We start from the raw sequence: 44,055 nt of genomic DNA, 5'->3' as shown, positions 1-44,055 counted from the left end.
GCCCCTTAACACCTCCGGGGGGCGGGGGTGGGGGGGGGGGGGGGGGGGGTTGGGGGGGGGGGGGGGGGGCCCCCCGCCCCCCCCCCCCACCTGTCTACCGCCCGGCTAAATCCAGGTATCCAGCCACATCCGGTCGCGCCAGGAATTCTCCGGAATGGGGGACCCGGTATACAGCGGCCAGAAATAGATGAAGCTTCGCGATCCGTAGGTCACTCGGCTCTGACCAGGGCTTTCCCTCGCAGCCGGGTCCGTGCGGCTGCTACTGGGCCGCCTCTGGGCCGTGATCATGGTTCTCCGGTGCTGAATAGAGGTCGTCCACAGCCTTGCGGGTGCGTCCCTCGCTGCTCGGCATCAAGTGCGTGTAGACGCGCAGTGTGAAGCCGGGATCGCTGTGACCGAGGTAAGCACTCAGGGCTCGGATGTTCTCGCCAGCATCCAGCAGGACCGAGGCGTAGAAGTGCCGCAGGGCGTGCATACCGTCGTCCGGTGCCGCTGCGTAGCGCTCACCGGCTTCGGGTTCGGGGATGATACCGGCAGCCGCGAGGGCGGGTTTCCACATGTGGTCGTTGAAGTGGCTGACCCGCACGTGGTTGCCGGACGCACCACTGAACAGCAGCATCCTCGTCACGAGCGGCCCGTCTGGAGTCCGCCACGGCAACGTGACCTTGACCGGGGCGTGCCGCTCCGAGTGCGTCCGGAGGGCCGTGCCGACGGCATGAGCCAGTGGCACGTCGCGCACCTTGCCCCCCTTCGGAAGAGCGAAGACGAACTTCCCGCGAATGCGCTTGAGCTGGTGCCCGATCGACAACCAGCCGCCTTCGTAGTCGATTTCATCCTCGGAGAGCCCGAAGACTTCCCCTTGCCGTAGACCGCAGCCGCTCGCCACGTCCACCGTCGCTCTCATGTGCTCCGGGAGTGCGGCGCGGACCCCGAACACCTGGGACGACTTCCACGGTGACAATCGGGGCGGACTGCCTTTCGGAATCTGAATCGAGCGTGCACGGCACGGGTTCTTTGGGAGCAAACCGTCGTCCACCGCTGCACTGAAGGCGGCGGAAACGGTGCCGAAGATGATCCGGCGGTGAGAGGACGCGGGAACAGCGGCCTCCAGCGCACCGAGCCATGTGCGGATGTGGCCCGGCTGGAAGGACGCCAGCGGGCGCGTGCCGATGTACGGGTGTGCATGCAACCGCAAGCGTCGCTCGGCTGCCTCGCGACTGTTGATCTCTGTTGTGTGGGTGGCCACCCACTTTTCCGCGAACTGCTGGAAGGTGATTCGGGCTGCGCGCGGGTCGATGTACTGACCGCGCGACATGTCGGCCGCGGTCTCGGTGAGCCATCGTTCGGCCAAGCGCTTCTGCTTGTCGGGGAAGGACTTGGACTTCTCGGTTCCGTCGGGGCCGATGTACCTGGCGCGGTAGCGCAGGCCGCTGCCGTGGCGGTCGCTTTTGACGCGGCGGGGTTTCCCGTCGGTTCCGGGTTCGGTTTTGTACCAACGGTCTTGGATGTGGCCGGCCAAGGGGTGCTCCTGTTGGGGATGCGGCAGGGGCGCGACTGCTGGCGGTCGCGCCCCTGCGGGTGGTGTGGTCAGGCTGCTTCGCGGTCGATGTTCTTGAGGTGTGTGACGTGGGTGAACACTTCGGCGGGGTCGTAGCGGATGTGCTTGCCGACGCGGAAGCCGGGCGGGCCGATCCGCTTCTTGCGCCAGGCGTAGACGGTCTCTTTGGGCACCTCGAAGATCTCGGCGATGTCGTCGGGGGTGAGGTAGCGGTCGGGGAGGCGGGCGCGCAGGGTCGTCTGCGGGGCGGTCTCCGGGGTGCGTTTCAGGGCCACGGGAAACTCCTCGGGTCGGCGACTGGCCGGTTTCCGTGACAGAACTGACAGAACCTCGCTGGTAACCCGCTGACCTGCTGTTTCTCCGGTTTTGAGTGCCGTGACAAAACCTCGAAAAACTCTGACAGAACCTCCGGGCGGGGAGTTCTGTCAGAGCGCCCGTTTCGGGGCGGGGAGGTTCTGTCAGAGTTTTCGGAGGTTTTGTCACGGCGATGAGCATGGGTGTTTGTGCAGGTCAGCGGGGTGGATTGGGGGTTGTGTCAGTTCTGTCAGCGGATTGGGGGTTCTGTCAGACGCCGACGAGGGGCGGGGTGATGCTGGGGTGGGTGTCGTAGCGGGGAGAGGGCGGCCGGCCGCCGCGTCCGTTGCGTGGCGGGAGGGGCTGTTGGCGGACCCACCCGTGTTCTTCCAGCAGGGCCAAGGCGGGGTCCAGGTCGGTCATGACCGGGAAGTCGCCCCGGGCCAGACCCCGGAACAGGTCCCGCTTGGTGAAGTTGGCCAGGCGCTGTTCCTTGAGGTGGGTCAGGAGCTGGTGTGCGGCTTCCTGCGCGGGGTCGGCGCCCATGTCGTCGAACACCTCGTGGGCGTGGGCGGTGAAGTAGTCGCCCAACTCGGTCGCGGCAGCCATGGTGGCTGCCGCGATGGGAAGGGCCCATCCGTTGTCGGGGTGGGTGGCGAGGTGGAGCAGGGCGGCGATGCGGGCCACGGCGCCGTCACGCTTGGACGCCCATTTCACGATCGGGGCGAGTGAACCGCCTTTGCCGATACGGGACTCGGTGACCTTCTGGTAGGCGAGCATCACGGCGTCGGCCTCGGGGGTGAGGGTGAGGACGGCGGGGTCGGTCCAGTCGGCGAGTGCCAGCGTCAGGCCGCCCAGCGTCTGGGCGTATGCGGTGGTGGTCTCCTCGGTGATGAGGTCCGGGGTGAGGTTGCGGGAGCCGACGAGAGAGATGGGCTTGGCGTAGAGGAACCGGGCGAGCAGGCCCCTGCCGTCGGCGCCCTTCACTCGGCCGATGGAGTCCAGGACTTCGGGCTGAATGGCCAATGCCATGGTGACGGCGGGGTTCTCGATGTGCTGGGGATCGCGGCCCTGGCGGTTGACGCGGGCCATGTCTCCGGCGTGGCCCTTGAGGAAGACGCCCATGTTCGGGGTGCCGGAGTAGCGACCGGCGATGATGTCGAAGATCTCGCCCTCGGCGGACATGACGCTGATCCGTCCGCCCTGCTCCGCGAGCAGGGAAGCGAGGCTCTCGGGGGTGACGTCGTCAGCGACCAGCTGTGGTTTCGCGGGGACGGTCATTTCCTCGGCCTGCTGGGCGAGGTGGACGGCTTCGGCGGTGAGCTGGTCGCGCAGCCCCGGTTCGGCTGCTGCGGCCTTCTGTGCGGCCTTGTCGGCTGCTGCCTTGGCCAGGCGCGCGGTTGTCTCGGCCTCGGCTCGCAGGGGGCCGGAGAGTTCCACGAGTGTCTTCTCCACCGCGAGCAACGGGCCGGTCATGAGGGCGAACACGGCGGACTTGCGGTTGCCGGGGGGCAGGGCGACGGCGGTGTAGAGGTTCACCGGCTCCCGCCAGTGGCCCCGCACGCACACGGTGGCCCGGCCGCCGGCCGCCGTGGCGATGACGCCCAGCGCCAGGCACCCGGCGAGATCGGCCGGTGTCTGCGTCTCCTCGGCTACGGCGGCGACCATGTCACGCAGCCACGGCGGCAGGGTGTGCACGGGGAAGGAAGGCAGCGCGCGGCGGTGGTTGAGGGGTACCGGCTCATCCCAGACGGGGCCGGTGATCGTCTCGGGGTCCAGGGCATTGAAGCCCTCCCACAGATCGGTGGTCATGCGGCCTTGCTCCCTTCGAGGTTGAGCAGCGGGCAGTGTTCGGGGTGGGCGGAGTGGGCCTCGATCAGGGTCAGGACACCGGAGCGTCCCCGTGCGGTGCGCTCGTAGCCGCAGCGGCACCAGGACCGGGCCGACACCAGGGCCGAGAACGACGGGGGTGCGATGACGTCCAGCCACCGCACTGGCTGCGGGCGCGGGCCAGTGAGAACAGCAACGGGGACGGCCTTGCGGCCGACGCCTTTCGGCTCGCCATCGGTCATCAGCGCTGCGGCGGGATGGGCGGCCTGCGGGCTGTTCGGAGTGGCAGGCAGGCTCTTAATTTGGTGATTCCTGGCGGTGGTCATGACAGCCGACCGGGGTTGTTGGCGATGGACCAGTTCAGAGCACTGGCCACGGCTGCGCGGCACTCGGTTTCGCGGAGTCCGGCCCGCAATCCCGCCGAATTAAGAGCTTGCTCTACCTCATGGCGGGCGAGGTCGCCGGACGGGATGAACCGCCCCAGGGCTCGGGCGGCCCGGACCAGCGTCCAGTTACGCACACCCTCCCCAGCCCCTGCGACGGCCGCCGTTTCGGCCCTGAGGGCCGCTGCCGCGTACCGAGGAGCGCGAACCGGCGCGGGCGTGGCCATCAATGCCCGCGTTGCCTGACGGGGCCTCAGGAGGGCGTACAGCCATTCCGGGAGCGGTACGGGTTCGGTGGGGTCGGTCACCTCGTACGTACCGTGGGGGAGGGTGCTGCCGGGGGCGACGACGTAGCCGCCGTGGGCGCGGGTGTCGATGTGGGTGCCGAGCCTGCCCGCGCTGTTGCGGAGCCGGGCCCCGTCCGGGGCGGTGAAGTACAGGTGTACTCCGCCGCTCGCGGTCCGGACTCGGTAGGTGGTGGGGACGGTCTGGCCGGCGCGCTCGCAGAGCGCTTGCAGGGAAGTGACGCCGTCAGGCGTTCCTTTCGGGTCCTTGGCCTTGACCTTGTCCAGGTCAACGACGACCAGCCCGGACGGACCCGTGGCGATCCCGACGTTGAACGCCCCGGACGACCAGGCCGCGCGGATACGGTCCGGGTCGGTGGTGGCCCGCTGCTCCGGCTTGCGGTGCCCGTCGGCGCAGTTGCCGGTCCGGGGGCATGCGGTTTCGCCGTGGAGGGCGGGGCGCTTGTCGCCGGGACGGAGTGGGAAGACGTGCCAGCCGCGCTCGGCTGCTCGTAACGCTGCATCGAGCAGCGGGGTGGTGCGGTCGTGGGTCATGCTGGGGGTCTCCAGTTCTCTGATGTGGATGGCTGGACGACGGCGGCCCCAGGCTTTGGCGAGACGGGGGCCGCCGTTGGCGTTGCTAGGTGGTGGTGAAGGTGACGCACATGGCGTCGGGGCCGGGCTCGGGGAGGTGCTTGCCGGCGGCCTGGTGCACGGACTCGTGGGCGTGGTCGGTGACGGTGTCGCAGACGAGGCGGCCGTCAGGTGCGAGTGTCCAGCCGGAGGTCTCGTCGCCCCATACGGTGGCGTTGTTGATGGCGTTGTCCGGGGTGGTGAAGTGCTGGATGCATCCGTCGGCGTCGGTGGTGTTGCCGCACAGGTCGCAGACGGCGATCCAGCACTGTGTCTGGGTTACGGCCACGGGGGTTCTCCTCTTGGGTCAGGTGTGGAACCGGTCTGTGGAGGGATGCGGGCGGGTGGCGCCCACCCCCCCTTACCGGCCTTACCTTGCAGGTCAGGGGCCCTTACCTCCCCCTCTACCGGGGTAAAGGGCCCCCGCTACTTCCGGGCCCTGCCGGAGGGTGGGCAACGGGGTGCCGGCGGGGGTCTCCGGTGGGGCCTGGTAGGGGGGTCCCCCTCTACCTGCCGGTGCTGAGGAGGATCTCGGCGGGGACGGCGGCTTCGATGTCGCGGCGCTGGTATCCGGCGCCGTTGGAGCCGCTGATCTTGACCTGCTTGCTCGTTCGCTTGACTCCGGCCGACTCCAGCGCGGCGGCGAGTTGCTCGGCGTTGAAGTCGCCGTAGACGTCCTCGTCGAGGTTCACGAGACCGTTCAGGAGATCGGTCGTGAACATGCGGGGCGAGTGGCGCATGACTTCCAGCGTGTCCGAGACGATCGCGGGGACGGTGATGCCGGCCGCGTCGGCTGCTGCGGTGACGTCGCCCGCGGCTTGTCCGGTGAGCTGTCCGGCGGCCTCGCGCAGGACGCGGCCCTTGCGGCACAGCCCGGCGAAGGACGGCCCGTCGAGGTAGTCGGCCCGCACGGTGACGTAGGAGGCGGGTCCGGTGACCAGGACGCCGACGCCCTTGTGTTCCTCGGACAGGACGGAGGCATCCGCGCCCTGGGCGGCCTTGCCCTTGCCGAGGACCATGTCGCTGCTGGCCCGGTCGACGACCTGTGTCGAGTAGCGGATGGTGATGATCTCGCGCAGCTTGGTCGGGACGCTGTCTGCGTCGGGGCGCTGGGAGGCGAAGTTGGAGACGAACCCGGCGGCGGGGCCGCGCCTCGCGATGCGGCACAGGTCGTTGATGACCTGCTCCCGGTCCTCCCTTTCCATCGCGGTGAAGTACTCCTGGAGTTCGTCGATGGTCACGAAGATGACCGGCACGTTGTACTTCGCCACGATTTCCGGGGTGAGCTTGCCTTCGGGGCAGACGGAGGTGGGCAGGTCCCGCAGCAGGGCGAACCGGCGTTCCATCTCGACCAGCAGTTCGGCGAGCATCGCTTTGAGGGCTTCGATCGCGTCGTCCTCGGCGCCCATGACCAGGCAGTGCGCGACGGCCTTCATGGGCATCCAGTCCGCGCCGCCCTTGCCGTCCGCGACGTAGTGCCGCACGAACGGGTCCAGCAGTCCGGCAGAGGTGAGCAGGCGCTGGGAGAACGTCTTGCCGCGTCGGGGCAGACCGCCGAAGAACATCGACTGCCACATCACGGGGATGTTCACCCGCACCCCACGGGCGTCCTGGCCGAAGGGGACCGGGTCCCAGATCGAGAACCGCTCCGCCGTCTCGAACGGTGACGGGTTGAGTGGGCCGAGGTAGGGGTCATCGTCGGCAACCCACATGGACACGCGGCCGGCGTTGCCGCCCTTGGCCGCGCGGACGCGGGACATGATGACCTGGATCTCATCCACCCCGAGTTCCTGCGCGATGACCTCCCGCTTGGCCAGTACGTCGGAGGCGGTCTTGCCGCCGCCCCGGGGGAGGTCGAAGATCACGGCCCAGCCACGGCCGTCACGGACCGGGCCCATCGAGCAAGACACCTTCGGAGCATCCCGCTCGTCGTCGCTCGACCGGCCGCTTTTCAGGAGGCCGGCGGCGCGCAGGGCGTCGTTGAGCTGCTGCGCGGACATGTCGACCCGCAGCGGCGGGGCGCCCTGGTCCAGGAACTGGGTGTCCTTGCCCCGTCCCAGGTATGCGAGCGGGGTCACGACGGCCCCGGCGATCCCGGTCTGCAAGACCGGGTCGGCCAGCATGATGCCGATTGCGGCAGCGGCCACACCCACGGCGGCGGCCCCGAACCGCCACCGCCGGGTACGGGTCCGCATCGCGTGCGCGATCTGCAACCGGGTCGCCAGCTCGATGTCCTCCGGCCGGGCCTTGCTCTGCGCCCGGAGCGCTTTGACGGTGGCGGTGTGGTCCTGCGCGGACAGCGTCGGCCACAGCCCCATCGCGGCGCGGAAGAAGCCGCGGGCGGCCAGCAGCATGGTCTTGATCAGGTACTTCGGGGCCCGCAAGGCGTGGTAGCGGGTGTGCCACCACGTCAGGCGGGCCAGGGCGGCGGCGTTGGCCTTGATGGACGCGGCAGAGCGTGCCCACGCCGGCAGGACCGGGGCGTCCGGGACGGTCAGCCAGTCGGACAGCGGGTTGTCAGCCCGGTCAACCGCCTCCACCACAGCCCCGGTTGCGGGGACAGGGGTCTTGATCAGGCTCACCACAGGTTCGGTGGTGGGGCGGTGGTCGTCCAGGTGGTGCAGGGTGCCCATGTCGGCCCCCTCGGTGGCGAGTTCGGTCATGACGGGGGTGCTCCTGTCTCACATCGGATGAGCTGAAGACGTGCAGGGGGTGGGCGGTGCTCAGCGCTCGGCACGCTGCACGGCCCGCTCCGCGAGGCGTACGCGCTGCTCGGCTTCCTTGCGTGTCTGGCGGGCGGCGGTGCGGTCGGTGCGGGGCGCGGTGCGCTCGGTCGCCTTGGCGTTGGCCAGGGTCTGGCGGGCGTCGGCCTGCACCTTGTGCAGGGCCTGCAGTTCCAGGGCGCCGCGCTCGGCGGCCCGCTGGTCGATCTTCTCGATCCGGGCCTCAAGGCGCGGGTCGACGCAGTCGGCCAGGGCCTGCCGGAAGCCCTTACGGAACAGCTTGTTGCGCTCACGCTTCTCGGCGGTGGTGTAGCTCTCCATCACGGTGCTCCTCCCAGATGGGCCGGGCTGTCCGGCCCCCTGCCCGCCCGGTACGGGACCGGGCGGGCGGGGGGCCGTCAGGCGGGCCGCAGCTCGTGGGTGTGGCACAGGACGGGGCCGATCAGGGGGCTGATCCGGTGGACCGTCCACCGGCCGCCGGTGAGCGGGCCGGGCGGTACCTCGTCGATGATCCGGCCGGTCCTGCCGGCCGCGCGGGGGTCGTCGTCACACGAGATGATCCGGACTTTGTCACCTGCCGTGAACGGCATCACGGTCTCCTTTGGGGTCAGGGGCGGCGGGTCTTGCGGAGCGACTTGGAGGCGGCCTTGCCCTCACTGCTGCCGACCGACTTCACGACGGTGACCACACCCCAGGCCATGACGGCGACGAGGAGCGCGAGGATCGCGAGGTTCGCGGCGATGGCGGTGAGGACACCGACCAGGAGCGGACCGAAATACACGCCGGCCGCCACCGTTCCGGCCCCGACCCCGGAGCCGAGCGCGAGGCGCTGGACGGTGCGGTCGGGCGGGGCGTGGTGGATGTGCTGGACGATCTGCTGCGGCGGGGCCTGTGGGGCGGGCAGGGTGCGCGGGTCGGTGTAGGTGTAGGTGCCGTCCGGGAGCTGGATGACGGTGAGGGCCCGGGGTGCGGGCAGGTGGGGGTTCATGCGGTTCCTTCCACGGGCTGAGTGGAGCGGGAGTGCCCCGGGCCGGATTCGATCCGGCGCCCTCACGGCGTGGTCCGGGGCGGTGGATCAGTGCTGGTTGCGCTCGGCGTCGAGGGCGTCCATCGAGGTGTTGAACTGGGCGTACTCGGCGGAGTCGATGGCCTCGTAGTCGGCGTTCATCTGGTACCGGTCCTGCAGCATGGAGGTGCGTGCCTCGGTCGCCTCGGAGATGGCGGCGGACACGGCGAGCTGGGCGAGGATCTCGGCCTTGCGGAAGTGCTCGGGGGCGATGGACCCGTAGCTGATCGTGTCCTTGGTGACGATGCGTTCGGCGGCAGCGCGGTACTCGGCGGCGTTCATCAGGTGGTGTCCTTCCGGGTCAGGCAGCGGCGGTCATGGCTTGGGCTGTGTGCCGGTCGAAGAGGGTCCGCAGGGCGGCGGTCGCCTGCTGGGGCACGACGCCGTTGCCGAGGGCGTGAAGCTGCTGGGTGCGAGTGAGCCCGGGGACGGCGGTGACGTGCCCGGCGGGCAGGCCCATGAGCCACTCGACGAACACGGGGCTCAGTCGATTTCGATCGTCAGTTGCCCGAGGGGCTCGTCGTCCGAGGGCGTGTTCCCACCGTCGGATGGCGGGCTCGAAACGGCCCCACGCAATGTCGGATTGCCCCTGCCGTAGGTCAGGCTCACCCGGTCCCCGTCCGACGCTGTCGGGGTGGGGAGCAGGAGCCGTGCCGCATCGAGGAGCGTCGGCCCGTACCCCTCTCCGTAGGGCCTTCCGTCCGGCCGGAAGTTCGCCGTGTTCGTCGAGTCCGCGGCGGCCGGTGTCGGCAGCAGAGTGGGTGCCAGCGAGTTGAGCGACGGCCGGACCGCGGCCCCGGGGCTCGGCGACTGGTTGTTGCCGTAGGGCGTTGCCGTCGGTGTGGGGAGCAGGTGCTCCACCTCGTCGGCCAGCGTCGGACCGTGCCCCCCGGACTTCCGCTTGTCCGGGTGCTGCGAGCCGCCGTTCACCGCCAAGTTTGCGGTCGGAGTCTTGAGCAACGGCGAGGATGAAGAGGCGGCGGCGGGGGTGGGGAGCGCCGGCCTCCGACGCGCGAACAGTGCACCACTCCGCATCGAACCCGAGCTCGGCAAGGTCACGGAGGACGATGTCGAATCCGAGTCGAAGGTGGCCGCCGACGTTCTCAAAGATCGCGACTTGGGGTCGTAGAAGCCCAAGGGCACGGGCAATCCACGGCCAGATGTGACGCTCATCAGCGGTTCCTTTCCGCTTGCCGGCACTGCTGAAGGGCTGGCAGGGGTAGCCGCCGCAGAAGATGTCGACCGGTTCGACGGCCGACCAGTCCACGGCGGTCAGGTCACCCAGGTTCGGGACGTTCGGCCAGTGGTGGGCGAGTACCGCGTTCGCCCCGGGATCGATGTCCGACACCCACGCCGTGGTGCCGCCGAACACGGCCTCCACGGCCATGTCGAGTCCCCGGTAGCCGGAGCAGACGGAGCCGATCCGAGGGCCCACGGCCGCGGCAAGCTGGCCGGCGAGCACGGGAGTCGGCGGACGGTCGAGGAGACGGCGAGCCTGGTTCAGCCGGTCCATCAGGCGACCCGCTTCCACGCGCCCCGGAGTCGGACCTCCGATGCGGAGTAGCCAGCGGCTCGGAACCGGGTCGCCATCTCCCGGTAGGAGAGGGCGGGTGTCTCGCTGTGGCGGATGCGGTCGACCACAGCGTCCAGCGCCTCATCGGTGAGTGCACCGGCCGACTCCAGCTCGAACGCCGATACGGGCTCGGTGGGGCCCCAGACGGGGAGTTCCCAGCGGGGTGTGACGCCGGGTGTGACGCGGGTCGTCACGCTGGTCAGCGCCCGTCCGGTGCCCTCACCCTCGCGGGCTTTCTCCAGCGTCGACCAGGCCCGGGAGAGGGTGTTGGCGGTCGTGGCCTGGACGTGTGCGACGCGGGCCCCGGCCTGCGTCACGGCCGTCAGCCGGGTCTCTTCCGTGGCGGCTTCCGACCGGAGGCGGGCGCGGGCCACGGCGGCTTCGTCGCGGGCTTCCTGCTGGATGCCCTGGATCGCGTCCAGCGCCTCACCGGTGAGCGCGGTCCGCTCCCACAGCCCGTGAACCAACCACAATGCCTTGGCCGCGATGGGCAGCCAGGCGACAGCCAGCCACGCGCCGGTGGACTCCTCGGCGGTGAGGGCGTGGGTGATCAGGACCCCGGTTGCGATCAGTCCGAAGGACCAGCCGACGGCTGTGACCGGGGTGGAGTGGTCGCCCTGCGCGGCGAGGCGGCGTTCGTAGGCGAGGGTGGCCAGCCACCCGCCGTCGATCCCGAGACCGACGACCAGGGCGACCGGCCACGGCATCGCCGCGCCGAGCCACATCACGACCACGGCCAGAGTGAGCACCATGGACACCGCCGTCATCGCGACGGCAGGCAGAACGGTCTTGGCGTTCACGCCGCGCCGCCCGTCAGGGGCGTCGTGGCGCGGTTGGTGACGTCCCGGCGGGCCGCCATGACCCGGTTACGGGCCCGACGAATACGCCGTACGTCCAGCTCGTTGACCGGCCGGTCGATGCGCATGATCAGTGCGTCCAGCAACTCGGCCTCCGCCCGGATGAGCGGCATCTCCACCTCGATCGCGTCCAGCTCAGCAGCCGACGGCTCGAAGTCGAGCGAGGCGGCCGTAACAGTGGCTTGAAGTGCAGCGATGGGGATCATGAGTCGTTCTCTCCCTAGTAGCGGGGGCGGCTCGAACAGCACCCCCGGAGTTCCCGCTCCGGGGGTGCGCGCCGTTGTGTGGGAAACCACCCGGGTGGGTGGGAGTGCCCCGGCAGGGAGTCGAACCCGGCCTGCGACCATCGGGGCTGTTGGGCGGGGTCAGAGCTCGCCGCGTCGCTCCAGCTCGCGGGCAATGTCGTTCTGGTCGGACACGGTCCCGATGGGGTCCCCTCCCCCGGCTCGCTCCCGGTTGATCAGCCCGTACTCGTTGCGCAGGTCGTCGCTGGTGCGGCCAGTCATCTCGGAGGCAGCGGGGGAAGGGCTCGGGCGGAATCGCATGTCGATCTCCTCATTGAGTGATGTGGGTCGTGCGTGCCCCGGGCCGGATTCGATCCGGCGCCTCACGGCACCCGCGATGGGGGTCCCGGGGCTGGAGTGGTGGAGTCAGCGCTGGACGACGGGGCGGTGCAGGTCCCGGTGGGTGACCGAGACCCGGTAGCCCTCGGCGCGCAGCCGCTCGGCGAGGACTCCGGCGAAGGTCGGGGCGCGGTGACGGCCGCCGGCGCATCCGTCGGCCACGGTCACCGCCCCGGCGCTGGGACCGGAGGCGAACGCGGCCACCGCCGTCGCTGCGGCGTCGACCAGTGCTGTGATACCGGGCGTGTTCAGCACCGCCTTGCGGACCGGCTCGTCATCGGCGGTCATGTTCCGCAGCTCCGGGCTGACGTGCGGGTCACGGAAGTGGTGACGCAGGTCGATCGTCAGGTGAGCGGCGGGCGGCGCACTGTGCAGGTAGCCGAACGAAACGATCTCGATCTCAACGTTCATCAGGACTCCCAAGCGGTGAGGAAGGGGTGTTCCGGCTCCCCTCAACCCCGCCCGTACAGCCCGAAGAGAGGCCGGACGGGCGGGGGAGGCAACCGGCCGCAGCGGTCATGCGTGCTGCGGTGAGGCTGAGCAGAACGGGTTTCGGTTCTCGTGTTCGCTACGGCGCTGCTCGTTCCGGGGAGGTCCGAAATCCCGGAAGTTGTCGCAGTTTCGAAGGTGTGCTGTAGCGGTTCTTTAGAGCCGATGGCGTGTCCCCCATCTGGGGTGTGGGGCCCGCGTTGCTGCGCGGGCCCGTTCTCGATCGGCTGGTCTCCACTCGCCTCGGCCGGAACGGTCACGGCCGCTGTACTGCGGTGGATCACGCTGTGGAGTTGTTCTGTGTACGCGCCGGGCGGCCCCCTTTCGGGGGCTCATCTGGTGCGCACCAATAGATAACCATCTGGTGCGCACCAGATGCAACCCCTTCGATGTGGTCGCTGTCTGCGTGCATCTTCAGAGAACGGCCAAAGAGGGGTGTCCCGGTAGTCAACTCGGGTTAATGTCGGTGGGGTTAACCAGCTCTCACCTGCGGCTTTAAGGGAGGCGGCGTGACAACAGGGCTAAGGGCGGCCAGGAAAGCGCGAGGATGGTCGCAGGAGAAACTCATCTACGAGATGCGGCGATTCGCGGAACAGCGACTCCTCGACATCGCCGCGCCGGCGAGCCTCAAGGTCTACATCTCGGAGTGGGAGAACGGCCGCCGCGCCGTTACGGACCGATACGCGGCGCTCCTCCGGCCGCTGCTAGGCATCACGGATGCCGAACTTCGGGGCGACGTCGGGCAGGCGCTTCCATCGGTGGGTGGTTATGAGGAGCTGCTGAGCCGGATCGACTCAGCGAGCAGCGTTAGCGAGTCCATGGTTGGGTCGTTCCTCGATCAGACCGAGTTGTTGCGCACGATGGACCGGCAGATGGGAGCGGCCGGACTGGTCGATCAGGTGAACGGGCATCTGACGGCAATGGAGGATGCGTTGACCTTCGCTGTCCTCCCAGGTGCGAGGCGCCCTATCGCTGCTGCCCTTGCCGGAGCGTCTACTCTCGCCGCCTGGCAGGCGCTGGACGCCGGTGCTGTCGAGCGGGCTTGGCGGCGGTACGAGCTGGCGAAGAAGGCGGCGCAGGAGGCTGACTCCCCGCTGTACCTGGCTCATGCGATGGGGGAGCAGGCTTACGTACTGGCCGATGCAGGCCGCCCGCTGCTCGCGATCGAGCTGGTGCGAGATGCGCAGAAGACACAGGCTGAGCGCCAGTCCCCGAGGCTTCGCGCCTGGCTCGCTGCCACTGAGGCAGAGCTGTGCGCCTCCGTAGGTGCGGACATGGCGTCGGAGGCGCGTGCGGCTCTGGAGCGGGCAGACACGTTGCTGCCGGACGGCGGTGAGGCGCGCGACCCGGACATGCTGAGCATCTTCCTCAACACTGGCCATCTCATGCGCTGGCGCGGAAACGTGCTGGCCAAACTCGGCGACGAATCGGCTATGGATGAGCTGTACGCCTGGTTGGACAGCGCCGACCCATCATTCGTGCGGGCCAGTTCTGGCGTGCATTGCGACCTCACGCAGGCCCACCTTGCCCGAGGCGAGCTGGATCAGGCTAGAGGCCACCTTCAGAGGGCAAGGCTGGCGGCGAACCGCACGGGGTCCGTGCGGTATCGCCGGCGTGTGGAGCTGCTTACTGGGAGGCTGTAGGTCGCGAGGAGAGGAGGTGAAGAAGGGCGACGATCGTTCCTGATCCCATCAGCTTCCCCTCGCTCATCAGGCCGGGAATCTCATCCAACGGCACCCAGGCAACGTGACCGGCTTCCTCGGCGTCGGTGGGTTCTCCGACGTGGGTGGCGCCTCTCGCTACGAAGATTTCGTGCGGCGAATCAACCATGCCGATCATCGGCTGGTAGGTGACCACATGTTCGACCTTGGTTGGACGCCAGCCGGTTTCTTCCACCGTTTCACGTACTGCTGTGGCAGCCGGGTCCTCCCCCTCGTCCACGATGCCGCCGGGAAGCTCCCAGCCCCATTGCTGCGGTACGAAGCGATACCGCCACAACATGAGCACTCGGCTTTGGTCGTCGACTACGGCAGTGATCGCGACGTGGTGAAGCCGGACGACGTGGTGTTCGAAGCGCCCGACACCGGGCGGCTCGACGTCGACCAGGTCGAGGTTGACCCACTGGTTGTCATAGATGCGACGACTTCCGTGGATCTGCCACGCCGGCAGGTCGCTCGGCGTCGGCACACCCTCACCGCCAGACACGCGGTAAGCGCTTCGGTCATGCGCCTTGATGAAGCGTTCGTTCGCGAGTCGCGCCAGTGCCTGCCTGAGGGCCGTACGGCCAATATCTAGCTCGGAACTCAGCGTGCGTTCCGAGGGCAGCTTGTCGCCGGGGGCGTACCTGCCCGACTCGATCCAGGATCGGATCGTCTCGTAGACCCTCTGTGTCTTGGGTCCCATCCTCGGCGCACACCCCCGGATCGTCGGCTGATGTCCGCCAGCGTAACGGGGGAGGTGCACTGATGACTCAGTCATGCGCGTCTCTCACTTCCGTGTGTGCCCAGCATGTGACGTGCGGGCGATCCTTCCCCGCACTCGCGGTTCCCAGTGGGCCGTCTGTGGGCCGTCAACGGACGACCGGTGACAACCAACAGCCACCACTAACGACCACGACGGGCCCGGCATCACCAGATGCCGGGCCCGTCGTCCTCGCAGCTAAATCCAGGTGTCCAGCCACATCCGGTCGCGCCAGGAATTCTCCGGAATGGGGGACCCGGTATACAGCGGCCAGAAATAGATGAAGTTCCAGACGATCAGCAGGACCAGCACGCCCGCCGCGACCGCCCCCACCGTCCGGCGCCGTTCGTTCGTCGGGTCACCGGTCGCCAGGCCCAGTTCGTGTCTCGCCCCGGTACCCGCCGCCGGCCCCAGCATCGCGCCGATCATCATCGCCACCGCGAGGCACAGGAACGGCACGAACACGACCGCGTAGAAGAGGAAGATGGTGCGTTCCTGGTACAGGAACCACGGCACCCACCCCGCGGCCACCCCGCAGGCGATGGCGCCCGCCCGCCAGTCGCGGCGGAAGAGCCAGCGCCACAGCACGTACAGCAGCGCGAAGCACGCGGCCCACCACAGCAGCGGTGTGCCGATGGCCAGCACCTCGCGGGCGCACTTGCCGGTCTCCGACGCGGCGCAGCCGTTCTGCTCCTCGTAGAAGTAGGAGACCGGCCGGCCCAGCACGATCCAGCTCCACGGATTGGACTGGTAGGTGTGACCGGACGTCAGGTTCACATGGAACTCGTAGACCTGGTACTCGTAGTGCCACAGGCTGCGCAGCCAGTCCGGGAGCCACGTCCAGCTGCCGCCCCTGCCGTCGGTCGCCGCCCAGTCCCGGTAGTAGCCGTGCCGGGCGGGGGAGTTGTGGATGATCCAGCCGGTCCACGAGGCGACGTAGGTCAGGATCGCCACCGGCACCGTGGAGACGAACGCCGGGACCAGGTCCCGCTTCAGCACCGCCGCGTACGGGCGCATCGCACCCGCCGTACGCCGCGCGCCCACGTCCCACAGGACCGTCATCAGGCCGAACGCGACCAGGATGTACAGCCCGTTCCACTTGGTGGCGAAGGCCAGGCCGAGCATGAGTCCGGCCGCGATCCGCCACGGCCGCCAGCCGAGCCGCAGCCGCTCCGCGACCGCGACGTCCGGCCGCAGCACCCCCTCCGCGTCGACCGGCAGCGCGGCCGCGAGCCGGCGCCGCGCCCAGTCCCGGTCGATCAGCAGACAGCCGAACGAGGCCAGCACGAAGAACATCAGCACCAGGTCGAGCAGCGCGGTGCGGCTCATCACGAAGTGCAGCCCGTCCACCGCGAGCAGCGCGCCCGCCAGACAGCCCAGGAACGTCGAGCGGAAGAGCCTGCGGCCGATCCGGCACAGCATCAGCACCGACAGCGTGCCGAGCACCGCGACCATGAACCGCCAGCCGAACGGGGTGAAGCCGAAGACCTGCTCACCGATCCCGATGATCCACTTGCCGACCGGCGGGTGCACCACATAGCCGGGGTCGATCGGGATGCTCACCTTGGACGGGTCGTCCAGGATCAGCTTGTCGACGTCCTTGGGCCAGGCCCCCTCGTACCCCTGGTTGATCAGCGCCCAGGAGTCCTTGGCGTAGTACGTCTCGTCGAATATCACCGCGTGCGGGCTGCCCAGGTTCCAGAACCGCAGCACCCCGGCGACCAGCGTCACCAGCAGCGGACCGCCCCACGCCGACCAGCGCAACAGCCGGTCCGCCCACACCGGGGGCACCCCGAGCACCGCCCACAACCGGCTCCCGGGGCGGGTGTACGGCGGAACCAGCCGTTCCCGCAGCCCGATCCCGGGCCGCGGTGAATGACCGAAGCGGCGCAGCCGCTGCTGCCAGGAAGTCGGCTCCGGGCCGTACTGATCCCCGGCGTCTTGGCCCTGCCGGGCATCGGGCGCTGTACTCGTCACCGCGCCATCGTAGGGAACGCATCTGTGCGAGTGCTGCCGCCCGTGCTGGGAGGATGGACGTTGTGACGGACACGACTGGAACGCTGGTACTCGCAGGGACCCCCATCGGCGATGTGGCGGACGCCCCGCCACGCCTCGCCACCGAACTGGAGACGGCGGACGTCGTCGCCGCCGAGGACACCCGCCGGCTGCGCCGGCTGACCCAGGCGCTGGGCATCCACACCACGGGGCGTGTCGTCTCCTATTTCGAGGGCAACGAGTCCGCCCGTACGCCGGAACTCGTCGAGGCGCTGACCGGCGGCGCCCGGGTGCTGCTGGTCACGGACGCCGGGATGCCGTCGGTCTCCGACCCCGGCTACCGGCTCGTCGCCGCCGCCGTGGAGCAGGGCATCAAGGTCACCGCGGTGCCCGGCCCCTCCGCCGTGCTCACCGCGCTCGCCCTGTCCGGGCTGCCGGTGGACCGGTTCTGTTTCGAGGGCTTCCTGCCGCGCAAGGGCGGCGAACGCCTCGGCAAGCTCCGCGAGGTCGCCGACGAACGCCGCACCATGGTCTTCTTCGAGGCCCCGCACCGGCTCGACGACACCCTGGCCGCGATGGCCGAGGTGTTCGGCGCGGACCGGCGCGCCGCCGTCTGCCGGGAGCTGACCAAGACGTACGAGGAAGTGAAGCGCGGCCCGCTGGGCGAGCTCGCCGTCTGGGCGGCCGAAGGCGTACGCGGTGAGATCACCGTCGTCGTCGAGGGCGCGGCCGACTCCGCGGAGGAACTGGACGCCGGGGAGCTGGTGCGCAGGGTGCAGGTGCGCGAGGAGGCGGGGGAGCGGCGCAAGGAGGCGATCGCCGCCGTCGCCGCCGCGGCCGGGCTGCCCAAGCGCGAGGTGTTCGACGCGGTCGTGGCAGCAAAGAATGCTGCTCGTACCGGCCCCCAGGAAGGCAAAGGACTATCGTGAAAGGCAAAGCGAAAGCCCCGTACCGGCCCCTTTTGCCACGAGAAGGCCAAGACCGCTCCAACACTCGACAGGGCCCGGTGCGCTTCTGCCGGTAAAGGCGTCCACTGGATATCAGGACGCATTCTCCGGGGTGCTTGTCCGGCGGACAAGAGGAGCAGGCATGAGTGAGATCGCAGCAACAACCGTGCACGAGGCGTATGCCTTCGCCTGCATGAGGTGCGGACACGGCTGGGAACAGGCCTACGAAATAGAGCACCACGTCGACGCCTCCCACAACGCTTTCGTGGTCTACAAGGCGGACGGCGAACGAGTGCCCTCCCCCCTTTCCACGCCCACCTGCGCCAACTGCGGCGGGCACGTCGTACGGATCATGCGGGCCGGCCGGGTCTCGACGGTTCAGCAGCTGCTCCAGAACCGCCGCCCCGCCGACGCCGCGGCCGACGTCCGTGAACGGAAGGCAGAGGCCGTGGCCGCCACCGCCGCTCCGGCCGGGGAGCACCACTGGCACCTCGCCGACCTGCTGCATCCCTTCCACCGCAAGTGAGCCACCGGCCACGGTCCTCGTACGATCGTGGCCATGAGCCGTACCGAAGCCCCGCCGCTGCCCGAACCCCTCCGGGTACCGGTCGCCGATTCGCACACCCACCTGGACATGCAGGACGGCACCGTGGAGGAGGGCCTCGCCAGGGCCGCCGCGGTGAACGTGACGACCGTGATCCAGGTGGGCTGCGACGTGAAGGGCTCGCACTGGGCCGCCGAGACCGCCGCCGCGCACCCGAGCGTGTACGCGGCGGTGGCCCTGCACCCCAACGAGGCGCCGCGCATCGTGCACGGGGACCCGGACGGGTGGTCGCGGCAGGGGGCGCGCGAGGCGGGCGGTACGGCCGCTCTCCACGAGGCCCTCGCCGAGATCGACGCACTGGCCGCGCTGGACCACGTACGGGGCGTCGGCGAGACCGGACTCGACTACTTCCGGACCGGCCCCGAGGGCATGGCGGCCCAGGAGGAGTCCTTCCGGGCCCACATCGAGATCGCCAAGCGGCACGGCAAGGCGCTCGTCATCCACGACCGCGAGGCGCACGCCGATGTGCTGCGCGTCCTGGCCGACGCGGGCGCCCCCGAGCGGACCGTCTTCCACTGCTACTCCGGCGACGCGGACATGGCCCGGATCTGCGCGGACGCCGGGTACTTCATGTCCTTCGCGGGCAACATGACCTTCAAGAACGCCCAGCCCCTGCGCGACGCGCTGGCCGTCGCGCCCACCGAACTGGTCCTGGTCGAGACGGACGCACCCTTCCTGACCCCCGCCCCGTACCGCGGACGGCCCAACGCGCCGTACCTGATCCCCGTCACGCTGCGCGCCATGGCGGCGGTGAAGGGCATCGACGAGGACACCCTGGCCTCGGCGATCGTCGACAACACGGCGCGCGCGTTCGACTACTGACCCGGCCGTCCGCGACGCCGGACGGCCGCACCGCACGGGCGGGGCCGGGGGCGAGATCCGGTGCCGCCCGGCGGCCGTAGGCTTGACGGGTGAGCACCACAGAGCCCGACGCCCTCCTGGGCCCCGCAGACATCCGCGAGCTGGCCGCTGCGCTGGGCGTACGCCCCACCAAGCAGCGCGGCCAGAACTTCGTCATCGACGCCAACACGGTCCGGCGGATCGTGCGGACCGCGGAAGTCCGCCCCGACGACGTCGTGGTCGAGGTCGGCCCCGGTCTCGGTTCGCTGACCCTGGCACTGCTGGAGGCGGCCGACCGGGTCGTCGCCGTCGAGATCGACGACGTGCTCGCGGGCGCCCTGCCGGCCACGGTCACCGCCCGGATGCCGGAGCGCGCGGACCGGTTCACCCTCGTCCACTCGGACGCGATGCAGGTACGGGAACTGCCGGGCCCGCCGCCGACCGCGCTCGTCGCCAACCTCCCGTACAACGTCGCCGTGCCCGTCCTGCTCACCATGCTCGACCGCTTCCCGACCATCGAGCGGACCCTCGTCATGGTCCAGGCCGAGGTCGCCGACCGGCTGGCCGCGCGGCCGGGCAACAAGGTCTACGGAGTGCCGTCGGTGAAGGCCAACTGGTACACGGACGTCAAGCGCGCCGGCTCCATCGGCCGCAAAGTCTTCTGGCCCGCCCCGAACGTCGACTCGGGACTGGTGTCCCTGGTGCGCCGGGCCGAGCCGGTCGCGACCACGGCGACCAAGGCCGAGGTCTTCGCGGTCGTCGACGCCGCCTTCGCCCAGCGCCGCAAGACCCTGCGCGCGGCCCTGTCCGGCTGGGCGGGCTCCGCGCCCGCCGCGGAAGCCGCCCTGGTCGCGGCCGGGATCTCGCCGCAGGCCCGCGGCGAGGCACTGACCGTCGAGGAGTTCGCCGCCATCGCCGAGAACAAGCCCGCCGGGAACGAGCCCGCCGGGGACCTTCCGGCCGCCGACGAGCCCGCCGGGAGTGCCGAGTGAGCGTCACCGTCCGGGTACCGGCCAAGGTCAACGTCCAGCTCGCGGTCGGCGCCGCGCGCCCCGACGGCTTCCACGACCTGGCCAACGTCTTCCTCGCCGTCGGCCTCTACGACGAGGTCACCGTCACCCCGGCCGACGAGCTGCGCGTCACCTGCTCGGGACCGGACGCCGCCCAGGTCCCGCTGGACGCCACCAACCTCGCCGCCCGCGCCGCGCTCGCCCTGGCCGGGCGGTACGGCATCGACCCCCGGGTGCACATCCACATCGACAAGGACATCCCGGTCGCGGGCGGAATGGCGGGCGGCAGCGCCGACGGGGCCGGCGCCCTGCTGGCCTGCGACGCGCTCTGGTCCACCGGCGCCACCCGCGACGAGCTCCTGGCCCTCTGCGCGGAGCTGGGCAGCGACGTCCCGTTCAGCCTGGTCGGCGGCGCGGCCCTCGGGGTGGGACGCGGCGAGCAGCTGACCCCGGTCGAGGTCGGCGGCACCTTCCACTGGGTCTTCGCGGTCGCCGACGGCGGCCTGTCCACCCCGGCCGTGTACCGAGAGTTCGACCGGCTCACGGCGGGGACACCGGTGCCGGAGCCGGCCGCGTCCGGCGCGCTCCTGGCCGCCCTGCGGTCCGGGGACACCGCCGCCCTCGCCACCGCCCTGAGCAACGGCCTCCAGCCCGCGGCGCTGTCCCTGCGGCCCTCGCTGGCCGACACCCTGGCGGCGGGCACCACCGCGGGTGCGGCGGCCGCGCTGGTCTCCGGTTCCGGGCCGACCACGGCGTTCCTGGCCGAGGACGAGGCGTCCGCACGCAAGGTCGCCGACGCGCTGATGGCCTCGGGGACGTGCCGCGACGCCCGGATCGCCACGTCCCCGGCGCCGGGCGCCACCCTCCGCTGACCGGGGGCGCCGCGGAGGCCGGAGCGGCGGGCTCGGCCGAGGGCCCCCGCCCGGCCCGGTTCAGCCGAGCCGCAGGCTCCGCTTCGCCAGCTCGTACGCGGGCAGCATGGCCCGGTGCTCCTGGGAGTCCAGCCCGCCCAGGTGCACCACGACGGGCCCGTCCGGGGTGGCGACGGCGAAGGCCCGTGCCTCGCGCGACTCCTCCATGACCTTGCTGTGGACGGTGTAGGCGACCTCGGTCACCGCGAGCTTGCCGACCGTGCTCCGGGTGTACGCTGTCTTCGACGCGTTCTCGTCGGCCGCCACGAAGCCCTCCAGCACCTGGCGCGGAGTGCCGCCCTCGCCGTCGCCCTGCCACACCCGCAGGAACCCGAGGTGCCCGGCGGGCTTCGCGTCGATCTCGCAGACCATGGAGACCGGGCCCTGCGTGCCCAGGGCGGCGGCCACGGACGAGTCGGCGTCGACGGCGACCGCCCGCGCCTTCCACCGCTTCGCCACGTCGAAGGTGACACGCAGCTCGCACCCGGAACCGGCGCCCCCGACCGTGCCCCCCTTGGCCGCCGCCGTCTTCCCGGCGGCGGTCCCGGCCGTCGCTCCACCGCCCGGTGACGCCTCCGCCCCGGCGCCCGCGTCCGACTCCGTCGAACATCCGGCCAGCGCTCCCGCGACCAGCAGTACGGGGACGAGCCCTCGAACCGTACGACCCACCATGAAGTTCCCCACCCCGGCGAAATCCTGGGCCCGACCCCCCGGGCCTTGGTCATTTCGGGCAAGGTACCGCACGCACGAGCCCTGCGGAGCCGGTCCCCGACCCGCCCCCGCACGGGTGAGCGGGCGCTCGTACGGAGCTCCGCACCATGGCGACTACGCTGAAGGTTCAGTGTTTTCCTTCGAGCTGGAGCGTACGTGGCCGTCAACCTCGTCAATGTCGAGCAGGTCAGCAAGGTGTACGGCACCCGTGCGCTGCTCGACGGTGTGTCCCTCGGCGTGTCCGAGGGGGACCGGATCGGTGTCGTCGGTCGTAACGGAGACGGCAAGACGACCCTCATCCGGATGCTCGCCAAGCTGGAGGACGCGGACACCGGCCGCGTCACCCACAACGGCGGGCTGCGTCTCGGTGTCCTGACCCAGCACGACTCGCTCGACCCGCGGGCCACGGTCCGCCACGAGGTCATCGGCGACCTGGCCGACCACGAGTGGGCGGGCAGCGCCAAGATCCGCGACGTGCTGACCGGGCTCTTCGGCGGCCTCGACCTGCCCGGCTTCGAGCACGGCCTGGACACCGTCATCGCCCCGCTCTCCGGCGGCGAGCGCCGCCGGATCGCGCTCGCGAAGCTGCTCATCGCCGAACAGGACCTGATCGTCCTCGACGAGCCGACCAACCACCTCGACGTCGAGGGGATCTCCTGGCTGGCCGGCCACCTGCGCGCCCGCCGCTCGGCGCTGGTCTGCGTCACCCACGACCGGTGGTTCCTCGACCAGGTCTGCACGCGCATGTGGGACGTCCAGCGCGGCACGGTCCACGAGTACGAGGGCGGCTACAGCGACTACGTCTTCGCCCGCGCCGAACGGGAGCGGATCGCCGCCACCGAAGAGGGCAAGCGGCAGAACCTGATGCGCAAGGAGCTGGCCTGGCTGCGGCGCGGCGCCCCCGCCCGTACGTCCAAGCCGCGCTACCGCATCGAGGCGGCCAACGAGCTGATCGCCGACGTGCCGCCGCCCCGCGACACCAGCGCGCTGATGAAGTTCGCCAACGCCCGGCTCGGCAAGACCGTCTTCGACCTGGAGGACGTGACCGTCCAGGCCGGGCCCAAGACGCTGCTCACCCACCTCACCTGGCAGCTCGGCCCCGGCGACCGGATCGGCCTGGTCGGGGTCAACGGCGCGGGCAAGACCTCGCTGCTGCGGGCACTGGCCGTGGCCGCCCGCACCCAGGGCGAGGAGCAGCCCGCGGCAGGGAAGGTCGTCGTCGGCAAGACGGTCAAGCTGGCCTACCTCTCCCAGGAGGTCGCGGAGCTCAACCCGAACCTGCGGGTGCTCGAAGCGGTGCAGCAGGTGCGCGACCGGGTCGACCTCGGCAAGGGCCGGGAGATGACCGCGGGCCAGCTCTGCGAGCAGTTCGGGTTCACGAAGGAGAAGCAGTGGACCCCGGTCGGTGACCTGTCCGGCGGTGAGCGGCGGCGGCTCCAGATCCTGCGGCTGCTGATGGACGAGCCCAACGTCCTCTTCCTCGACGAGCCCACCAACGACCTCGACATCGAGACCCTGACCCAGCTGGAGGACCTGCTCGACGGCTGGCCCGGGTCGATGATCGTGATCTCCCATGACCGGTTCTTCATCGAGCGGACCACGGACCGGGTGCTGGCGCTCCTCGGCGACCGCTCGCTGCGGATGCTGCCGCGCGGCATCGACGAGTACCTGGAGCGCAGGCGGCAGATGGCCGCGGCGGGCACCCCCGCCGCGGTGGCTCCCACGTCGGCCTCGCAGCCCGCCGCCGCACCGGCCCCGGGCGTTTCGCCGCAGGAGGCACGCGCGGCGAAGAAGGAACTGCAGAAGGTCGAGCGGCAGCTCGACAAGATGTCGACCCGCGAGACCACGCTGCACGCCCAGATCGCCGACAACGCCACGGACTTCGAGAAGGTGGCGAAGCTGGACGCGGAGCTGCGCGAACTGGTGGCGGAGCGCGATGTGCTGGAGATGCGCTGGCTGGAACTGGCCGAGGACGCCTGACACCGCATCGGCCGTACCCCCCGTGCAACTGGCGTGGCGGGTGCGGCCGATGGGGCTGGTGTGATCTGTGGGGTCTGTGGGGCGGATGGTAGAAAGAGATCTTGCCCGGTGCGGTAGCCGGACCGCGCCACACCGCAGTGACAAAGGAACAGGGGGACGGGCCGATGAGCCAGCCGCCCGGACAGCAGCCGCCGCAGGGTGAGTTCGGAGCCCCTTACGGCCCGCCGCCCGAGACGTTCCCGCCCCCGGGCCAGGGCACGGCACAGCCGTCGGGCCCGTACGCGGCGCCGGTGCGGCCCGGCCCGTACGGACCACCCGCGCCACCCGCACAGCCCGTACCGCCCGCGCCCGGTTACGGCCAGCCGCCGCAGCCCGCACCGGGATACGGATACCCGCCGCAGCCCGGCCCGTACGGGCAGCCGCCGCAGGGTCACGGCTACCCGGGACAGCGGCCGCCGCAGCCGCCGCAGTCCGGCGGACCTCGTGGCGGGGGGCGTTTCCGCGGCCGGACCGGGGCGGTCGTCGGTGCCGTGCTCGCGGTGGCGCTCCTGGCCGGCGTCGGCATCTGGTTCGCCCTCGACGGGGACGGCGGCAGCGGGAAGCCCACGGCCGGACCGGAGTTGAGCTCCGGTCCGCCGGACTCCTCCCCCTCGCCCTCGCCGACCAAGCGGAAGAACCGGAACGACGACCAGCTCAGCCCGGACGCGGAGACCGAGGCCGTCAACGCCAAGCGCGAGCCCGGCGAGTCGAAGATGCTCTGGCTCCACGAGAGCGGCGTCGACCTGCCCGAGGGCGGCGAGGACGTGTACGGCCCGTGGATCTTCGGCGACACCGTCGTCAAGGCGATGTTCCACACCGTCACGGGCTACGACGTCAAGGACGGCAAGCTGAAGTGGAGCCTGCGGCTGCCCGCCAACGCGTGCGGGGCGCCCTCGCAGGCCACCGCCGACGGCAAGATCGTCCTGGCTGTCCGGCGCACCACCTCGGGTGACTCGGAGTGCAACGCCCTCCAGATGGTCGACCTCACGACCGGCAAGGCCGGCTGGCACAAGACGTACGTCCGCCAGGGCGTCTGGGACGGGCTCTCCGATCTCAGGATGGCGACGAACGGCGGCACCGTGACCGTCGGGCGCACCTCCAGGACCGACGCCTTCCGGGTGAGCGACGGCAAGGCGCTGTTCGGGAAACTGCCGGGCAACTGCCAGCCGTTCGGGTTCGCCAGCGGCGACGTGGCCATCGCGGCGGCGAGCTGCCAGACCGCCGCGGACGACCACAAGGAACACCAGGTGCAGCGGATCGACCCCGTCACCGGCAAGAGGCTGTGGACGTACAAGGTCAAGAAGGGCTGGCAGGTCGCGCAGATCTACTCCGTCGACCCGCTGGTGATCTCGCTCAAGCAGCCGGACAAGTGGGGCATCCTCGTGCTCAACGCCGACGGCACCTACCGCACCCAGCTCTCCGGCGGACCGGGCGACTACGCGGTCTCGTGCGACACGGACGTGATCGTCCAGGGTCCCAACCTCGACAACTGCCTCGGGGCGGCCGCCGGTGCGGACACCTTCTACATGGCGACCAAGCCCGTCGACATCAAGACCGGTGACGGCAACAAGGTCGCCGCCTTCGACCTGACCACCGGCAAGCACAAGTGGACGGTCTCCTCCCCGGCCGCGCAGTCCCTCACCCCGATGCGGACGGAGGGCGGCAAGCTGCTGATGTACCTCGCGCCGAGCAAGGGCAAGGGCGGCGGCATCGCCTCGATCCCGCCCACCGGCGGGAAGTGGGAGATGGTGGCGCGGCACCCGGCCTCGGGAGCGGCCGTCGAGCGCGAGTTCTTCCAGCCGCGCGTCGTCTACGCGGACGGACGCACCGTCATCGGGAAGTCGAGGATCAGCGGTACGGACGACGAGGAGATCAGGGCGCGGTCGATGGTGGCTTTCGGCAGCTAGGCCGGCAGCCGGTCCGGCAGCCGGGACGGTGGCGGCCCGTGGCGTAACGGCGGCATCACGGGCCGGTTCTCCCTTGGGAACAGGCGTGGACCGAACCGGGGCCCGCGCTGGGGTGGGTGGTACAAAGAAGCCCCGCTCGACTGTCGTAACACTGCGGGATCCATGCCCGATTCGCTCCATTTCGCCGGAGATTCAGGGGGTCTTGTCCGACTCCTCGAACTCCCCGGCGGAATCGCGGGGGAGTCCGGAACGGGCACCGGACCGCACGAAGGGGGACGCGCTGATGACCCAGCCGCCCAGCCAGCAACCGCCGCAGGGAGGCTTCGGCGCTCCGCAGGAGCCGCCGCAGGGGGTACCTCAGCCGCCCCAGGGCGCGCCGCAGACGCCGCCGCCGCCCGCGCAGCCGCCCCAGGCACCGGCGACCCCGCCGGGTCCGCCGTCCGCGCAGCCCGGCTACGGCTACCCGCAGCAGCCGGGCCAGCCGCAGCCGCAGCAGCCCCCGTACGGCCAGCAGCAGCCCGGCCCCTACGGGCAGCCGCAGCAGCCGGGTCCGTACGGTCAGCAGCAGCCGGGCCCCTACGCCCAGCAGCCCGGTCCGTACGGCCGGCCGCAGCAGCCGGGTCCGTACGGTCAGCCGCAGCAGCCCGGTTACGGCTACCCGCAGCAGCAGTACCCCGGCGCACCCGTCGGCGGCGGTCCGGCGGGTCCCGGCGGCCGCGGCCCCTTCAAGGGGAAGCCCCTGGTGATCATCTGCGCGGCGGTCGCCGCGCTCCTGGTCGTCGGCGGCGGTGTCTACCTGGCCACGAGCGGGGGCGACGACGACAAGAAGCCCGTCGCGGAGAAGAGCGACGACGTCCAGAAGCCGTCCCCCTCGGCGTCCGTGGACGAGGGCGACGGCGACGGCACCGGACGCCAGGGCGACGACGACCTGAACGCCGGGCGCAAGGCCGGCGAGGCGAAGGTCCTCTGGCTCCAGAAGAACGACGTCGACCTCCCGCGCAACGGCGCCGACGTGTACGGCCCCTGGATAGTCGGCGACACCGTCGTCAAGGGCATGTACCGCGCCGTCTCCGGCTTCTCGGTGGCCGACGGCAAGCAGAAGTGGACGCTGAAGCTGGACACGGACATCTGCTCCGCACCGGCACAGACCACCACCGACGGCAAGATCGTCATCGCGGTGAAGAACGGCACCACCTCCAAGGCGGACTGCGCGGACCTCCAGCTGATCGACCTCAACACCGGCAAGACCGGCTGGAAGAAGTCGATCAAGAGCAGCGGCCTGTTCGACATGCTGTCGGACCTCTCCCTCGCGATCAGCGGCGACACCCTGACGGTCGGCCGCACCAACGGCTCCAACGCCTTCCGGGTGAGCGACGGCAAGGAGCTGTTCGGCAAGCGGGACGGCAACTGCCAGCCGTTCTCGTTCGCGGGCGGCACCAAGCTGATAGCCGCCACCAACTGCCGCACCGGCGACGTCGAGAACCCGCAGCACGAGGTCGAGGAGATCGACCCGGTCACCGGGAAGCCCAAGTGGACGTACAAGCCCGCGCGCGGCTGGGAGATCGACCGGTTCTACTCGGTGAGCCCGCTCATCGTCTCGCTGACCAAGGGCAGCGGCGACAGCAAGAAGTGGAGCATCCTCGCGCTCAAGGAGAACGGCTCGCTCCGCTCCCAGGTGATCAGTGACAAGGGCGACAAGTTCGCGACCGGCTGCGGCAACGCCTTCGCCATCTTCGGCAAGTCCGTCGACGGCTGCCAGGGCGTCACGGCCGACCCCAACACGCTCTACATGTCGACGCAGGACGACACCAGCGGCTCCGCCCGGACCAACAAGGTCATCGCGTTCAACCTGAACACCGGCAAGACGAAGTGGAAGGCGGACGCCCCGGCCGGCCAGACGATGCGGCCGATGCGGATGGAGGGCGGCAACCTCCTGGTCCACGTGAGTGCCAGTTACGGCAAGGGCGGCGGGATCGCCAGCCTGGCGCCGACCGGTGGCACCCCGCAGATGCTGCTCAAGCACCCGGACTCGACGTCGGAGATCGAGAGCACCTTCTACAACGAGAAGGTCCTCTACGCGGACGGCCGTTCGTTCATCGCGAGCGGGCGGGTCAGCGCCACCAACGACAAGGAAGAGCTGGAGACGAAGACCATGATGGCCTTCGGCAAGTAACGGCTCACCACGGCACCCGCAGGAACCCGGGCGGCCCGCGGACGGCGGCAGAACCGCCCGCAGCCGGCTCCGGCCCACCGACTCGCCCCCTTCTCCAGAGGTACGCAACGCCATGACGCAGCCGCCCCAGCCGCCACCCAACGAACCGTCCCAGGGCGGGTTCGGCGCACCGCAGGACCCGCCGCCCGGTGGTTTCGGCGCCCCGACGCCGCCGCCCGCCGACCCGTTCGGCAAGCCGCCGGCCACCCCGCAGACCCCGCCCCCGGGCGGATACGGCACCCCGCCGCCCGCCGGACAGCCCGCGCAGCAGCCCGGCTACGGCTACCCGCAGACGCCCCCGCAGGGCCAGCCGCCGCAGCCCGGCTACGGACTGCCGCAGGGGCAGCCGCCGCAGCCCGGCTACGGGTTCCCCCCGGGCCAGCCGCCGCAGCACGGCTACGGCTACCCGCAGCAGGGCCAGCCGCCGCAGCAGGGCTACGGGTACCCGACCACCCCGATGCAGCAGCCGTACCAGCCGCCGCAGAACGGGAACGGGCCGAAGAAGTTCTCCACCCAGGCGCAGATCATCGTGGCCGCGGTGGTCGCCGTGGTGCTGATCGTCGGCGCGGGCGTCTGGTACGCCTCCAGCGGTACGGACGGCGACAAGAAGAAGGACGAGGCGACCACCTCCTCCGGCACCGACGGCGAGAGCAAGGGCGGCGGCGGCAAGGGCCTCGGCGGCAGCGCCAAGGAGAAGGTCCCCTCGAACACCAAGGGCACGGTCGCCTTCCAGCTGCCGCAGCCCAAGGTCACCGACGTCACCACGGTCGACGGCTCGTGGCTGACCGACAAGGCGTACGTGAAGACGGGCGTCTACGAGGTCGTCGGCTACGACCCGGCCAAGGGCACCAAGCTCTGGTCGATCCCGCTGCCCGGCCAGCTCTGCGCCGCCTCCCGGCACATGACCAAGGACTTCAGGACGGCCATCGTCTTCGAGGAGGCCAAGCGGACCGCCACGAAGAAGTACCAGAGCTGCAACCAGGTGGCCGCCCTCGACCTGAACACCGGCAAGCTCATGTGGAGCAAGTCGGTGACCGCCGCCACCAGCGGCGACGCCCCCGTCCGGTTCGAGGAGGTCACCCTCAGCGGCACCACCGTCGCCGCGGCCGGCACCGACGGCGGCGCCGCCTTCGACCTGAACACCGGCGCCGAGCGCTGGAAGCCGAAGGTCAGCACCGACGGCTGCTACGACACCGGGTACGCCGGCGGCGAGGCACTCGCCGCGGTCCGCAAGTGCGGCAAGTACGACGACCCCCAGCTCATCGTCCAGGCGCTGAACCCGATCACGGGCGCCCCGCTCTCCTCGTACAAGATGCCGCCCGGTGTCGAGTACGCGAGCATCGTCTCCACCAAGCCCCTGGTCGTCGCCGCCGACGTCGGCGACACCGCGGGCGACGGCAGCGGGATCTCCGACTTCTTCTCGATCGACGCCGCCACCGGCAAGCTGATCGTCCGGATCCCGGCCGACGCCGAGAAGTACGCGGCGAACTGCCGGTCCACCGAGGTCGAGAGCTGCCAGCAGCTCGCGGTCGGCAACAACCGCGTCTACCTGCCCACCGAGGAGCACGAGGGCGGCGGCGAGTACGGCGACACCAACGAGATCGTCTCCTTCGACCTGACCACCGGCAAGCAGACCGGTGACCGGGCCGACGCGGGCGACCGCTACACGATGTTTCCGCTCCGCATGGACGGCGGCAACATCATCGCGTACAAGGAGCCCCCGTACGACAAGGGCGGCCAGGTCGTCTCCATCGACGGCAGCACCTTCAAGCAGACCGTGCTGCTGGAGAACCCCAGCGACGAGTCGGTCCGCGACGCGGAGACCAGCTTCTCCTCGGACTACGCCGAGTTCCGTTACGGCAACGGGCGGCTGTACATCTCCAAGATGACGATCAGCAAGCCGCGGGAGAGCTCGCTGGGCTACAAGGAGTACCTCGTCGTCGCCTTCGGCACCAGCTGACCGACCGTCAACACCGCACGCCGCCCTGCCGGTCGATCAGTCGACCGGCAGGGCCGGTCGTTTTCCGACCCCCAAGTGAGCCCGAATGACACACGATGCGACATTCCGCGGGCCTTCTGCCGGCTAAGGCGGGCGCGGCGTCGAACATGCGTGTAACTTGCCGGGTCTAACGGGCCGGGGGCCTGGCGTCGGTGCTCTGGGGGGTTGCTCGATGGCCGTGCGGCTGATGGTGGTCGATGACCACCGCCTGCTCGCCGAGGCGCTCGCCTCGGCACTCAAACTACGCGGTCACCGGGTCCTCGCCGCCGCCGCGCCCACCACCGGAGCGGCGGACCTGGTGGTCAGCAGGGCTCCCGAGGTCTGCCTGTTCGGCACCGCGGCGCCCGCGGAACCGGGCACCTTCGACCCGATCGTGCGGATCAGGCGCGAGCGCCCGCAGATCGCCGTGGTGGTGCTCGGACCGGTGCCGAGCCCGCTGGGGATCGCGGCCGCCTTCGCGGCGGGCGCCGCCGGCTACGTCCGTCACGACGAACGCATCGAGGGCGTCGAGCGGGCGATCACCAAGGCGCGGGCCGGTGAGGCGGCGGTCGCGCCGCAACTGCTCCAGGGCGCCTTCGCCGAGCTGCTCAACCCGCCGGTCCAGCCGGACGACGAGGGGCAGCGGCTGCTCCAGCTGCTCACCCCGCGCGAGGTCGAGGTCCTGGTCAGGGTCGCGGAGGGGGAGGGCACCCGGCTGATCGCGGCCGGTATGCGGATCGCGCCGAGCACCGCCCGTACCCATGTGCAGCGGGTGCTGATGAAGCTGGGCGTCGGCTCCCGGCTGGAGGCGGCGGCCCTCGCGGCCCGCACCGGACTGCTGGACCGGGCCGTCGTGGGCACGCGGCAGGGGCCGGACCCCGTCGGCTGACGGTGTCCGGCCCCTGCCGGTGCTGACGGCGCGGCGGCGGATCAGCTGGGCGCGTCCGTGGGGTCAGGGACGTCGGCCGGCGGCTGGGCCGGGCGCAGCTTCAGCCAGACCAGGAAGAACAGTCCGAGCGCCAGCATGGCGAGACCGGTCCACAGGTTGATGTGGACGCCCTCTGCCTTCTTCAGGTCCGCGTCGGACGGGTTGATCCCGGCGATGGTGACGATGACTCCGTAGACCACGAAGAGACCGCCGATGATCCGCCTGATGTCGAAGAGGCGGGCCGCTGTCGCGGACTTCTTCTCCAGGTCGGAGACTTCCTTGTGCGGTTCGGACATGGTGAGTTACTCCGATCAGAACGAGTAGGGGACGTAGCACAGGGCGGCGAGCACGATCGCGCCCCAGCCCAGCAGGGCCGGCCGGCGGTACCAGGCGTCGTCGCCCTCGGCGGGCACCTCGTCGGCTTCCGGGGACTCGGTCCCGTAGACGAGACCGGCCAGTTCGGCCTCCGGCCTCGGCGCGGTGAAGAGCGTGACGACGACCATCACGACCGCACCGGCGACGAACCCGACGATCGCGGAGACGAAGTTGGCGCCCTGGTCGCTCGGGATGTCGATGATGCCCTGCTTGTAGATGACGAAGTAGTTGACCATCGCCGCGGTGGTGCCCGCCAGCAGGCCCCAGACCCCGGACTTCATCGAGGCGCGCTTCCAGAACATGCCGATGATGAAGACGACGAACAGCGGGACGTTGAAGAAGGAGAACAGCGTCTGGAGGTAGCTCATGATGTTGGAGAAGCTGGCGGCGATGAACGCCGTGCCGATGGAGGCCAGCACCCCGACCACCGTGATCCCGCGGCCGAAGCGCAGGTAGTACGCGTCCGACTGGTCCTTCTTCACGTACCGCGCCCAGATGTCCGTGGTGAACACGGTGTTGAACGAGGAGACGTTGGCGGCCATGCCCGCCATGAACGCGGCCAGCAGACCGGTCACCGCGATGCCCAGCACACCGTTGGGCAGCAACTCCCGCATCAGCAGCGGGATCGCGTCGTTGTACGTGGTACCCGAGCCGGCGGTGCCGATGTTCGGGACGATCACCGCGGCGACCAGGCCCGGGATCATCACGAGGAACACGATGAACATCTTCGGGAACGCGGCGATCAGCGGGGTGCGCTGGGCGGCGGAGAGGTTCTTCGCGGACAGGGCACGCTGTACTTCGGCGAAGTTGGTCGTCCAGTAGCCGAACGAGAGCACGAAGCCCAGGCCGAGGACGATCGTCAGCCAGTTGGCGCCGAGGGGGTTTGCGTCACCGATGCCGGTGCCGCCCCAGGCGGTCATGAAGTTCGCGCCGTGGCTCGAAGTCAGTGAGTCGCTCAGCCCGTCCCAGCCGCCGACGCGCTTGAGGCCCAGCACGGTCAGCGGGATCAGCGCGGCGAGGATGACGAAGAACTGCAGTACCTCGTTGTAGATGGCGGAGGAGAGACCGCCGATGGTGATGTAGATCAGGACGAAGAGGCCCGCGACCACGATCGCGACCCACTGCGGCCAGCCGAGGAGGGCCTCCACGACGATCGACAGGGCGTACAGGTTGACGCCCGCGATCAGGACCGCCGAGAAGGCGAAGAGTATGGAGCTCAGCAGGTGTGCCGACTTGTCGAAGCGGTGGAGCAGGAACTCCGGTACGGAGCGCACCTTCGACCGGTAGTAGAAGGGCATCATCACGAGGCCCAGGAAGACCATGGCCGGGATGGCGCCGATCCAGTACCAGTGGACGACCGCGACGCCGTACTGGGCGCCGGTCGCCGCCATGCCGAGGATCTCGGTGGCGCCGAGGTTGGCCGCCACGAAGGCCAGACCGGTCACCCATGCGGGCAGTGACCGTCCGGAGAGGAAGAAGTCGAGGCTCGTCCGCACGCTCGCCCGAGCGGCGAAGCCGATGCCGAGAACGACGGCGAAGTAGATCGCCAGAATCGTGTAGTCGAGCCCGTTCGTGGGGAGCCGGAGCCCGGATGCCAGTGAGTGCATGGGGGGAACTCGCTTCGTTGCGTGTACTGAACCCGAAGGAAAATACGCCTTTGCGTTCAGAAAATGAACAGTTCCATTGAGGTTCTTTGTTTGATTGTGATCGTGTGGCCCGAAAGTCCGGCCTTAATCCACGAGAACCCCACAAGAGTCGCGCCAGGGCCGTAGGAAGGCCATGCGAGATCCCGCTCACATCCGGCCGAACTCGGTTGACGTGGGCTCATTGACGCGCCTGTTGATTTGTGGTTCATTGTGTTGGGTTATGTTTGGGAGGAGTCTGGTGAAGAAGACGGTTACGACGCTCGCCGACGGCCGGGAGCTGCTCTACTACGACAGCCGTGACGACGTGGTCCGGGATGCCGTCGACCGGCGGCCGCTCGACGCCGTGGCGACTTCGTCCGAGATCCGCCGGGACCCCCTGCTGGGGGACAGCGTCGCCATCGCCTCGCACCGCCAGGGCCGTCCGTACCACCCGCCGGCCGACGAGTGCCCGCTCTGCCCCTCCCGGGAGGGACGGCTCAGCGAGATCCCCGACGACCACTACGACGTCGTCGTCTTCGAGAACCGCTTCCCCTCGCTCGCCGGCGACTCCGGCCGCTGCGAGGTCGTCTGCTTCACCTCCGACCACGACGCGTCGTTCGCGAGCCTCACCGAGGAGCAGGCCGGCCTGGTGCTGGAGGCCTGGACCGACCGCACCGCCGAGTTCGCGGAGCTCCCGCAGGTCAAGCAGGTGTTCTGCTTCGAGAACCGGGGCGCCGAGATCGGCGTCACGCTCGGCCACCCGCATGGGCAGATCTACGGCTACCCGTTCGTCACCCCGCGCACCGAGCTGATGCTCCGCTCGATGGGGACGCACCGCGCGGAGACCGGCGGCAACCTCTTCGACGACATCGTCGCCCGCGAGCTGTCCGAGGGCGACCGCGTCGTGCTCCGCGGCGAGCACTGGGTGGCGTTCGTGCCGTACGCGGCGCACTGGCCGTACGAGGTCCACCTGTACCCGCTCCGGCGCGTCCCCGACCTGCGGGACCTCGATGACGCGGCGCGCACAGAGTTCGCACAGATCTATCTGGAACTGTTGAGGCGGTTCGACCGGATATTCGGACCCGGACAGCCGCCGACGCCGTACATCTCGGCCTGGCACCAGGCCCCGTTCGGCATCCCCGGGCGGGAGGAGTTCGCGCTCCACCTCGAGCTCTTCACCGTCCGACGGACTCCCAGCAAGCTGAAGTTCCTCGCGGGTTCCGAATCCGGCATGAGTGTGTTCATCAACGACGTGCCGCCGGAGGCCGCGGCCGCGCGACTGCGAGAGGTAGCGAGCGAGTGAGCAAGTCCCCCAAGAAGTACCTGGTGACCGGCGGCGCGGGATACGTGGGCAGCGTGGTCGCCCAGCACCTGCTGGAGGCCGGTCACGCCGTCACCGTCCTCGACGACCTCTCCACCGGCTTCCGCGCGGGCGTCCCGGCCGGCGCCGAGTTCGTCGAGGGCCGCATCCAGGACGCGGCGAAGTGGCTGGATCCCTCCTACGACGGGGTGCTGCACTTCGCCGCGTGCTCCCAGGTCGGCGAGTCCGTCACCGACCCGGAGAAGTACTGGGTCAACAACGTCGGCGGCTCCCTCGCCCTGCTCGCCGCCATGCGTGACGCCGGCGTGCGCACCCTGGTCTTCTCCTCCACCGCCGCCACCTACGGCGAGCCGGTCTCCAGCCCCATCACGGAGGCCGACCCCACCGCACCGACCAGTCCGTACGGCGCGACCAAGCTCGCCGTCGACCACATGATCACCGGCGAGGCGGCCGCCCACGGACTGGCCGCGGTCTCGCTGCGCTACTTCAACGTGGCCGGGGCGTACGGCAGTTACGGCGAACGGCACAGCCCCGAGTCCCATCTGATCCCGCTGGTCCTCCAGGTCGCCCTCGGGCAGCGCGAGTCGATCTCCGTCTACGGCGACGACTACCCCACCCCCGACGGCACCTGCGTCCGCGACTACATCCATGTCGCGGACCTGGCCGAGGCCCACCTCCTCGCCCTCGACGCCGCCACCGCGGGCGAGCACCTGATCTGCAACCTCGGCAACGGCAACGGCTTCTCGGTCCGCGAGGTCATCGAGACGGTCCGCGAGGTCACCGGCCACCCGGTCCCCGAGACCGCGGCCCCGCGCCGCGGCGGCGACCCGGCCGTCCTCGTCGCCTCCGCCACCACCGCCAGGGAGCGCCTCGGCTGGCAGCCGTCCCGCGCGGACCTGGCCGGAATCGTCTCCGACGCCTGGACGTTCGCCCGCCGAGAGGAACCCACCGCACCATGACCGACACCGCTGAGCCGACCGCCGCCTCCGCCGAGCTCACCGCCTCCTTCACCGAGCTGTACGGGAGCGAGCCCGAGGGAATCTGGGCCGCCCCCGGCCGGGTCAACCTGATCGGCGAGTACACCGACTTCAACGACGGCTTCGTGATGCCGCTCGCCCTCCCGCACACCGCACGGGCCGCCGTCGCCCGCCGCACCGACGGCGAACTGCGGCTGCACTCCACCGATGTGCCCGGCGGTGTCGTCCAGCTCCGCGTCGACGAACTGGCCCCGCACTCCGGACACGGCTGGGCCGCCTACCCGGCCGGGGTCGTCTGGGCGCTGCGCGAGGCCGGCCACCCGGTCACCGGCGCCGACATCCAGCTGACCTCCACCGTCCCCACCGGCGCCGGGCTCTCCTCGTCCGCCGCCCTCGAAGTGGTCACCGGACTGGCGCTGAACGACCTGTTCGGGCTCGGCCTCACCGCCGCCGAACTGGCGGTCCTGGCCCAGCGCGCGGAGAACGCCTTCGTCGGCGTCCCCTGCGGCGTCATGGACCAGATGGCCTCGGCCTGCTGCACCGAGGGCCACGCCCTGCACCTGGACACCCGCGACCTCACCAGCCGCCAGGTCCCCTTCGACCTGGCCGCCCACGGCCTCCAGCTCCTGGTCGTCGACACCCGCGTCAAGCACGCGCTCGGCGACGGCGCGTACGCGGAGCGGCGCGCGGCCTGCGAGGAGGGCGCCCGCACCCTCGGCATCCGTACGCTGCGCGAACTTCCGTACGCGGGCCTGGGCGCCGGGCTCGACACCCTGGCCGAGGCCGGCGCGGACGAGGCCGTCGTGCGCTGCGTACGCCATGTGGTCAGCGACAACCAGCGCGTCGAGCAGGTCATCGCGCTCCTCGACGGGGGCGACGTGCGCGCGGCCGGCCCGGTCCTCACGGCGGGCCATGCCTCGCTCCGGGACGATCTGCGGGTCTCCTGCGTGGAGTTGGACCTGGTCGTCGAGACGGCGAACGAGGCCGGGGCACTCGGTGCCCGGATGACCGGCGGCGGCTTCGGCGGCTCCGCGATCGTGCTGGTGGAGGAGGCGCGGGCGGACGCGGTCACCAAGTCCGTTCTGGAGGCGTTCACTTCGGCGGGCTACGCGGCCCCCGGCGTCTTCCCCGCGGTGCCCTCCGCGGGGGCCCGCCGGATCGTCTGATCCGGGGAACGGCTCAGCCGAGCTGCTTGGTGAGGGTGAACTCCGTGACGCCCGGCGGGTAGTTCTCGACCCGCCCCGTCACCTCGTAACCCCGCTTCCGGTAGAAGTCCGGGGCCTGGAAGTCCCAGGTCTCCAGCCGGGAGCGGGTGCAGGACCGGTCCGTGCGGGCCACCCGTTCCGCCTCGGCGAGCAGCCGCGAGCCGAGGCCGGAACCGCGGTACCTGACGTCGACCCAGAGCATGTCCACATGGAGCCAGTGCGCCCAGGTGCGCCCGGCCAGTCCGGCGGCGAGCTGCCCGCGGGCGTCCATCGCCCATACCTCCAGCGGGACTTCGTGCGCGGCGGGGCCGTCGCGCAGCGCACGGATCTCCGGTGAGCCGGTGGTGTTGTCCTCGCGGAGCCGCCTGCTCAGCAGATGACGACGTTCTTTGTCCACTTCTGTCTCAAAACGGAACATGAACAACACCCTAGGTCGTGTCCGCGCCCTCAGTTCTGCGAATCGCCTCCCGCCCCGCGCGGCCGCCCGTACCCTGATGCACAGCACCGGTGGGGGCCGGTGCTGATTCAGGGGTACGAGACAGCCGGGTGCGACATCCGGGCGGGGTGGGAAGTCGGTGCACGGCGGCGGCCGGGGCACCGCGGTCCGCATTCCCGCTCCGGTTGTCGCACCCGTGCCGGTCCGACGCTGCCGGGGGGCGCACGCTACGGGGTGCCCCAGAACACACAGCATGGGGGTGTCTGTGGTCCGCATCCGGGTTCTCGTGGTCGACGACCACCGCATTTTCGCCGAGTCGCTCGCCGCGGCGCTCGCCGCCGAGCCGGACGTGGACGTGGCGGCGGCGGGCAGTGGCCCGGCTGCCCTGCGCTGTCTGGAACGCGCGGCCGCGGAGGGGCGCGGTTACGACGTGATGCTGGTCGACGCCGAGCTGGGCGTCCTGGCCCCGGCGGGCGGCCGCAGGGCCACCGGCCCGGTCCCGGTGCCCGCTCCCGGCGCCGCGGGGAACGGGCAGGCCGACGGCATCTCGCTGGTCGCCGGGGTCCGCGCGGCCCGGCCCTCGGTGCGCACGGTGGTGCTCGCCGAGAAGGACGACCCGAGCCGGGCCGCGCTCGCGCTCCAGGCCGGGGCCTGCGGCTGGGTCGCCAAGGACTGCTCGCTCCAGCGGCTGCTGGCGGTCGTCCGGGGGGTGCTGCGCGACGAGACGCATCTGCCCGCCGCCCTGCTCACCGGGGTGCTGCGGGAACTGCTGGCGGACCGCAAGCACCGCAGCGAGAGCGAGCAGCTCGTCGAGTCGCTGACCCCGCGCGAGCGCGAGGTGCTGCGCTGCATGGTGGCGGGGCTCGGCCGCAAGGCGGTGGCGGAGCGGCTCTTCCTCTCCCCGCACACGGTGCGCACCCATATGCAGAACGTGCTGGGCAAGCTGGGGGTGCACTCGACGCTGGCGGCGGTCGCGCTGGCCAGACGGGCGGGCGTCGGCCCGGCCGATCCGGTGGTGCCGCGGCAGGAGTCCGGTCTAGCCGGGGATGTTGTCGAACGGGGCAGTCAGCCGGCGTAGCAGCCCTGCCAGTTCACCGCGCTGGTGGCGGGAGAGTTCGCCCAGGATGGCGCGCTCCTGGGCGAGCAGGCCGGCCAGTGACTGGTCGGCCTTGTCGCGGCCCTCCGCGGTGAGCCGGACCAGTACGCCGCGGCGGTCGCTGGGGTCGGGGAGCCGCTCGACGAGGTTCTTCTTGGTCAGCCGGTCGATGCGGTTGGTCATGGTGCCCGAGGTGACCAGGGTCTGGGTGAGCAGCTGGCCGGGGGAGAGCTGGTACGGATCGCCGGCCCGGCGCAGCGACGTGAGGACGTCGAACTCCCACGGTTCGAGGCTGTGCTCGGAGAAGGCGATCCGGCGGGCCCGGTCGAGGTGGCGGGCCAGGCGGGAGACGCGGCTGAGGACCTCGAGTGGTTCCACGTCGAGGTCGGGGCGCTCTCGGCGCCATGCAGCGACCAGTCGGTCGACCTCGTCCTCCATGTGGATCAGTGTAAAGGGTCTGTCGACATGAAGTCTCTTGAATTCGAGTGTCTTGACATCAAGATACTTTCGGGACGATCCTGGATTCCATGACCGCACCCACCTGGGATCCGCAGCAGTACCTGCGCCACGCGGACCATCGCACCCGGCCCTTCCACGATCTGCTGGCCCGCGTCCCCCCGCTCCCGGGCGCCCCCGCCCCCCGGATCGCCGACCTCGGCTGCGGCGCGGGCAACGTCACCGCCCTGCTCGCCGCACGCTGGCCCGGGGCCCGCGTCACCGGCTACGACAACTCCCCGCAGATGCTGGAGCGGGCCCGCGCCCACACCACCGCCCTGCTGGACTTCGCCGAGGCCGACGCCGCGACCTGGACGCCCGCGCAGCCGTACGACCTGATCGTCTCCAACGCCCTGCTCCAGTGGGTGCCCCGGCACGCCGACCGCTTCCCCGACTGGCTGGCCGCCCTCACCCCCGGCGGCACGTTCGCCCTCCAGGTCCCCGGCAACTTCGAGCAGCCCAGCCACGCCCTGATGCGCGAACTCGCCGAGTCCCCGCGCTGGCGCTCCCGGCTGGGCGGCCTGCTCCGCCACTCCGACGCGGTACTGAGCCCCGCCGCCTACCTGGACCGGCTCACCGCCCCCGGCCGCACGGCGGACGTCTGGGAGACCACGTACCTGCACCTGCTGCCCGGCGAGGACGCCGTCCTGGACTGGGTCAAGGGCACCGGCCTGCGCCCCGTCCTCACCGCCCTCGACGACGACGCGGAGGCCCGGAACGCCTTCCTCGCCGAGTACCGCGACCTGCTGCGCGCCGCCTACCCCGCGGGCCCGCACGGCACGGTCTTCCCGTTCCGCCGCGTCTTCGCCGTCGCCCACCGGGAGAAGTGATGATCGCCGCCCTCGACCACGTCCAGCTCGCCGCCCCCGAAGGATCGGAGGACGCGCTGCGCGGCTACTACGTGCACGTCCTCGGCATGACCGAACTCCCCAAGCCCCCGGTCCTGGCCGCCCGCGGCGGCTGCTGGTTCCAGGCGGGCCCGGTCCAGCTCCATCTGGGCGTCGAGGCGGACTTCCGCCCGGCCCGCAAGGCGCACCCCGGCCTGCGCGTGACGGACATCGGGGCGTTCGCGGCCCGGCTGGCGGAGCGCGGCGCCGAGGTGCGGTGGGACGAGGACCTGCCCGGCCACCGCCGCTTCTTCAGCCACGACCCGGTGGGCAACCGGCTGGAGTTCCTGGAGCCGGTGACCGGCTGACGGGGACGCGGAAGCGCCCCGCCCCCGGAGGTCCGGGGACGGGGCGCTTCGATGCCTCTGGTGCGGGGCGGGCGGGACGCTCAGTACATGTTGTTGTAGATGTCCCAGCCGTAGCCGACCTTCGCGCGCTTGTTGATCTTCCCGGTGCCGGTGGACGTGTAGAGGTACACGTCGCCCTTGCCGTCGACGCCGATCAGGTCGGCCTTGCCGTCACCGTTGATGTCGCCCGGTGCCACGAACTTCTTGTAGGTGTTGTAGCCGGTGCCGATCTTGACGCGTGCCGTGAAGGGCTTGGTGGCCGATCCCGTCCCCTTGTAGAGGTACAGGGTGCCGTCCGAGGCGCGGGCCACCACGTCGTTCAGACCGTCGCCGCTGAGGTCACCGGCGCCGACGATCTTGTTGTACGTCTGGTAGCCGTAGCCGACCTTGATCCTGGCGGAGAAGCCGGTGCCCGAGCCGTTGCCCCGGTAGAGGTACAGGTCGCCGGACTTGGTGCGGGCGAGCAGGTCGCCCTTGCCGTCGCCGCTCAGGTCGCCGGGACCGACGAGGGTGTTGTAGGAGCCCCAGCCGCTGCTGACGGCCGAGCCCTCGTTGTAGAGCGTGCCGTTGTACTTCTCCAGCAGGTCCGCCTGGCCGTCGTTGTCGAGCGACGACGGGAAGCTGATGTCGGCGCCGGCCCAGCCGCCGCTGTCACTGGCCTGGACGCGGGCGCTGAGCTTGCCGTTGTTCTTCGCGTAGTACCAGTAGAGCGTGCCGCCCTTGGTCCGGGCCATCAGCTCGTTCTTGCCGAAGTCCGGGTTGCCGCCCTGGCCCCCGAACTGCGACGCGACGTTCCAGCCGGTGCCGATCTCGGTCCGCTTGAGGAAGGTGCCGTACCCCGTGGACTCGTACGCGTAGAGCGTGCCGCCCGGCGTACGGGCCATCAGGTCACCGAGACCGTCACCGGTCGCGTCGTCGGTGGCGATGAGCTGGTTGTACGTGTCGAAGCCGTAGCCGACCTTGACGCGCGCCTTGTACGGCGCCGAGGCCTTCCCGCTGCCCGCGTAGTAGTACAGGTCACCGGCGGGCGTACGGGCGTAGAGGTCGCCGATCCCGTCGCCGTTGACGTCGTTCGCGCCGACGATCTGGTCGTACGAGGCCCAGCCGTAGCCCACCTTGACGCCGGCCTTGAAGGGGGCGCTGGTGACGTTGCCGGTGCCCGCGTACAGGTAGATGTCACCGGACGGTGTGCGGGCGAGCAGGTCGCCCTTGCCGTCGCCGGTCAGGTCGCCCGCGGCGACGATCTTGTTGAACTTCTGCCAGCCGGTGCCGGACCAGTCGGCGTAACCGGCGCCGTCGGCGCTCCACGCCTGGTGGAGCGAGAGCTTGCCGGTCGCCGACAGCGTGAGCAGCTCGGGCCTGCCGTCGCCGTTCAGGTCGCCCGGCGTGATGACGTCCTTGAACTTCTCGTTCGGGTCGTCGGGGTTCAGGGAGAACTCGTAGGAGTCCGCCCCGTTCGTCGGGATGAGGTAGTAGTTCCCGTCGATCCCGCGGTACAGGGTGTCGCTGTAGCCGTCGCCGTCCACGTCGAAACGCGGCTTGGCGGGAATGGGCGCGGCCTTGGCACCAGGTGCGGCGGCGGCCGGCGACTTCTTCTTCGCGGAGTGCTTCGGGAGCGTCAGCGAGGGCTGCGCGTCGGCGGCGGGCACACGCGGCTCGGTGGCGCGGTGCGGCGCGGGCGCCGAGTCATCGGCCGAGGCCGGAGCGGCCAGCAGCATGCCGGCGGAGAGAACGATTGCGGTGCAGGTCGCGATCCGCCGCGCGCGCTTCGAGCGCGCGGGAACGGAACGACCGGGTTCCACAGAAGACAAAGCCCCCCCAGGGGTACGTGGTGGAACCGGGAGAAACGCCTTCACAGGTGCGTCACATGCAGGGTGAAGTGTTCCCGGGATGGTCACAGACTCTACAACTGTGACCCCCGGGACTGAAGTGGTTTAGCAGTGGATCAATGTTTCGGCTTGGACACGTCACCGCCGTACCCCCGCGCACCGACCGGCCCGCGCCGTAAGGCCCGTTCAGCTCTTCCGGTGACCGATCAGCCGCGGCTTCGACTCCAGGTTCTCCAGCCCGTGCCACGCCAGATTCACCAGATGCGCCGCCACTTCGGCCTTCTTCGGCTTGCGGGCGTTCACCCACCACTGGCCCGTCAGCGCCACCATGCCGACCAGCGCCTGCGCGTACAGCGGAGCCAGCTTCGGATCGAAGCCCCGGGCCTTGAACTCCAGCCCGAGGATGTCCTCCACCTGGGTGGCGATATCGCTGATGAGCGAGGCGAACGTGCCGGTCGACTGGGCGACCGGCGAGTCACGCACCAGAATCCGGAACCCGTCCGTGTACGTCTCGATGTAGTCCAGCAGCGCGAACGCCGCCTGCTCCAGCAGCTCCCGCGGATGCCCGGCGGTCAGCGCACTGGTCACCATGTCCAGGAGCTGACGCATCTCCCGGTCCACCACCACCGCGTACAGCCCCTCCTTGCCGCCGAAGTGCTCGTAGACCACCGGCTTGGAGACCCCGGCCCGCGCCGCGATCTCCTCCACCGAAGTGCCCTCGAAACCCTTGTCGGCGAAGAGGGTGCGACCGATGTCCAGCAGTTGTTCGCGGCGTTCCTTGCCCGTCATCCGCACCCGCCGGGTCCGCCGGGTGGGTGCACGGGATTTCTCGCTGCTTGTGCTGCCGTCGGTCGCCACATCGTCAATCATGCCGCGTCGGCCTCCGCCGAGTGGCGCCGGGACTCGATACGGGCGGCGTCGGGCCAGCGCACATCGGTCGCCCAGCCCAGCTTCTCGAACCAGCGGATCAGCCGGGCACTCGAATCGATCTGACCCCGCATCACGCCGTGCCGCGCACTGGTCGGGTCCGCGTGGTGCAGGTTGTGCCAGGACTCACCGCACGAGAGGACCGCGAGCCACCACACGTTGCCGGACTTGTCACGGGACTTGAACGGACGCTTGCCGACCGCGTGGCAGATCGAGTTGATCGACCACGTCACATGGTGCAGCAACGCGACCCGGACCAGCGAGCCCCAGAAGAACGCCGTCGCCGCACCCCACCACGACATCGTCACCAGACCGCCGACCAGCGGCGGGATCGACAGCGACAGAATCGTGAAGGACAGGAAGTGACGGGAGATCCCGCGGATCGCCGGATCCCTGATCAGGTCAGGGGCGTACTTCTGCTGCGGCGTCTGCTCCTCGTCGAACATCCAGGCGATGTGGGCCCACCACAGACCCTTCATCAGAGCCGGCAGCGTCTCGCCGAAACGCCACGGGGAGTGCGGATCGCCCTCGGCGTCCGAAAAGCGGTGGTGCTTGCGGTGATCGGCCACCCAGCGCACCAGGGGACCTTCCACAGCGAGCGAACCGGCCACGGCCAGGGCGATACGGAGCGGACGCTTCGCCTTGAACGAGCCATGGGTGAAGTAGCGGTGGAAGCCGATCGTGATGCCGTGGCAGCCGATGAAGTACATCGCCACCAGCAGACCCAGATCGAGCCAGCTGACACCGCGGCCCCAGGCCAGCGGCACAGCCGCGACCAGGGCCAGGAAGGGGACGACGATGAACAGCAGGAGCGCGAACTGCTCGATCGACCGCTTGTTGTCCCCGCCGAGCGTGGCGAGGGGAGGACCGTCGGCCGCCGGAGCGGCCTCGATCACATCGGGGCTGGTCTTCATGGGGAGTCCCCTGTGGGGTGAGAACGCGACGGAATACCTGGGTACGCATCCGTAACCTACGGCGTCGTAAGTATGGCAGCGCGGAGCCCCGCCACAAGGGGGAGCGGCCGACCGGGCGCAGAGTGGCGTCATACGGGGTAGGGGACAGAGCGCGTACCCCGGAAGGACCCGTCTTGAAGTGCGGACACCCTTCGGGCCGCGAACAGCACCGAAAGCACGGACACCTATCCTGGAGAGGTCGGACAGCGCGGTCCGCACTCTGCTTTCCCGGGGGTGGCGTGGCACCCGCTGCCAGCCGCGGGCCCCGGACCCCGTGCTCAACCACTGCAAGGAGCCGCACACTGTGAGCAGTGCCGACCAGACCCCCGCCGCAAGCCCCGAGCTGCGCGCCGACATCCGCCGCCTCGGCGACCTGCTGGGCGAGACCCTCGTACGCCAGGAGGGCCAGGAGCTCCTCGACCTCGTCGAACGGGTCCGCGCCCTGACCCGCACCGACGGCGAAGCGGCCGCCCAGCTGCTCGGCGACACGGACCTGGAGACCGCCGCGCAGCTCGTGCGCGCCTTCTCCACCTACTTCCACCTCGCCAACGTCACCGAGCAGGTCCACCGCGCCCACGAGATGCGCGACCGGCGCGCCGCCGAGGGCGGGCTCCTCGCCCGCACCGCCGACCGCCTCAAGGACGCCGACCCGGAGCACCTGCGGGCCACCGTCAAGAACCTGAACGTACGGCCCGTCTTCACCGCGCACCCCACCGAGGCCGCGCGGCGCTCCGTACTCAACAAGCT

The 44,055-nt window shown here is 70.4% G+C and carries 45 protein-coding genes and 1 pseudogene (1 of these 46 only partly in view); 18 read left to right on the top strand and 28 right to left on the bottom strand.

Annotated features, from left to right (window positions below):
• Positions 1–259 precede the first annotated feature (259 nt).
• From ACIQM0_RS25540 to ACIQM0_RS25455, 18 genes and pseudogenes are all read right to left on the bottom strand, one after another.
• Positions 260–1,519, bottom strand: a complete 1,260-nt coding sequence (locus ACIQM0_RS25540) for a tyrosine-type recombinase/integrase (protein WP_401290629.1) — start codon at positions 1,517–1,519, stop codon at positions 260–262.
• Between the two features lie 68 nt (positions 1,520–1,587).
• On the bottom strand, positions 1,588–1,833 hold the full coding sequence (locus tag ACIQM0_RS25535) for a helix-turn-helix domain-containing protein (protein WP_401290627.1): 246 nt from the start codon (positions 1,831–1,833) through the stop codon (positions 1,588–1,590).
• 289 nt (positions 1,834–2,122) lie between these two features.
• Positions 2,123–3,664, bottom strand: coding sequence for a YfjI family protein (locus ACIQM0_RS25530; RefSeq protein ID WP_401290624.1), 1,542 nt, complete (start codon positions 3,662–3,664; stop codon positions 2,123–2,125).
• On the bottom strand, positions 3,661–4,008 hold the full coding sequence (locus ACIQM0_RS25525; protein WP_401290621.1) for a hypothetical protein: 348 nt from the start codon (positions 4,006–4,008) through the stop codon (positions 3,661–3,663). The genes ACIQM0_RS25530 and ACIQM0_RS25525 overlap by 4 nt, the downstream gene beginning before the upstream one ends.
• Positions 4,005–4,904: a bifunctional DNA primase/polymerase gene (locus ACIQM0_RS25520; protein WP_401290619.1), complete on the bottom strand. Its 900-nt coding sequence runs from the start codon at positions 4,902–4,904 to the stop codon at positions 4,005–4,007. Before ACIQM0_RS25520 ends, ACIQM0_RS25525 begins: the two co-directional genes overlap by 4 nt.
• 85 nt (positions 4,905–4,989) lie before the next feature.
• Positions 4,990–5,271, bottom strand: coding sequence for a hypothetical protein (locus ACIQM0_RS25515; protein WP_401290617.1), 282 nt, complete (start codon positions 5,269–5,271; stop codon positions 4,990–4,992).
• 217 nt (positions 5,272–5,488) lie between these two features.
• A complete protein-coding gene (locus ACIQM0_RS25510; protein ID WP_401290615.1) occupies positions 5,489–7,645 on the bottom strand; it encodes a cell division protein FtsK in 2,157 nt (718 codons plus the stop codon).
• A 60-nt stretch (positions 7,646–7,705) separates the two neighbouring features.
• Positions 7,706–8,026, bottom strand: coding sequence for a hypothetical protein (locus tag ACIQM0_RS25505; protein ID WP_401290613.1), 321 nt, complete (start codon positions 8,024–8,026; stop codon positions 7,706–7,708).
• 77 nt (positions 8,027–8,103) lie between these two features.
• Positions 8,104–8,295, bottom strand: coding sequence for a hypothetical protein (locus ACIQM0_RS25500; protein WP_401290610.1), 192 nt, complete (start codon positions 8,293–8,295; stop codon positions 8,104–8,106).
• 17 nt (positions 8,296–8,312) lie between these two features.
• Positions 8,313–8,693, bottom strand: coding sequence for a DUF6251 family protein (locus ACIQM0_RS25495; protein ID WP_401290608.1), 381 nt, complete (start codon positions 8,691–8,693; stop codon positions 8,313–8,315).
• A gap of 87 nt (positions 8,694–8,780) precedes the next feature.
• Positions 8,781–9,053 (bottom strand): hypothetical protein, encoded by a 273-nt coding sequence (locus ACIQM0_RS25490; protein WP_401290606.1) that lies wholly within the window; start codon positions 9,051–9,053, stop codon positions 8,781–8,783.
• Between the two features lie 19 nt (positions 9,054–9,072).
• Positions 9,073–9,249 carry a hypothetical protein gene (locus tag ACIQM0_RS25485; protein ID WP_401290859.1) on the bottom strand — a complete coding sequence of 59 codons (177 nt, stop codon included), beginning with the start codon at positions 9,247–9,249 and terminating at the stop codon, positions 9,073–9,075.
• A gap of 5 nt (positions 9,250–9,254) precedes the next feature.
• Positions 9,255–9,701 carry a hypothetical protein gene (locus ACIQM0_RS25480; protein ID WP_401290843.1) on the bottom strand — a complete coding sequence of 149 codons (447 nt, stop codon included), beginning with the start codon at positions 9,699–9,701 and terminating at the stop codon, positions 9,255–9,257.
• Between the two features lie 67 nt (positions 9,702–9,768).
• Positions 9,769–10,158: pseudogene (locus ACIQM0_RS25475) on the bottom strand (DNA cytosine methyltransferase); the annotation flags it as partial.
• Between the two features lie 125 nt (positions 10,159–10,283).
• Complete coding sequence (locus ACIQM0_RS25470) at positions 10,284–11,144, bottom strand: protein spdB (protein ID WP_401290603.1); 861 nt, start codon at positions 11,142–11,144, stop codon at positions 10,284–10,286.
• Entirely contained in the window at positions 11,141–11,407 is a 267-nt protein-coding gene (locus ACIQM0_RS25465; RefSeq protein ID WP_401290601.1) for a DUF6284 family protein, read from the bottom strand. The genes ACIQM0_RS25470 and ACIQM0_RS25465 overlap by 4 nt, the downstream gene beginning before the upstream one ends.
• A gap of 159 nt (positions 11,408–11,566) precedes the next feature.
• Positions 11,567–11,746 carry a hypothetical protein gene (locus ACIQM0_RS25460; RefSeq protein WP_401290598.1) on the bottom strand — a complete coding sequence of 60 codons (180 nt, stop codon included), beginning with the start codon at positions 11,744–11,746 and terminating at the stop codon, positions 11,567–11,569.
• A 105-nt stretch (positions 11,747–11,851) separates the two neighbouring features.
• Positions 11,852–12,235, bottom strand: coding sequence for an ATPase (locus ACIQM0_RS25455; RefSeq protein ID WP_401290595.1), 384 nt, complete (start codon positions 12,233–12,235; stop codon positions 11,852–11,854).
• Positions 12,236–12,822: 587 nt separating this feature from the next.
• Here ACIQM0_RS25455 and ACIQM0_RS25450 point away from each other — a divergent pair.
• Positions 12,823–13,956 carry an XRE family transcriptional regulator gene (locus ACIQM0_RS25450; RefSeq protein WP_401290593.1) on the top strand — a complete coding sequence of 378 codons (1,134 nt, stop codon included), beginning with the start codon at positions 12,823–12,825 and terminating at the stop codon, positions 13,954–13,956.
• Here the strand turns inward: ACIQM0_RS25450 and ACIQM0_RS25445 are convergent.
• Together ACIQM0_RS25445 and ACIQM0_RS25440 are read right to left on the bottom strand one after the other, a co-directional pair.
• Complete coding sequence (locus tag ACIQM0_RS25445; protein ID WP_401290590.1) at positions 13,940–14,716, bottom strand: NUDIX domain-containing protein; 777 nt, start codon at positions 14,714–14,716, stop codon at positions 13,940–13,942. The genes ACIQM0_RS25450 and ACIQM0_RS25445 overlap by 17 nt on opposite strands.
• A gap of 255 nt (positions 14,717–14,971) precedes the next feature.
• The gene (locus tag ACIQM0_RS25440; protein WP_401290587.1) at positions 14,972–16,750 is read right to left on the bottom strand and encodes a dolichyl-phosphate-mannose--protein mannosyltransferase; all 1,779 of its coding nucleotides are present in this window, start codon (positions 16,748–16,750) and stop codon (positions 14,972–14,974) included.
• Positions 16,751–16,803: 53 nt separating this feature from the next.
• Between ACIQM0_RS25440 and rsmI the strand changes: the two genes are divergently transcribed.
• The 5 genes from rsmI (at position 16,804) to ACIQM0_RS25415 (ending at position 21,041) form a co-directional block, all read left to right on the top strand.
• On the top strand, positions 16,804–17,697 hold the full coding sequence (gene rsmI / locus ACIQM0_RS25435; RefSeq protein WP_401290584.1) for a 16S rRNA (cytidine(1402)-2'-O)-methyltransferase: 894 nt from the start codon (positions 16,804–16,806) through the stop codon (positions 17,695–17,697).
• Between the two features lie 160 nt (positions 17,698–17,857).
• Positions 17,858–18,241, top strand: coding sequence for a hypothetical protein (locus ACIQM0_RS25430; RefSeq protein WP_401290581.1), 384 nt, complete (start codon positions 17,858–17,860; stop codon positions 18,239–18,241).
• Between the two features lie 33 nt (positions 18,242–18,274).
• Entirely contained in the window at positions 18,275–19,141 is an 867-nt protein-coding gene (locus ACIQM0_RS25425; RefSeq protein WP_401290578.1) for a TatD family hydrolase, read from the top strand.
• An 89-nt stretch (positions 19,142–19,230) separates the two neighbouring features.
• Positions 19,231–20,151: a 16S rRNA (adenine(1518)-N(6)/adenine(1519)-N(6))-dimethyltransferase RsmA gene (gene rsmA / locus ACIQM0_RS25420; RefSeq protein WP_401290575.1), complete on the top strand. Its 921-nt coding sequence runs from the start codon at positions 19,231–19,233 to the stop codon at positions 20,149–20,151.
• Positions 20,148–21,041: a 4-(cytidine 5'-diphospho)-2-C-methyl-D-erythritol kinase gene (locus ACIQM0_RS25415; RefSeq protein WP_401290572.1), complete on the top strand. Its 894-nt coding sequence runs from the start codon at positions 20,148–20,150 to the stop codon at positions 21,039–21,041. The genes rsmA and ACIQM0_RS25415 overlap by 4 nt, the downstream gene beginning before the upstream one ends.
• A 60-nt stretch (positions 21,042–21,101) precedes the next feature.
• Here ACIQM0_RS25415 and ACIQM0_RS25410 read toward each other — a convergent pair whose 3' ends face one another.
• Positions 21,102–21,752: a lipoprotein gene (locus tag ACIQM0_RS25410; RefSeq protein WP_401290570.1), complete on the bottom strand. Its 651-nt coding sequence runs from the start codon at positions 21,750–21,752 to the stop codon at positions 21,102–21,104.
• Positions 21,753–21,947: 195 nt separating this feature from the next.
• Here ACIQM0_RS25410 and ACIQM0_RS25405 point away from each other — a divergent pair, with 195 nt between their 5' ends.
• From ACIQM0_RS25405 to ACIQM0_RS25385, 5 genes are all read left to right on the top strand, one after another.
• Positions 21,948–23,771: an ABC-F family ATP-binding cassette domain-containing protein gene (locus ACIQM0_RS25405; protein WP_401290567.1), complete on the top strand. Its 1,824-nt coding sequence runs from the start codon at positions 21,948–21,950 to the stop codon at positions 23,769–23,771.
• A 164-nt stretch (positions 23,772–23,935) separates the two neighbouring features.
• A complete protein-coding gene (locus tag ACIQM0_RS25400) occupies positions 23,936–25,717 on the top strand; it encodes a PQQ-binding-like beta-propeller repeat protein (RefSeq protein WP_401290564.1) in 1,782 nt (593 codons plus the stop codon).
• A gap of 283 nt (positions 25,718–26,000) precedes the next feature.
• A complete protein-coding gene (locus ACIQM0_RS25395; RefSeq protein WP_401290561.1) occupies positions 26,001–27,890 on the top strand; it encodes a PQQ-binding-like beta-propeller repeat protein in 1,890 nt (629 codons plus the stop codon).
• A gap of 112 nt (positions 27,891–28,002) precedes the next feature.
• Entirely contained in the window at positions 28,003–29,889 is a 1,887-nt protein-coding gene (locus tag ACIQM0_RS25390; RefSeq protein WP_401290559.1) for a PQQ-binding-like beta-propeller repeat protein, read from the top strand.
• Positions 29,890–30,100: 211 nt separating this feature from the next.
• Positions 30,101–30,796 (top strand): response regulator transcription factor, encoded by a 696-nt coding sequence (locus ACIQM0_RS25385; protein WP_401290556.1) that lies wholly within the window; start codon positions 30,101–30,103, stop codon positions 30,794–30,796.
• 41 nt (positions 30,797–30,837) lie between these two features.
• Here the strand turns inward: ACIQM0_RS25385 and ACIQM0_RS25380 are convergent, their stop codons facing one another.
• The gene (locus ACIQM0_RS25380) at positions 30,838–31,131 is read right to left on the bottom strand and encodes a hypothetical protein (protein ID WP_401290553.1); all 294 of its coding nucleotides are present in this window, start codon (positions 31,129–31,131) and stop codon (positions 30,838–30,840) included.
• 15 nt (positions 31,132–31,146) lie between these two features.
• Positions 31,147–32,817, bottom strand: a complete 1,671-nt coding sequence (locus ACIQM0_RS25375; protein ID WP_401290550.1) for a sodium:solute symporter family protein — start codon at positions 32,815–32,817, stop codon at positions 31,147–31,149.
• Positions 32,818–33,094: 277 nt separating this feature from the next.
• Between ACIQM0_RS25375 and galT the strand changes: the two genes are divergently transcribed.
• Genes galT through galK form a run of 3 tightly spaced genes read left to right on the top strand, consistent with a single transcriptional unit; the run spans position 33,095 to position 36,299 of the window.
• Entirely contained in the window at positions 33,095–34,138 is a 1,044-nt protein-coding gene (gene galT, locus ACIQM0_RS25370; protein ID WP_401290547.1) for a galactose-1-phosphate uridylyltransferase, read from the top strand.
• A complete protein-coding gene (gene galE, locus ACIQM0_RS25365; protein WP_401290544.1) occupies positions 34,135–35,115 on the top strand; it encodes a UDP-glucose 4-epimerase GalE in 981 nt (326 codons plus the stop codon). The genes galT and galE overlap by 4 nt, the downstream gene beginning before the upstream one ends.
• Complete coding sequence (gene galK / locus ACIQM0_RS25360) at positions 35,112–36,299, top strand: galactokinase (protein ID WP_363023977.1); 1,188 nt, start codon at positions 35,112–35,114, stop codon at positions 36,297–36,299. Before galE ends, galK begins: the two co-directional genes overlap by 4 nt.
• 13 nt (positions 36,300–36,312) lie before the next feature.
• Here the strand turns inward: galK and ACIQM0_RS25355 are convergent, their stop codons facing one another.
• Entirely contained in the window at positions 36,313–36,756 is a 444-nt protein-coding gene (locus ACIQM0_RS25355; RefSeq protein ID WP_401290542.1) for a GNAT family N-acetyltransferase, read from the bottom strand.
• A 271-nt stretch (positions 36,757–37,027) separates the two neighbouring features.
• Here ACIQM0_RS25355 and ACIQM0_RS25350 point away from each other — a divergent pair, with 271 nt between their 5' ends.
• Complete coding sequence (locus ACIQM0_RS25350; RefSeq protein WP_401290539.1) at positions 37,028–37,852, top strand: LuxR C-terminal-related transcriptional regulator; 825 nt, start codon at positions 37,028–37,030, stop codon at positions 37,850–37,852.
• On the opposite strand, the gene ACIQM0_RS25345 is transcribed toward ACIQM0_RS25350, so the two are convergent.
• Positions 37,811–38,308 (bottom strand): MarR family transcriptional regulator, encoded by a 498-nt coding sequence (locus tag ACIQM0_RS25345; protein WP_362955091.1) that lies wholly within the window; start codon positions 38,306–38,308, stop codon positions 37,811–37,813. The genes ACIQM0_RS25350 and ACIQM0_RS25345 overlap by 42 nt on opposite strands.
• Positions 38,309–38,397: 89 nt before the next feature.
• Here ACIQM0_RS25345 and ACIQM0_RS25340 point away from each other — a divergent pair, with 89 nt between their 5' ends.
• Both ACIQM0_RS25340 and ACIQM0_RS25335 read left to right on the top strand, forming a co-directional pair.
• A complete protein-coding gene (locus ACIQM0_RS25340; RefSeq protein WP_401290535.1) occupies positions 38,398–39,195 on the top strand; it encodes a trans-aconitate 2-methyltransferase in 798 nt (265 codons plus the stop codon).
• The gene (locus ACIQM0_RS25335) at positions 39,195–39,560 is read left to right on the top strand and encodes a VOC family protein (protein WP_401290533.1); all 366 of its coding nucleotides are present in this window, start codon (positions 39,195–39,197) and stop codon (positions 39,558–39,560) included. Before ACIQM0_RS25340 ends, ACIQM0_RS25335 begins: the two co-directional genes overlap by 1 nt.
• A gap of 80 nt (positions 39,561–39,640) precedes the next feature.
• Here the strand turns inward: ACIQM0_RS25335 and ACIQM0_RS25330 are convergent, their stop codons facing one another.
• The 3 genes from ACIQM0_RS25330 to ACIQM0_RS25320 all read right to left on the bottom strand — a co-directional run bounded on the left by ACIQM0_RS25330 (position 39,641) and on the right by ACIQM0_RS25320 (position 43,269).
• Positions 39,641–41,317, bottom strand: coding sequence for an FG-GAP repeat domain-containing protein (locus ACIQM0_RS25330; RefSeq protein WP_401290530.1), 1,677 nt, complete (start codon positions 41,315–41,317; stop codon positions 39,641–39,643).
• Positions 41,318–41,614: 297 nt separating this feature from the next.
• Positions 41,615–42,298, bottom strand: a complete 684-nt coding sequence (locus ACIQM0_RS25325) for a TetR family transcriptional regulator (protein WP_401290527.1) — start codon at positions 42,296–42,298, stop codon at positions 41,615–41,617.
• Complete coding sequence (locus tag ACIQM0_RS25320) at positions 42,295–43,269, bottom strand: acyl-CoA desaturase (RefSeq protein WP_401290524.1); 975 nt, start codon at positions 43,267–43,269, stop codon at positions 42,295–42,297. The genes ACIQM0_RS25325 and ACIQM0_RS25320 overlap by 4 nt, the downstream gene beginning before the upstream one ends.
• Positions 43,270–43,612: 343 nt before the next feature.
• Between ACIQM0_RS25320 and ppc the strand changes: the two genes are divergently transcribed.
• Positions 43,613–44,055, top strand: the 5' portion of a protein-coding gene (gene ppc, locus ACIQM0_RS25315; RefSeq protein ID WP_363023965.1) for a phosphoenolpyruvate carboxylase. The gene runs 2,287 nt beyond the window's last position; 443 of the gene's 2,730 nt are visible here — the first part of the coding sequence; its start codon is at positions 43,613–43,615; its stop codon lies beyond the right edge, outside the window.

This window comes from Streptomyces sp. NPDC091387 (genome assembly GCF_044756945.1).
Classification (GTDB): Bacteria; Actinomycetota; Actinomycetes; order Streptomycetales; family Streptomycetaceae; genus Streptomyces.
Note: the sequence above shows the minus strand (reverse complement) of the source record. Positions and strands in the feature narration are given on the sequence as shown.

Excerpts from the sequence above, each read along its gene's own strand:
- ACIQM0_RS25530 (WP_401290624.1), bottom strand. The coding sequence starts at position 3,664 with ATGACCACCGATCTGTGGGAGGGCTTCAATGCCCTGGACCCCGAGACG.
- ACIQM0_RS25525 (WP_401290621.1), bottom strand. The coding sequence starts at position 4,008 with ATGACCACCGCCAGGAATCACCAAATTAAGAGCCTGCCTGCCACTCCG.
- ACIQM0_RS25520 (WP_401290619.1), bottom strand. The coding sequence starts at position 4,904 with ATGACCCACGACCGCACCACCCCGCTGCTCGATGCAGCGTTACGAGCA.
- ACIQM0_RS25510 (WP_401290615.1), bottom strand. The coding sequence starts at position 7,645 with ATGACCGAACTCGCCACCGAGGGGGCCGACATGGGCACCCTGCACCAC.
- ACIQM0_RS25505 (WP_401290613.1), bottom strand. The coding sequence starts at position 8,026 with ATGGAGAGCTACACCACCGCCGAGAAGCGTGAGCGCAACAAGCTGTTC.
- ACIQM0_RS25500 (WP_401290610.1), bottom strand. The coding sequence starts at position 8,295 with ATGCCGTTCACGGCAGGTGACAAAGTCCGGATCATCTCGTGTGACGAC.
- ACIQM0_RS25495 (WP_401290608.1), bottom strand. The coding sequence starts at position 8,693 with ATGAACCCCCACCTGCCCGCACCCCGGGCCCTCACCGTCATCCAGCTC.
- ACIQM0_RS25490 (WP_401290606.1), bottom strand. The coding sequence starts at position 9,053 with ATGAACGCCGCCGAGTACCGCGCTGCCGCCGAACGCATCGTCACCAAG.
- ACIQM0_RS25465 (WP_401290601.1), bottom strand. The coding sequence starts at position 11,407 with ATGATCCCCATCGCTGCACTTCAAGCCACTGTTACGGCCGCCTCGCTC.
- ACIQM0_RS25460 (WP_401290598.1), bottom strand. The coding sequence starts at position 11,746 with ATGCGATTCCGCCCGAGCCCTTCCCCCGCTGCCTCCGAGATGACTGGC.
- ACIQM0_RS25455 (WP_401290595.1), bottom strand. The coding sequence starts at position 12,235 with ATGAACGTTGAGATCGAGATCGTTTCGTTCGGCTACCTGCACAGTGCG.
- ACIQM0_RS25445 (WP_401290590.1), bottom strand. The coding sequence starts at position 14,716 with ATGGGACCCAAGACACAGAGGGTCTACGAGACGATCCGATCCTGGATC.
- rsmI (WP_401290584.1), top strand. The coding sequence starts at position 16,804 with ATGGACGTTGTGACGGACACGACTGGAACGCTGGTACTCGCAGGGACC.
- ACIQM0_RS25430 (WP_401290581.1), top strand. The coding sequence starts at position 17,858 with ATGAGTGAGATCGCAGCAACAACCGTGCACGAGGCGTATGCCTTCGCC.
- ACIQM0_RS25425 (WP_401290578.1), top strand. The coding sequence starts at position 18,275 with ATGAGCCGTACCGAAGCCCCGCCGCTGCCCGAACCCCTCCGGGTACCG.
- ACIQM0_RS25410 (WP_401290570.1), bottom strand. The coding sequence starts at position 21,752 with ATGGTGGGTCGTACGGTTCGAGGGCTCGTCCCCGTACTGCTGGTCGCG.
- ACIQM0_RS25400 (WP_401290564.1), top strand. The coding sequence starts at position 23,936 with ATGAGCCAGCCGCCCGGACAGCAGCCGCCGCAGGGTGAGTTCGGAGCC.
- ACIQM0_RS25395 (WP_401290561.1), top strand. The coding sequence starts at position 26,001 with ATGACCCAGCCGCCCAGCCAGCAACCGCCGCAGGGAGGCTTCGGCGCT.
- ACIQM0_RS25390 (WP_401290559.1), top strand. The coding sequence starts at position 28,003 with ATGACGCAGCCGCCCCAGCCGCCACCCAACGAACCGTCCCAGGGCGGG.
- ACIQM0_RS25385 (WP_401290556.1), top strand. The coding sequence starts at position 30,101 with ATGGCCGTGCGGCTGATGGTGGTCGATGACCACCGCCTGCTCGCCGAG.
- ACIQM0_RS25380 (WP_401290553.1), bottom strand. The coding sequence starts at position 31,131 with ATGTCCGAACCGCACAAGGAAGTCTCCGACCTGGAGAAGAAGTCCGCG.
- ACIQM0_RS25375 (WP_401290550.1), bottom strand. The coding sequence starts at position 32,817 with ATGCACTCACTGGCATCCGGGCTCCGGCTCCCCACGAACGGGCTCGAC.
- galK (WP_363023977.1), top strand. The coding sequence starts at position 35,112 with ATGACCGACACCGCTGAGCCGACCGCCGCCTCCGCCGAGCTCACCGCC.
- ACIQM0_RS25355 (WP_401290542.1), bottom strand. The coding sequence starts at position 36,756 with ATGTTCCGTTTTGAGACAGAAGTGGACAAAGAACGTCGTCATCTGCTG.
- ACIQM0_RS25350 (WP_401290539.1), top strand. The coding sequence starts at position 37,028 with ATGGGGGTGTCTGTGGTCCGCATCCGGGTTCTCGTGGTCGACGACCAC.
- ACIQM0_RS25345 (WP_362955091.1), bottom strand. The coding sequence starts at position 38,308 with ATGGAGGACGAGGTCGACCGACTGGTCGCTGCATGGCGCCGAGAGCGC.
- ACIQM0_RS25340 (WP_401290535.1), top strand. The coding sequence starts at position 38,398 with ATGACCGCACCCACCTGGGATCCGCAGCAGTACCTGCGCCACGCGGAC.
- ACIQM0_RS25335 (WP_401290533.1), top strand. The coding sequence starts at position 39,195 with ATGATCGCCGCCCTCGACCACGTCCAGCTCGCCGCCCCCGAAGGATCG.
- ACIQM0_RS25330 (WP_401290530.1), bottom strand. The coding sequence starts at position 41,317 with ATGCTGCTGGCCGCTCCGGCCTCGGCCGATGACTCGGCGCCCGCGCCG.
- ACIQM0_RS25325 (WP_401290527.1), bottom strand. The coding sequence starts at position 42,298 with ATGATTGACGATGTGGCGACCGACGGCAGCACAAGCAGCGAGAAATCC.
- ACIQM0_RS25320 (WP_401290524.1), bottom strand. The coding sequence starts at position 43,269 with ATGAAGACCAGCCCCGATGTGATCGAGGCCGCTCCGGCGGCCGACGGT.